Annotated in this window: 60 protein-coding genes and 1 tRNA gene (1 of these 61 cut by a window edge); 27 read left to right on the plus strand and 34 right to left on the minus strand. The window is 72.5% G+C overall.

The window, feature by feature from the left end; all coding sequences use genetic code 11:
- Window positions 1–124: 124 nt before the first annotated feature.
- Window positions 125–436, plus strand: coding sequence for a hypothetical protein (locus QWY28_RS18045; RefSeq protein ID WP_300953973.1), 312 nt, complete (start codon window positions 125–127; stop codon window positions 434–436).
- A 525-nt stretch (window positions 437–961) separates the two neighbouring features.
- Here QWY28_RS18045 and QWY28_RS18050 read toward each other — a convergent pair.
- The 14 genes from QWY28_RS18050 to QWY28_RS24455 all read right to left on the minus strand — a co-directional run bounded on the left by QWY28_RS18050 (window position 962) and on the right by QWY28_RS24455 (window position 13347).
- Complete coding sequence (locus QWY28_RS18050; protein WP_300953974.1) at window positions 962–1444, minus strand: hypothetical protein; 483 nt, start codon at window positions 1442–1444, stop codon at window positions 962–964.
- A gap of 422 nt (window positions 1445–1866) precedes the next feature.
- Window positions 1867–2427 (minus strand): hypothetical protein, encoded by a 561-nt coding sequence (locus tag QWY28_RS18055; RefSeq protein ID WP_300953975.1) that lies wholly within the window; start codon window positions 2425–2427, stop codon window positions 1867–1869.
- A complete protein-coding gene (locus QWY28_RS18060; protein ID WP_300953976.1) occupies window positions 2424–2699 on the minus strand; it encodes a hypothetical protein in 276 nt (91 codons plus the stop codon). Before QWY28_RS18060 ends, QWY28_RS18055 begins: the two co-directional genes overlap by 4 nt.
- Before the next feature lie 22 nt (window positions 2700–2721).
- A complete protein-coding gene (locus QWY28_RS18065) occupies window positions 2722–5961 on the minus strand; it encodes a LysM peptidoglycan-binding domain-containing protein (protein WP_300953977.1) in 3240 nt (1079 codons plus the stop codon).
- The gene (locus QWY28_RS18070; RefSeq protein ID WP_300953978.1) at window positions 5958–6392 is read right to left on the minus strand and encodes a TadE/TadG family type IV pilus assembly protein; all 435 of its coding nucleotides are present in this window, start codon (window positions 6390–6392) and stop codon (window positions 5958–5960) included. Before QWY28_RS18070 ends, QWY28_RS18065 begins: the two co-directional genes overlap by 4 nt.
- On the minus strand, window positions 6392–6790 hold the full coding sequence (locus QWY28_RS18075; RefSeq protein ID WP_300953979.1) for a TadE/TadG family type IV pilus assembly protein: 399 nt from the start codon (window positions 6788–6790) through the stop codon (window positions 6392–6394). The genes QWY28_RS18070 and QWY28_RS18075 overlap by 1 nt, the downstream gene beginning before the upstream one ends.
- Window positions 6791–6846: 56 nt before the next feature.
- Window positions 6847–7197 carry a TadE family protein gene (locus QWY28_RS18080; protein ID WP_300953980.1) on the minus strand — a complete coding sequence of 117 codons (351 nt, stop codon included), beginning with the start codon at window positions 7195–7197 and terminating at the stop codon, window positions 6847–6849.
- A 53-nt stretch (window positions 7198–7250) separates the two neighbouring features.
- On the minus strand, window positions 7251–7457 hold the full coding sequence (locus QWY28_RS18085) for a hypothetical protein (protein WP_183097425.1): 207 nt from the start codon (window positions 7455–7457) through the stop codon (window positions 7251–7253).
- A 56-nt stretch (window positions 7458–7513) separates the two neighbouring features.
- Window positions 7514–8431, minus strand: coding sequence for a type II secretion system F family protein (locus QWY28_RS18090; protein WP_300953981.1), 918 nt, complete (start codon window positions 8429–8431; stop codon window positions 7514–7516).
- Window positions 8428–9345: a type II secretion system F family protein gene (locus QWY28_RS18095; protein WP_300953982.1), complete on the minus strand. Its 918-nt coding sequence runs from the start codon at window positions 9343–9345 to the stop codon at window positions 8428–8430. Before QWY28_RS18095 ends, QWY28_RS18090 begins: the two co-directional genes overlap by 4 nt.
- A complete protein-coding gene (locus QWY28_RS18100) occupies window positions 9342–11054 on the minus strand; it encodes a TadA family conjugal transfer-associated ATPase (protein ID WP_300953983.1) in 1713 nt (570 codons plus the stop codon). Before QWY28_RS18100 ends, QWY28_RS18095 begins: the two co-directional genes overlap by 4 nt.
- Complete coding sequence (locus tag QWY28_RS18105) at window positions 11051–11893, minus strand: CpaE/TadZ family protein (RefSeq protein WP_300953984.1); 843 nt, start codon at window positions 11891–11893, stop codon at window positions 11051–11053. Before QWY28_RS18105 ends, QWY28_RS18100 begins: the two co-directional genes overlap by 4 nt.
- Window positions 11894–11896: 3 nt before the next feature.
- On the minus strand, window positions 11897–12583 hold the full coding sequence (locus QWY28_RS18110) for an SAF domain-containing protein (protein WP_300953985.1): 687 nt from the start codon (window positions 12581–12583) through the stop codon (window positions 11897–11899).
- Between the two features lie 299 nt (window positions 12584–12882).
- Window positions 12883–13347, minus strand: coding sequence for a helix-turn-helix domain-containing protein (locus QWY28_RS24455; RefSeq protein ID WP_369292709.1), 465 nt, complete (start codon window positions 13345–13347; stop codon window positions 12883–12885).
- A gap of 343 nt (window positions 13348–13690) precedes the next feature.
- On the opposite strand from QWY28_RS24455, the gene QWY28_RS18115 reads away from it, so the two are divergent.
- The 11 genes from QWY28_RS18115 (at window position 13691) to QWY28_RS18165 (ending at window position 19674) form a co-directional block, all read left to right on the plus strand.
- Complete coding sequence (locus QWY28_RS18115) at window positions 13691–14035, plus strand: hypothetical protein (protein ID WP_300953987.1); 345 nt, start codon at window positions 13691–13693, stop codon at window positions 14033–14035.
- Window positions 14036–14102: 67 nt separating this feature from the next.
- The gene (locus QWY28_RS18120) at window positions 14103–15392 is read left to right on the plus strand and encodes an ATP-binding protein (RefSeq protein WP_300953988.1); all 1290 of its coding nucleotides are present in this window, start codon (window positions 14103–14105) and stop codon (window positions 15390–15392) included.
- Between the two features lie 395 nt (window positions 15393–15787).
- Window positions 15788–16195, plus strand: a complete 408-nt coding sequence (locus tag QWY28_RS18125; protein WP_300953989.1) for a hypothetical protein — start codon at window positions 15788–15790, stop codon at window positions 16193–16195.
- A 127-nt stretch (window positions 16196–16322) separates the two neighbouring features.
- On the plus strand, window positions 16323–16490 hold the full coding sequence (locus QWY28_RS18130) for a hypothetical protein (protein ID WP_300953990.1): 168 nt from the start codon (window positions 16323–16325) through the stop codon (window positions 16488–16490).
- Window positions 16487–17200: a hypothetical protein gene (locus QWY28_RS18135; RefSeq protein WP_300953991.1), complete on the plus strand. Its 714-nt coding sequence runs from the start codon at window positions 16487–16489 to the stop codon at window positions 17198–17200. The genes QWY28_RS18130 and QWY28_RS18135 overlap by 4 nt, the downstream gene beginning before the upstream one ends.
- 14 nt (window positions 17201–17214) lie before the next feature.
- Window positions 17215–17865, plus strand: coding sequence for a helix-turn-helix domain-containing protein (locus tag QWY28_RS18140; RefSeq protein ID WP_300953992.1), 651 nt, complete (start codon window positions 17215–17217; stop codon window positions 17863–17865).
- On the plus strand, window positions 17772–18155 hold the full coding sequence (locus QWY28_RS18145; RefSeq protein ID WP_300953993.1) for a helix-turn-helix domain-containing protein: 384 nt from the start codon (window positions 17772–17774) through the stop codon (window positions 18153–18155). The genes QWY28_RS18140 and QWY28_RS18145 overlap by 94 nt, the downstream gene beginning before the upstream one ends.
- Window positions 18152–18676, plus strand: coding sequence for a thermonuclease family protein (locus QWY28_RS18150; RefSeq protein ID WP_300953994.1), 525 nt, complete (start codon window positions 18152–18154; stop codon window positions 18674–18676). The genes QWY28_RS18145 and QWY28_RS18150 overlap by 4 nt, the downstream gene beginning before the upstream one ends.
- A 12-nt stretch (window positions 18677–18688) precedes the next feature.
- Window positions 18689–18958 carry a hypothetical protein gene (locus QWY28_RS18155; RefSeq protein WP_300953995.1) on the plus strand — a complete coding sequence of 90 codons (270 nt, stop codon included), beginning with the start codon at window positions 18689–18691 and terminating at the stop codon, window positions 18956–18958.
- A 314-nt stretch (window positions 18959–19272) separates the two neighbouring features.
- Complete coding sequence (locus tag QWY28_RS18160) at window positions 19273–19503, plus strand: hypothetical protein (protein ID WP_300953996.1); 231 nt, start codon at window positions 19273–19275, stop codon at window positions 19501–19503.
- Window positions 19504–19512: 9 nt separating this feature from the next.
- On the plus strand, window positions 19513–19674 hold the full coding sequence (locus QWY28_RS18165; RefSeq protein WP_300953997.1) for a hypothetical protein: 162 nt from the start codon (window positions 19513–19515) through the stop codon (window positions 19672–19674).
- A 35-nt stretch (window positions 19675–19709) separates the two neighbouring features.
- Here QWY28_RS18165 and QWY28_RS18170 read toward each other — a convergent pair whose 3' ends face one another.
- Window positions 19710–20564 carry a hypothetical protein gene (locus QWY28_RS18170; RefSeq protein ID WP_300953998.1) on the minus strand — a complete coding sequence of 285 codons (855 nt, stop codon included), beginning with the start codon at window positions 20562–20564 and terminating at the stop codon, window positions 19710–19712.
- Window positions 20565–20793: 229 nt separating this feature from the next.
- On the opposite strand from QWY28_RS18170, the gene QWY28_RS18175 reads away from it, so the two are divergent.
- The 4 genes from QWY28_RS18175 (at window position 20794) to QWY28_RS18190 (ending at window position 24445) form a co-directional block, all read left to right on the plus strand.
- Window positions 20794–21159 carry a hypothetical protein gene (locus QWY28_RS18175; protein WP_300953999.1) on the plus strand — a complete coding sequence of 122 codons (366 nt, stop codon included), beginning with the start codon at window positions 20794–20796 and terminating at the stop codon, window positions 21157–21159.
- On the plus strand, window positions 21149–22720 hold the full coding sequence (locus tag QWY28_RS18180; RefSeq protein ID WP_300954001.1) for a hypothetical protein: 1572 nt from the start codon (window positions 21149–21151) through the stop codon (window positions 22718–22720). The genes QWY28_RS18175 and QWY28_RS18180 overlap by 11 nt, the downstream gene beginning before the upstream one ends.
- Before the next feature lie 64 nt (window positions 22721–22784).
- A complete protein-coding gene (locus QWY28_RS18185; RefSeq protein WP_300954002.1) occupies window positions 22785–23240 on the plus strand; it encodes a helix-turn-helix transcriptional regulator in 456 nt (151 codons plus the stop codon).
- Window positions 23241–23266: 26 nt separating this feature from the next.
- Window positions 23267–24445 carry a tyrosine-type recombinase/integrase gene (locus QWY28_RS18190; protein WP_300954003.1) on the plus strand — a complete coding sequence of 393 codons (1179 nt, stop codon included), beginning with the start codon at window positions 23267–23269 and terminating at the stop codon, window positions 24443–24445.
- Window positions 24446–24631: 186 nt separating this feature from the next.
- On the opposite strand, the gene QWY28_RS18195 is transcribed toward QWY28_RS18190, so the two are convergent.
- The 6 genes from QWY28_RS18195 to QWY28_RS18220 all read right to left on the minus strand — a co-directional run bounded on the left by QWY28_RS18195 (window position 24632) and on the right by QWY28_RS18220 (window position 30316).
- A tRNA-Met gene (locus QWY28_RS18195) sits at window positions 24632–24705 on the minus strand.
- A 50-nt stretch (window positions 24706–24755) separates the two neighbouring features.
- Window positions 24756–27803, minus strand: a complete 3048-nt coding sequence (locus QWY28_RS18200) for a UPF0182 family membrane protein (RefSeq protein ID WP_300954004.1) — start codon at window positions 27801–27803, stop codon at window positions 24756–24758.
- Window positions 27800–28483: a PPA1309 family protein gene (locus QWY28_RS18205; protein ID WP_300954005.1), complete on the minus strand. Its 684-nt coding sequence runs from the start codon at window positions 28481–28483 to the stop codon at window positions 27800–27802. The genes QWY28_RS18200 and QWY28_RS18205 overlap by 4 nt, the downstream gene beginning before the upstream one ends.
- 1 nt (window position 28484) lies before the next feature.
- Window positions 28485–29531, minus strand: coding sequence for a YlbL family protein (locus tag QWY28_RS18210; RefSeq protein ID WP_300954006.1), 1047 nt, complete (start codon window positions 29529–29531; stop codon window positions 28485–28487).
- Window positions 29532–29585: 54 nt separating this feature from the next.
- Window positions 29586–29813: a hypothetical protein gene (locus QWY28_RS18215; RefSeq protein WP_300954007.1), complete on the minus strand. Its 228-nt coding sequence runs from the start codon at window positions 29811–29813 to the stop codon at window positions 29586–29588.
- A 74-nt stretch (window positions 29814–29887) separates the two neighbouring features.
- Window positions 29888–30316, minus strand: coding sequence for a molybdenum cofactor biosynthesis protein MoaE (locus tag QWY28_RS18220; RefSeq protein ID WP_300954008.1), 429 nt, complete (start codon window positions 30314–30316; stop codon window positions 29888–29890).
- A gap of 42 nt (window positions 30317–30358) precedes the next feature.
- Between QWY28_RS18220 and QWY28_RS18225 the strand changes: the two genes are divergently transcribed.
- Window positions 30359–31759, plus strand: a complete 1401-nt coding sequence (locus tag QWY28_RS18225; RefSeq protein ID WP_300954009.1) for a zinc-dependent metalloprotease — start codon at window positions 30359–30361, stop codon at window positions 31757–31759.
- Window positions 31756–32373, plus strand: coding sequence for an NUDIX hydrolase (locus tag QWY28_RS18230; protein WP_300954010.1), 618 nt, complete (start codon window positions 31756–31758; stop codon window positions 32371–32373). Before QWY28_RS18225 ends, QWY28_RS18230 begins: the two co-directional genes overlap by 4 nt.
- On the opposite strand, the gene QWY28_RS18235 is transcribed toward QWY28_RS18230, so the two are convergent.
- The 3 genes from QWY28_RS18235 to QWY28_RS18245 all read right to left on the minus strand — a co-directional run bounded on the left by QWY28_RS18235 (window position 32304) and on the right by QWY28_RS18245 (window position 35056).
- Window positions 32304–32840 (minus strand): M48 metallopeptidase family protein, encoded by a 537-nt coding sequence (locus QWY28_RS18235; RefSeq protein WP_300954011.1) that lies wholly within the window; start codon window positions 32838–32840, stop codon window positions 32304–32306. The two genes, QWY28_RS18230 and QWY28_RS18235, sit on opposite strands and share 70 nt — an antisense overlap.
- Window positions 32841–32849: 9 nt before the next feature.
- Window positions 32850–33926 carry a PHP domain-containing protein gene (locus QWY28_RS18240; protein WP_300954012.1) on the minus strand — a complete coding sequence of 359 codons (1077 nt, stop codon included), beginning with the start codon at window positions 33924–33926 and terminating at the stop codon, window positions 32850–32852.
- A gap of 335 nt (window positions 33927–34261) precedes the next feature.
- Window positions 34262–35056, minus strand: a complete 795-nt coding sequence (locus tag QWY28_RS18245) for an enoyl-CoA hydratase/isomerase family protein (protein ID WP_300954013.1) — start codon at window positions 35054–35056, stop codon at window positions 34262–34264.
- Window positions 35057–35224: 168 nt separating this feature from the next.
- Here QWY28_RS18245 and QWY28_RS18250 point away from each other — a divergent pair, with 168 nt between their 5' ends.
- On the plus strand, window positions 35225–35383 hold the full coding sequence (locus QWY28_RS18250) for a DUF5679 domain-containing protein (protein WP_091115022.1): 159 nt from the start codon (window positions 35225–35227) through the stop codon (window positions 35381–35383).
- Between the two features lie 125 nt (window positions 35384–35508).
- Window positions 35509–36333 carry a hypothetical protein gene (locus QWY28_RS18255; RefSeq protein WP_300954014.1) on the plus strand — a complete coding sequence of 275 codons (825 nt, stop codon included), beginning with the start codon at window positions 35509–35511 and terminating at the stop codon, window positions 36331–36333.
- Between the two features lie 13 nt (window positions 36334–36346).
- Here the strand turns inward: QWY28_RS18255 and QWY28_RS18260 are convergent, their stop codons facing one another.
- The 6 genes from QWY28_RS18260 to QWY28_RS18285 form a co-directional block, all read right to left on the minus strand.
- Window positions 36347–36526, minus strand: coding sequence for a hypothetical protein (locus tag QWY28_RS18260; protein ID WP_300954015.1), 180 nt, complete (start codon window positions 36524–36526; stop codon window positions 36347–36349).
- 110 nt (window positions 36527–36636) lie between these two features.
- Window positions 36637–36831, minus strand: coding sequence for a putative WhiB-interacting protein (locus tag QWY28_RS18265; protein WP_300954016.1), 195 nt, complete (start codon window positions 36829–36831; stop codon window positions 36637–36639).
- Window positions 36832–36863: 32 nt separating this feature from the next.
- Window positions 36864–37220: a putative WhiB-interacting protein gene (locus QWY28_RS24740; protein ID WP_500690673.1), complete on the minus strand. Its 357-nt coding sequence runs from the start codon at window positions 37218–37220 to the stop codon at window positions 36864–36866.
- On the minus strand, window positions 37127–37444 hold the full coding sequence (locus QWY28_RS18275; protein ID WP_300954018.1) for a WhiB family transcriptional regulator: 318 nt from the start codon (window positions 37442–37444) through the stop codon (window positions 37127–37129). Before QWY28_RS18275 ends, QWY28_RS24740 begins: the two co-directional genes overlap by 94 nt.
- 105 nt (window positions 37445–37549) lie before the next feature.
- The gene (locus QWY28_RS18280) at window positions 37550–37810 is read right to left on the minus strand and encodes a hypothetical protein (RefSeq protein ID WP_300954019.1); all 261 of its coding nucleotides are present in this window, start codon (window positions 37808–37810) and stop codon (window positions 37550–37552) included.
- Between the two features lie 207 nt (window positions 37811–38017).
- Window positions 38018–40039 carry an ATP-dependent DNA helicase UvrD2 gene (locus tag QWY28_RS18285; protein ID WP_300954020.1) on the minus strand — a complete coding sequence of 674 codons (2022 nt, stop codon included), beginning with the start codon at window positions 40037–40039 and terminating at the stop codon, window positions 38018–38020.
- A 77-nt stretch (window positions 40040–40116) separates the two neighbouring features.
- On the opposite strand from QWY28_RS18285, the gene QWY28_RS18290 reads away from it, so the two are divergent.
- Window positions 40117–40365, plus strand: coding sequence for a mycoredoxin (locus QWY28_RS18290; RefSeq protein WP_300954021.1), 249 nt, complete (start codon window positions 40117–40119; stop codon window positions 40363–40365).
- 39 nt (window positions 40366–40404) lie between these two features.
- On the opposite strand, the gene nudC is transcribed toward QWY28_RS18290, so the two are convergent.
- Window positions 40405–41313, minus strand: a complete 909-nt coding sequence (nudC, locus tag QWY28_RS18295; protein ID WP_300954022.1) for an NAD(+) diphosphatase — start codon at window positions 41311–41313, stop codon at window positions 40405–40407.
- A 133-nt stretch (window positions 41314–41446) separates the two neighbouring features.
- Between nudC and aztD the strand changes: the two genes are divergently transcribed.
- On the plus strand, window positions 41447–42700 hold the full coding sequence (gene aztD / locus QWY28_RS18300; protein WP_300954023.1) for a zinc metallochaperone AztD: 1254 nt from the start codon (window positions 41447–41449) through the stop codon (window positions 42698–42700).
- 45 nt (window positions 42701–42745) lie between these two features.
- Complete coding sequence (locus QWY28_RS18305; protein ID WP_300954024.1) at window positions 42746–43813, plus strand: NAD(P)-binding domain-containing protein; 1068 nt, start codon at window positions 42746–42748, stop codon at window positions 43811–43813.
- On the opposite strand, the gene QWY28_RS18310 is transcribed toward QWY28_RS18305, so the two are convergent.
- The 3 genes from QWY28_RS18310 to QWY28_RS18320 all read right to left on the minus strand — a co-directional run bounded on the left by QWY28_RS18310 (window position 43765) and on the right by QWY28_RS18320 (window position 51423).
- Window positions 43765–47067: an ATP-dependent helicase gene (locus QWY28_RS18310; protein ID WP_300954025.1), complete on the minus strand. Its 3303-nt coding sequence runs from the start codon at window positions 47065–47067 to the stop codon at window positions 43765–43767. The genes QWY28_RS18305 and QWY28_RS18310 overlap by 49 nt on opposite strands.
- A complete protein-coding gene (locus tag QWY28_RS18315; protein ID WP_300954026.1) occupies window positions 47064–50309 on the minus strand; it encodes an ATP-dependent helicase in 3246 nt (1081 codons plus the stop codon). Before QWY28_RS18315 ends, QWY28_RS18310 begins: the two co-directional genes overlap by 4 nt.
- A gap of 76 nt (window positions 50310–50385) precedes the next feature.
- Window positions 50386–51423, minus strand: coding sequence for a glycoside hydrolase family 26 protein (locus QWY28_RS18320; protein ID WP_300954027.1), 1038 nt, complete (start codon window positions 51421–51423; stop codon window positions 50386–50388).
- A gap of 389 nt (window positions 51424–51812) precedes the next feature.
- Here QWY28_RS18320 and QWY28_RS18325 point away from each other — a divergent pair, with 389 nt between their 5' ends.
- The 4 genes from QWY28_RS18325 to QWY28_RS18340 all read left to right on the plus strand — a co-directional run.
- The gene (locus tag QWY28_RS18325) at window positions 51813–52877 is read left to right on the plus strand and encodes a glycosyltransferase family 2 protein (protein WP_300954029.1); all 1065 of its coding nucleotides are present in this window, start codon (window positions 51813–51815) and stop codon (window positions 52875–52877) included.
- Between the two features lie 3 nt (window positions 52878–52880).
- Complete coding sequence (locus QWY28_RS18330; RefSeq protein WP_300954030.1) at window positions 52881–53036, plus strand: hypothetical protein; 156 nt, start codon at window positions 52881–52883, stop codon at window positions 53034–53036.
- Window positions 53033–53695, plus strand: a complete 663-nt coding sequence (locus tag QWY28_RS18335; protein WP_300954031.1) for a sortase — start codon at window positions 53033–53035, stop codon at window positions 53693–53695. The genes QWY28_RS18330 and QWY28_RS18335 overlap by 4 nt, the downstream gene beginning before the upstream one ends.
- Window positions 53696–53924: 229 nt before the next feature.
- A protein-coding gene (locus QWY28_RS18340) for a hypothetical protein (RefSeq protein ID WP_300954032.1) crosses the window boundary here: on the plus strand, window positions 53925–55024 show its 5' portion. 769 nt of this gene lie beyond the right edge of the window; the window shows 1100 of its 1869 coding nt (coding positions 1–1100); it begins with the start codon at window positions 53925–53927; its stop codon lies off the right edge, out of view.

Here is a 55024-nt window from a genome sequence, read left to right on the forward strand (position 1 = left end):
ACAACCACGAACGCCGGCACAGCTCGGCGGGCATGATGAGCCCGGTCAACTACGAGGACACAGCGGCCCCCGACCGGGAAGCCGCATAGAGAAGCCCTCCACGATTCGGGGGGAACCACAGAACGTGGCGATGCTGTCGGCCTCGGTCATGGCCTCGCAGCTGGCACTGTTCGTCTCCCTCGTGGTGGCACCGTCGAAGTTCGGCGAGCCCGGACCGCTCCGCTTCAGCCTCACCACCCACCGACTCGAGCACGTTCAGACCACCACCAGCCCCGCCTGCGTCTACGAGAAGCTCGTGGCCCACGGGGACCAGCGGATCCCCTTGGCGCAGACCGTCGCCGACGCCCCCACCAACGGGTCGATGGCGGTCAGGGCGGTGGTCGGCCCGGTAGCGCGCTACGTCGTCGCGTTGATCAGGTGGACGAGTCGCCGCTAGAGGCCGACGACGGGGACGGCGGGCGCTCCGTGTCCTGCCGCGCTGGGACCTCCTCGACAACCTCCACGGGGGCCGGCGGGACGATTTGTGCGCTGATGCTGATAAGGCGCAGATCGGCGCACCTACTTTGACGGCCACCCTGGATGGCACTCACTTCGTGAACGATCGGACCGGAACGTCGGTCAATCTTCGCTGCATCTCGACACTTCTTCTCATGCGCGGTCGAGCGTCCCCGGCCGGCAGTCGACGCGGCGCCGGTCCGGCCCCGGCGCAGCTTCTCCCCGACCCGGCCGCCGTGAGTTTCTGGATCTCCTGCGTTGCTCGATCGGCCGTGCTCTACTAGGCGCCGAAGCCCCAGGTGACCCGAGACGCCTGGGGCTTTCCCCTTCGCAAAGGTGGCCCGCGCAGGCCGGATACTCGCCGCCGGCCGGGCTCGATCCGAGGCCCTTAGAACGAGAACAGGTCCCCCTCCTGCTCCGAGGACGGGGACCTGTCTCCTGTGGTCGCTGAGTGACTACCGACCGCTCACTGGGTCAGCACCTGGGCCTCACCGATTCGGATAGGAAGCGCGTCGGTGGTCAGGTCGAACTCGATGGTTCCGGACTGCCCGCCGCCGGTCCACTCTACGACCCAGTGGCTCGTGGCGGTGACCTGGTAGGCCCCATCGGGCTGGTCCGTCGACATCTTCTCGTAGCGGTGCCCACACGTCGGCGAGTCCTGCTTGCCGTAGTGGTCGGCGTACGGGGTGCCCTCGCCTGTGCAGGTCACGGTGGTCCCGTCGCCCATGTCCCAGACGATGCTGGCGACGCTGGCGGTGGCACTGACCGACACCGACCCCTCGCTGGCCGATGCAGTGATCGGGCCGAACGTGTCGTCCGTCGGGCTGTCGACCCACATCCACACCGGCAGCCCGACAAGGCCAACCCGGTTCGGACCCGATTCGGGGACGATGCCGATCTGGATGGGATCCAGGTCCATCGAGGCGATCGCGCGCTGAGCGAGGACCACAGGGTCGATGGTGACTTCGCCGTTCTGGATCCAGACGGGATCCCACGAGGATCCTGGAGGCGGCCAATAGCAGATGTGCCACGCACCGTCCTGGTTCGTCTGGCCGGGGGGCGGCTGGGCCCCTGCCCCGCCGGGATCCCAGACAGCTCCCACGTAGCACCCGTAAGTGCTGCTCCAGGCCGACCCCTCCGGGCCAGTACACGGGATCTCACGGCCCGAGTACGAGCACGTCGACGAGCCGCCCGTAGAGCCGGTGCCGTCGGTTCCACCGGTGCCGCCGTCGTCCTCGCATACCCACTTCACCTGACCGGTTTCAGGGTCCACCTGTTGAGTGCATTGGCCGTCACCATCGGCCAAAGCTGACGGCACAGGCGCCACCAGCAGGCCCAGGAGGGCCACGACGGCGGCCGCCACGACCCGGGCTAGCACGACTCCTCCAGCAGCCCGTTCTGGTCGCTGACGAGCCAGCGTCCCTTCTCCTTGACGAGCTTGTACTCAATCGGGAGCGGGTTCGGCACCGGCTTGCCGTCCGGGCCGACCGGTTCCGGTACCGGCTTGCCGTCCTTGGTCTGCTCGACGCCCGAGCGGTCCTCGCAGTCGATGATGAGGATGTACGCGCCTCGGTCGCGCGGCTCACCCAGGGTGTGGACGTACTCGCCGGTGAGCTTGCTGCCGGAGCGCTCGATCGCTGAGACGTTCTGCTGGATGTTCAGGAACACCTGGCCGGTGGCCACCTTGTTGAGCCGCTTGAAGTCGATCGTTGCGGCCCGGAGCGCGTCGTCGCGCACGTCGAGGTAGGCCACCAGCTGCGCGGCTGCCTTCTCCTCCGGTGTCTTCGGAGTCGGCGTGCTGGTGGGTGTCGGTGATGGGGACTGGCTCGGGGTGTCCTGAACCTTGGGCTCGGTGTCGTCGCCGCCGCAGCCCGTGAGGGTCAGGGCGAGGGCGAGGGCCACTCCCCCGAGTGCGGAGTGGTGCTTCCTCATGTGGTGTCTCCTCCTGTGGTGGGCGACGCCCTGACGGATCGCTGGCTGACGTCGTTGGCGATGTGCTCGAGGTGTTCTTCGGCTGCGTCGACGAGCTCGGCGAGCGAGCCGTTGTCGGCGGGGTCGATACCGAACTTCTTGTCGGCGTTGTAGAGCGTGCGGATGGTGTCGCGCACGAACACGGCCCGCGCGACGCGGCGGGCGTCGAGGTCGGGGCGGTCGCCGCCGGCCGCGACGTATCGGCCGGTGAGTTCCTGGTCGAACGTTGTCATGTGCTGGTGCTCCCTTCCCGAGTCAGCTCGCGAGCCAGCCGTGTGTACGGATGATGGTCTTCGTGCGCTCCGACAATTCCATGGGTGCGTCGCCGTCGTCGGACCGGTTGCAGATCTCTTCGCGCAGGATCCGGTCGGCCTCGAGCTGGTCGCCCTCGGCCTTCATGACGTGGGCCAGGCACAGGCGGGTGCTCTCGCCGTCGGGGTCGGCGCGGTTGGCGACGTAGGCGGCGGAGCGGGCCTTGACCAGGTCGCCGGCGGCGAGGGCCTCGGTGACGACGATGAGGGCGACGTCGGCGACCCACCCGCCCGCCATGAGGTCGACGCGGTCGGGCTCGTTGGCGAGCCATGCCCACCCTTCCTCGCGCAACTGGCTGAACGGCTGGACCTCCCCGACGAGCTCCAGCGCAGTGCAGAGGTCGGCGACACCCTCGGCCCCGCCTCGACTCTGCCCGCGCTTGCGGAGGCGGATGAACAGGTCCAGGTCGACGAGCAGTCCGTCGTCGACCTGGTAGACGTTGACTCCGGTGAGCTTGGCGGCCGGTGCCTTGTCCGCGTAGGGCAGGTGGTCTTCGCCGGTGCGGGGGTTAGGACCGAGCCAGTCGCGGACGATATTGGTGTAGTCGCGCACCTTGCCGTCGGAGATGGAGAAGGCCTCGCGGATCTGCTCGCGGGTGGCGCCGTGCTTGCGGTGCAGGGCGAGGAACGCCAGGAGCTCGGTGAAGTAGGGCTTGCGCTTGGCGAGTGCCTTGCCGTGGGTGCGTGCGGTGACCGGGCCGAGCAGGGTGAGGCGCGGGCGGTCGCAGTTGGGCGAGAACCAGTCGGCGATGTCCTGGTCGAGGGTGGGGTCCTTCTCCTCGACCTCGGCGCGGACGTGGGCGGGCACCTTCGGCGCCAGGGCCTCGAGGTCCTCCTGCACGATCGCGCTCTCGCGGATGTACTCCTCGTCCTCGCCCTCGAGCAGGGAGGACAGCGGCTCGTCGACGGCTCCGTCGGGGGTGTTGCGGGGCAGGGTGTACTCGCGACGCAGAGCTCCGGAGGAGTCGGTGTAGGCCTCCCAGCCGTCGGTGGCGGTCTCGTCCACGGGCGTGTCGACGTACTCCGGGGTCTCGCTCTGGGCGTAGACCAGAGCGCAGCCGCGGGCCTCGTCGCTGGTGAGCCCGACGGCGATGAGGTTGAGGCCGACGTGCTCGAGGACGACGCGACCGGTGTTGGTCATGTGCAGCACCGCGCCGGGCGTGTTCGGGCGTTCGCCGGCAACGACGATGGAGGTCGCGGACTGTCCGACGTGGTCGTTGACCAGCTGCAGCAGCTGCTCGAGGTCGTCGGGGTCTCCGGCTGCGGCGTCGAGGAGCAGCATCCTGGCGGGCCAGGTGTCGTCGTCGACGCTGCCGGTGCGGGCCGTGGACACATCGGTGTCGTGTCGCTTCGCTCGGTCGACCGTTGTCACCGCCGCGGCGAGGATCTCCGCGGTCGCGGGCGTCCCGGCCGCGCCGGTCGGGTAGTAGGTGATCCGCTCGTCCATGGCGACGGTCTCCTCGGCCACGCCGATGCAGTCGACCTGGACGCGGCGGGACCACGGGTTGACGGCCAGCTGAGCAGCGAGGTGGCGGGCGAAGTCGCGGCCATAGGTGGGGTCGCCGCTGATCGTCAGCGTGGAGAGCTCCTCGCAGTTCAGCAGCCAGGTCTCGCCGGTGTCGCTCATGCCGATGGTGGCCAGCAGCGGGTAGGGCGGCTCGACGTTGTCGGTGTCGGGGCCGAGGTCCTCCACCGCGGTGTCCGTGCTGACGTCCCAGTGGGTCTGGTCGGGGCTGCCCACCCAGGGGGCCGGGACGGCGGCCGGGGCGCTCAGGTGCAGCGTCAGCTTGCCCTTCGCGAGCTCGACGGCCGCCAGCGGCGGCATCGTGGTGCCCTGGGCTCCGACCGTGGCCGCGAGGCGCCGCAGGGCCTCGTCGGCGAACTCCACGGTGGCGGCCGCGGCGACACCGGTCGCGTTCAGCGTCATCTCCACCGGCGCCAGCTCGGGCGGCGGGGCGGCGATCGCTCGACCCGGCGGCCGGTTCCGGTAGGCGGAGCGCCGGCGCGACCGCAGCGCCATCAGCAGTGCCCCGGACAGCAGCACGCCCCCGCCGGTGAGACCGGCGAGGACCCAGGGCGCCTCGAGGATGGAGTCGTCGGCTTCGTCGACCTGCTCGACGTCGGCGGCGGGCGCCGTCGGCTCCTCGGCCTGCGGGACCTCGGGCCCGGCAGTCTCCGAGGCCGGGGTCTCGGGGACCGGCGGAGTCTCCTCGGCCGGCGGGTCGATCGGCTGCTGCTCGGTCTTGGGCTCGGCGGGGGTCTCGGGCTTGTCCTCGCGAGGCTGCGGCTGCTGCTGCCGGTCGTCGTGACCGGCAGGTGGCTGGGCTCCGGGGATGTTGAGTTTCCAGCCGACGTCGATCACGTCGGGGTCGGCGAGGTGGGCGCCGCCGGGCTGGGTGATGCCAGTGGAGGCCTTGTAGATCTCCGGCCACCGGTCGGCGTCGCCGAGCTCGTCGTGGGCGATGTCGCTGAGTGTGTCGTTGGGCTGCACGGTGTAGGCGTGCGCCGGCGCTCCGCCGGCCGGGGCTGGCAGCTTGAGCACCCAGCCGGGCTCGAGGAAGCTGGGCCGGGAGCCGAGGAGGCCGCGGTTGAGCTCGGCGATCTCCTTGTAGCGCGCGCCGTCACCGAAGTGTTCCTCAGCGATCGACCACAGGCTCTCCCCCGGCTTGACCGAGTGATCGACCGTCGCGCGTTCCTGCTTCGCCTCGACCTTCACGCCGTGCTGGGCGGGCGTCTGGTCGACGGTCCCGGCCTGGACATGGCCCACCGCCGCCGGCTCAGATGCGGCGGCGGGGCCGGCGTTGGCGGCCTGTGCGGCGATCGGCGCTGCGATGAACAGCAGGGCAGCGAGTCCGATCAGTCCGTGGGCCGCGGCCTGCGGGCGACCCAGTCCCGGCAGCTTGGGCGCCTCGACCCTGCGGAGCCGGGCGACGGTCTCCACCACCAGGCTGAGGGTCATGAAGGCCCACGCGGCCCAGCCGATCACCTTGAACAGACCCAGGATCAGGGTGCCGTCGTCGGGTGCGAGGAGTGCGTCCTTGACGCTCTCCCAGCTCGGCGCCTGGTCGGGGATCGGGTTGGCTCCGATCGCGAGGAAGAGGGCCGGCAGGCCGATGATGATGCCGAGGACGGCGACCGTGGCGAGGAGCCCGGTCAGCCGCTGGCGCAGGGTGGGCGTAGTCATCGTTCGATGCCTCCTTGGGCGCGGATGAGCCGTGCAGACGCCTCCCCGGTGACCCTCATCGAGTCCAGCCCGATGATCCCGAGGAACTTGCTGTCGTAGGTGTCGGTGGTGCGCACGATCAGGGTGTCGCCGTTGACGACGGTGACGCTGCCCTCCACGCCGGCGGCGTTGAGGTAGCCCTGCGCGGCGGACTTGGCGGCGTTGATGTCGACGCGGAGCTCCTCGCCGCGGAGGGCGGTCGAGCCCTGGACCTCCTGGGCGCCCGTGCGGGCGGCCTGGGCCGCAGCACTGCGGGCCTGCTGCTGGGCGTGCACCTTGCCGCCGACGTCGACGGTCATCCCGACCAGGATGATCATCACCAGTGACGCGGTGGCGAACCAGACGCTGATGGCGCCGCGCTCGTCGCGCTGGCGTCGGACCGGGTGCCTCATCATCGGCGCTCCCGGTAGGCGTCGACGGGGCTGCTCGCGGTTGCGGTGATCGTGCGGGTGCCGGGTACGCCGGGGATGCTCAGGTCCGACAGGTTGACCGTGCAGGTCACCGTGACGTTCACCTGGGCGGTGTTCCCGATCGGTGCGTTGAACGCCGCCGCGTTGACCGTGATGTTCGTGCTGGTGCAGTTCACGTCCTGGTCCTGCAGACTGCTTGCGGCCGAGGACCTGCCTGCGGCGATCGCCTCGCTCTGGGTTCGCTCGATCGAGGCTGCCCTTGCTGCCTCGTACGCGGCTGCTTCCACGGACTGCTTGGCGATCTCGACGCGGCCGCCGAGGATGATCATCGCCACGAACAGCCCGAAGGCCGGGACGCCGATCGCGGCCTCGATGGCCACCGACCCGCGCTCGTCCCGGCTGCGGTTGAAGGCGCGTGCCCAGATGCTCTGGCCCATCATTCGGTGAGCCTCTCGACCGGGACGCTGGCGCTCTGGCGGACGGTCACGTGCCAGCCGGGGATCACGCTCATGGACTTGCCGGTGACGGTGATCGTGGCCGTTGTCGTGGTCCGTGACCCGGAGACGCTGCTCGACGTCATCACGTCGGATCCGCCGGCGTCCTGGAGGAAGCCGTTCGCGGTCGCCACTCCGGACTCGCGGGTTCCGTTCTCGCTGCCCGCCTCGCGTGCGCCCTCCTGCGCGGCCGCGAGCGCTACTTCGCGGGCGTGGTAGTACAGCGCGCCCTGGACACCGAGGAACATCACCGCGAAGAGCGCCGGCATCAGGAAGACCATCTGGATGGCCACTGAGCCGCGCTCGTCCCGGCGTCGGCGGCGAGAGCTGGAGAACATGGACGGGCCTACTTGATCTTTCCGGCCTCGCTGGTCACGAACGCCCTGATCGCGGCGACGACGATGCCGACGATGAGGATGACCGCGCCGGCCCAGATGACCTGCTCGATCGTGACCGAGCCGCGCTCGTCGCGTCGGTGCTTGACGATGCGGTCCTCCATGCTGGCGATCACGGCGAGGGCCGTCACCTGGAGGGTGATGAAGAGCTTCAACATCGAGTTGTTCCTTTCTGGGTGGTGGAGTTCGGGGTGTCCCGGGATTGACGTCGGTGTTAGGTCGCGAATCGGAGCATCGACGGGGTGACGAGGATCGCCATGAAGACGATGCCGAGCAGGCTGGCAGGGATGTACATGCGCTCGGAGACGGCGTTGGCCTTCCCGAGTTCGGCGCTGAGCATCGCCGAGCGGAGGGCGGCGGCGCGGGCACGGAGGTTGTTGTAGATCTGGGCGCCGTCCTGGCCGGACTGCTGCATGATGTCGGCGAGGTCGTCGAGCTCGGGGACGCCAAGGTCATCGGCGAGCCCGTGCAGGGAGTCCCAAGGGGCGCGGGTCATGTAGCGGGCGCGGCGCAGCTCGCTCTCGATCCGCTTGAACACCCAGGTGTCGCCGACCTCTGCCGCAGAACGCAGCGCCTGCTGACCGCTGGAGCCGTCACGGACTCCGGTGGCGACCATGTCGATGTAGGCGCCCAGGGCCCGGCTGAACTCGATGCGGGCCTTCTTGGCGTCGTCAGTGGCGTTGTAGTTGGGCATGAACCAGAACAGTGCGGCGAGCCCGAGCGACCCGAAGGTGGGGATCGCGAACGGGAGCGGGAGCCCGATCAGCGCGAAGAACGCCGCGAACAGCGGCGGCATCGCCAGGCCGAGCAGCGCCCAGACGACCTTCTCGCCGTAGAACCTGGTCTCGCTGATCTGAAGGATGGCCAGGTCCTTGCGGGGCGTGTGTGCCCACGCTCCCCCGGGCAAGTTCTTGATCGCCCACACGCCGATCCGGTCGACGAGCGATCCGGAGTCGATGCTCTCCTCGACGTCAAGCGTGCCGGCGCTGCGGCGCGGCACGACGTGGCCGGGCGAGAGCCGGTCCAAGGCGTCGGTGAGGTCCGGGTCGGACGGGGCCAGGCGCCACACGAGCAGGGCAACAGCGAGCCCGAGGAGGGTGCCGCTGGCGAGCGCGAGCTGGAGGCCGGTCATGCGAGTGCTCCTTCCTTCTCCCCGTGCGCCGCTCGGTGCGCGTTGCGGGCCTGGAGGTCGAGGAAGCGCGGGAGCGGCTTGGCGACCGCCATCCGGCGCATCCACAGCAGCGTGGCCACGTAGGCAGTCAGCAAGACGGCGAGGATGACCTGGCCGAGCGGGCTGCCGTACGGCTCGATGTAGTCGCCGGTGAGGGCGAGCATGCCCAGTACGCCGAGGGTGATCACGGTGACCGTGCGGGCGGTGGTGCGCGGCTTGGCCTGGTCTGCGGCGATCTGGCGGCGGGCGCGCACGTCGGCGGCGACAGTCTCCGCGAGCGCGTCCAGCGCCTTGGCCAGGCCAGCCTGCCCGCGCCCGCTGGCGGCGAGAATCAGCTGGCTGGCCACCACGTCGCCGGTGGAGTCGTTGAGGTCCTCGGCGAAGGCGCGCAGCACGTCCTCGGTGGTGGCGGTGTTGTTCCAGAGCCGGGAGACCATCAGGCCGACCTCGCGCTCGATAGGCGCCGGCACCGACTGCAGCGACTTGATGAGAGCCGAGCGCAGCGACTGTCCGGCCGTCAGCTTGCCCGACAGTGACCGGGTCCACTCCTCGAGCGCCTCGAGCTTCTCGACGCTCGCGGCCGCCGGCGGAGGCGTAAGCAGCAGCGGGATGCCGACAATCGCGGCCGGGACGAGCACGATCGCGATCACCCAGCCGGTCAGCAGCGCGACCAGGAGGCCGGCGACAGCGCCGCCGATAACCAGCATCCGGGTCCGCGGGTTGAGCCGGGCGAACCAGCCACCCGCCCGGCCGAACGGGGTGAGAGTCCGGGCGGGCCGCGGCGGCTTCGGAGGTGCGGGGATCAGCGCGTAGACCATGCCGATCAAGCCGATGACGATGAGCGCCCCGAAGACGGCGGGCAGGAAGGCAGTCATGATGTCGCCACCCCCGGGTTTGCCTGAGACTCGGCCTTGTACGCCTCGAGGTCGAACCCGTGGCGGGCGAGCTCCTGGGCGAGGAAGTTGTCGAGCTTCCCGGTGGCGACGGCGTGGCCGAGCTGGTTCGGGGCGAAGATCGGGGTGGTCGCATACCCGCGGGCCGCGTCGATGCTGGGCTGAACGACCAGGACCTCCTCGACCCATCGGTGCTTGCGGAAGGTGCCGTCGCCGTTGGGAACGACCTCGGAGCGCAGGTACACCACGATGTCGATGGCAGCGGCGAGCTTGCTGATCGCGAGCTCGCGGGTGACCTGCGGGCCTTTCTCCATGGCACAGGAGACGAGCTTCTCGATGGTGTGCTCGGCGCTGCGGGCGTGGGTGGTGCTGATCGAGCCCGGGCCGGACTCCATGGCCTTGAGCATGTTCCAGACCTCCGGGCCGCGGACTTCGCCGACGATCTGGCGGGCGAGGTTGAACCGGAAGGAGTGGTGGATGGCCTCCTCGAGGCTGAACTCACCGGCCTGGCGGCCGTCGATGCCGACCTCGCCGGATCCGGGCCGGTGCTCCCAGGCGTGGACGATCTTGTGCCGGTCGACCAGCTCGTGCAGGTGCAGCTCGAACTCGGTCTCGAAGGTGCCGATCATCTCCCAGGGCGGGATGCACGAGCAAAGGGCACGGACCCAGGTGGTCTTGCCCGAGCCCTGGACGCCGGAGACGACGATGCTCTTGCCGGCGCGGACGCAGGCGGCGAGGAAGTCGGCCAGGACCGCGCCGCACGCCTTGCGGTCGTAGACCATCTCGTCCATCGACACCTCGCGCATCCCGTGCCGGCGGATCACCACCGAGGTGTAGGCCATCACCCAGGAGCCGGCCGCGAGCCGGGCGCCGCCGGGCAGGCGCAGGTCCAGGTGCGGACGCGCTTCGGTGAAGGGCCGGTTCTGCCGGGAGCCGAGGTCGGCGAGGAACTCGCGCAGCTCGTCCTCGGAGTCGGCGATCGGGGCCGCCTCGACCAGGGTGCCGTCGACGAGCTCCAGCCACACGGCGCATTCGGGGCCGCGGGCGATGACGATGATGTTCTCCACGTCCTCGCGCTCTACCAGCGGCTGCAGCCGGCCCAGACCGAACAGCGCGGCCTTGAGCGCGGCCTTGAGGGCGTTCTCCTGCTGGCGGCTCCAGGGCGGCCGGCCGGTCGAGACGAGGGTCTCGGCCTCGGACTTGATGAACTCCTCGATGACGTCGAGGCCCATCTGTTCGCGGTCCTCGTCGGTGACCCGGCCACCTTCCTTGTCCAGCCGGGCGGTCAGCCGGGAGGAGATCTCGGCCCGGTACTGGGCGATGAGCTCCCAGTCCAGCTCGACCTCCCCCACGTCGGCGCCGTCGTAGTAGTCGGTGGCGGCGATCGCGTGCGGCTGGTCGTCGGGGCTGGCGAGGAGCGGGCGCAGCGTGAACTCCGATCGGGTGCGGCCCGGCAGCTGGTCCTCGCTGGTCCAGGCGCCGGCGAAGATCGGCAGCGACGTCGGGTCGTGGTCTTCGTTGTTCGGCACCGGCGGCGGGGGTGGCTGCGTGGCCGGCGGGTTGCCGTTGGTGCTGCGGCCGCGGGCGAACGGGGAGCGCGGGCTGCGGTCTGCGTGTCGCGCCGCGAGCCATTCGTCGGCGCGGAGCGGCTCGCGGCCCTGGGCTCCGGGCTGGTGTCCGTTGGTGCTCATGCGCGGCCTCCGATCGGGTGGGCGAGGGCGGCCCGGTTGGAGGTGAGGACGGAGTGGATCAGGGACGCTCCGGTGCGGTAGCTGCGTACCAGGTCGGAGGACTCGAACTTGCGGGGCTTGCGGGCGCCGTGGGAGTAGACCTCCGCGGCCTCGGGATCCCAGCCCACCGATGCTGCGACGGAGATCTGGAGCGCCTTGGCGATGTGGCGCGGCGTGTAGGGACGCACCCGCGGGACGCCCGTGGGCGTCGCCGGCCACCGGCGGTCCTCGTCGACGAGAAGGAGGCCCAGTCGCGAGAGGCCACCGACGGCGGCGAACTGGTCGCGCAGCATCTTGGCCCACGAGCGTGCACCAGCCAGCGCGGGCAGCGAGCTGCGGGTGACCAGCAGGGTCAGGTCGGAGGCATCGACGAGCGGCTGCGGCCACCCCGCGAGACCGAGCCGGCCGGCGTCGACGATGACGTCTTGGCCGTTGCGGTCCAGCGCGCGCAGCTGCTCGGCGAGCGGCTCCCACAGCGGCAGCAGGCTCGGGGCCTGCTCGTGGGCGCGAATGCCAGGCAGGAACCAGGGCGCGCGCTCGGCCGGGGGCTCGGGGTCCAGCAGCAGCGCCTCGCGAGGGAGGGCGGCGGCCAGTGTCCCCTCGCGCAGCGCGAGGGCGAGGTTGATCAGCCCGCCGGTGGGTTCCTGGGTGCCGTGGAAGTAGCCGGCGAAGACCGCGGAGGAACCGGTCGGGTCGGCGTCGACCAGGAGCACAGGACGGTGCCAGTTGAGGGTGAGTCCCAGCGCGGTGGTGGAGACGCCGGGCGCACCGCTGGCCGAGGCGAGGACGATCAGCGCCATCGCTCAGCGCTCCCGAGTGTCCAGGACCAGTGCGACCCGCCCGGTTGCGGCGCGGGCGGCCAGGTCGGCGGCGTCGCCTTCGGGGACAGAGACGTCGACCACGGTCTCGCCGGTCTCCTGTACGCGGCTAACAGCAACGACGACTGCCTCGACCGTGACCGGATCCTCGTTGGTGACCTCGCCCTGGTCGCCGGGCGTGGTGACGATCCGGACGGCGTCACCGGCATAGAGCGGCTCGGACGGCATCTGCGCGGGGGTGAGGCTGATGCCCACCAAGGATTCCCCCTCCCCCGGCACCAGGCTGTCGGTGGTGGCCTCCTCGGTGAGCAGGGTGCCGGCCCACAGGTCGACGGCGGCGCGGCTGCCCTCGAGCTCGGCCTTCTGGCTCCCGGCGACCGGGCTCAGTGCCGGGTCGACGCTGACCCGCACCACTGAGAGGTCACCGGCCTCGATGGTCTCGCCGCGCTTGATGTCCTGGCTGACCACGAGGACCTCTTGCGTGTCGTTGATGGAGGTGAAGGCGAACGCGGTGCCTAGCGCGCCCGCGGCGACAAGGGCCACACAGAGTGCGAACACCCATGGTCTGCGGCGCTGCTTGGGTCGTGGTCGTGGACTGTTGTTGAGCGTGGGCATGGGACGGCTGGTGGGGGTTGCCTCGCCTGACAGGCCTTGAGCGGTGTTCTGTGACATGGATCCCGAGTCCTCTCGTGTCTCGATCACCTACGTGTCAAGACGGGCCCGGAGCGATCAGCGCGAGCCCAACTCGATAGTTACACACTAGTGCATTCCTATCGAGGTCTCGATATCCACAAGTGACCGCTTCCGAGATGCCATCGCCCAGTCCTGACCGGAGGGTCGCGCGGCTCAATCCCCCCGATGGGACCGAGCATCAACGCCTCCAAACGATCCGGAGTCCATGGGACCACAAAATCGTCCGGGTCTCCCGGAACAAATTCTCACCTGTGGATAAGGGTCAAACCCGCCTGCGCCTACGAACTCGGTCGGGCCGAGGCTGTTCCGCTGCGCCGGCGTTGCCGTTGCGCCTCATGGAATGCTGCGACAACCAGTTCGACGGACTCCCCGAGTGCGCGGGTTAGCGCTTCGAGCGACTGTGGTGCAGGGAGTCGGGTCCAGCGCCCTTGCTCCCAGGCGTAATAGGTCGGCACAGCCACGTTCACGGACGTGGCGAGTTCGGGAACGGTGAGCCCTGCCTGCAGGCGCAGCGCTCGGAGATCGGGGACATCACCTTCGAGGTGAATTAGCCGCAGCGCCGGGATGTCGAGGGCATTGGCGAGTCTGACCAGGAAGTCGGGGCGCGGAGATGACGTGCCCAACTCCCAGCGAGAGATGCGCTCACCCCCGGCCGCTCCCACCAGACGCGCCAACTCATGCTGAGTCAACCCCGCTTCCTCGCGAGCAGTCCTCAACGCGTTGGGATCGATTCCGGAGGCCATCGCCGACGAACACTAGCGGTGCCGATCCTCTGCGGGACAGGTCAGTCTGGGCTGCCCCGAACCGACGACCTGGGACCGCGGAGCCCGTCCGTCTCACTCAGCGATGGCGCCGCTCGCGACGCGGACACTCCTCGCCGCATGGCCAATGACCTTGGGCCCGACATCGCGCCCAGCCTCGGTGTCACCACTCGGCGGCCTTGCCCACGCCGGCCACCCGGGGCAAGCCCCATACAGGGCCGTGCGTTCTCCCGCGCTATGGCCGTCGGCTCCCCTCGTGTCGCAGATCGGGCTGATCGCTTACCAACCTCCTTCGCACCTAGGTGACCAGAAAGCGAGGTGGACCATGAGCACTTCCCGAGCCGAGAACCCGGTCCCCGGTGTCGTCACCTTCACCGCCCGCGGAGACGCCGCCCTCGATCGTCTGACCGACGCCCTGGTGGCCGAGTGCGACGGCTCCCCAGGGGGCATCGCCGACATCCTCGAGCGGGTCCTGGATGCCGACGTCGAGGACCTAGTCGAATGCCTCAGCGAGACGACCGAGCCGCACGCCGATCGACCTGGCCGCGGCGTCGACGAGGTCGATTCCGCAGGCGAGAGCCTCGACGATGCCGCCCGCCGTCGACTCGGAGCGCGCAAGCCAGGCGCTGCCAGCACGCCTGGAACACGCAGCTTCAACGTGGGGCGGTGATCCCGATCGACGGCATACACTTCGTTACACAAGCCCGCTGTGTAACAGAATGTATTGGAGACCTCTGATGCTGCCCAACCCCTACGCCCCGGGCGAACTGCCGCGGGTCCTGGCCGGGAGGGAACAACAGCAAGACAGGATCAGAGGCTACCTGAGCCGGATCGGCACCTACGGCGAGATGGGCGGCCCGCTCTTGGTGTTCCTGGGCCCGCGCGGGGTTGGGAAGACGTCCCTGCTGCGCGAGGCGCAGCGTGACGCCGAGGAGCACGGGTTCATCACCGCATGGGTGGCATGCCGGCGCAACGCGCCGTTCCTTCCCGACCTGGTCAGTCGCGTCGGAAAGGCCGTCGAATCCGCGGACATCCTCCCCCGAGCCGAGAAGGGCACCTGGAAGCTTCGCCTGGAGAACATCGGCCTGGAGTTCGGGCTGCCGAGCGTGGTGAAGGTGAGCGCGACGGCGGCCGCCGACCGCTCCGAGGCTGAGGCACCTCCACGAGGGGCCCAGATCTCGGCGATGGAGGACCTCCTGCACGAGACCAGCTCCCAGATCCGTGCACGCGGTGGCGCTGGACTCGTGGTCTTCGTCGACGAGCTGCACGCGGCCACCCGCGATGACCTCGCGGTCCTGCTCAACGCGATGCAAAACTTGGCTGGACGGCGCGAGGACAACCCCCTCGCCATCATCGGCGCCGGCCTGCCCTCGACACCGGGAGTCCTGGTCAACGCTGCCACCTTCGGGGAGCGCAGCACCTTCCTCACGCTTCCCCGACTCGAGCCGGCCGCAGCGGCCGCCGCCGTGGCCGAGCCGGCCGCAGAGCTAGGCGTGACCTGGACGCCCGCCTCGCTGCAGACGGTAGCGGCCGAGGCCCAAGGATTCCCGTACCTGCTGCAGGTCCTCGCGCACGCGACGTGGGAGGTGGCCAAGCCCTCAGGAACCGGTGACGTGCTCGACGTCGACCAGGTGCGGTCCGGCCTGCCGCTGGCCGATGATCAGCTGAGCTCCATGTACGCCGCCCGGTGGGCGGCCGCGACCGAACTGGAGAAGCAGATCATGTCCGTGATGGCGCAGGCCGGCACTCCAACGGTGACGCGGGCAGAGATCGCCGCGGCGCTCGGCCGGCCCACGCAGGCTCTGGGTGTTCCGCGTGAGCGCCTGATCGACAAGGGCATCATCGAGCCCGCCAGTCGCGGCGAGGTCCGGTTCACGATGCCTGGCTTCGACCGCTACATCCGCGAGACCCTGGCCACCGGAGCACCCTCGCCCGCCGACCCGGCACCCGGCAGTCTCGGTGCCGGCCGCCGCCCGCGTGAACTCCCGCCCGCCTCCGAGGGCGGCCCCGACGCGCCGCGGCGTTAGAGCTCACGGCGAGCCTGCCGACGTAGGACCGCCTTGAGCTCGTCGACGTCGCCGAGTGGCATCGGGGGCGCGACGTGGGCGGAGGTCGTCGAGCAGCTGGTCGACGTCGCCGTCCTCCAGCTGCGGTGCGCTGTAGGCGTTTCACTTCCCCACCGCGTCGGCGAGTCGGCGGTAGGCCTCGACGTCGGCCGCAGCGTTGACCAAGCGGCCACCGCCAGTGCCACTCGCCTTGCGATCAAGGCGGCCTGGTCGTCCATGGCCGCTCAGTCTCCCGCTGGAGACCCCGGAGGGAACCCCTGCGGTTATCCACAGCCCGCCGCCGGCGGCCGAGCGTACGCCGGCGAGATCCGCGAGACTCAGGCCAGCGAGACCGCTCGGCAGGAAGGACAACCTTGGTGGACGACAACGACCAGCTCGAGGCGAGCGGGCACGCGACGGCGGCACGCCGACACGTCTACGGCTTCAACCTCGCCACGATGTGGGCGCGCGACCAGATCCCGGCCGAGACCTCCGACGAGCTCGCGGAGTTCGCCGACCTCGCGGCCGCGCTGCCCCAGGCGTTCTCGCAGCTGTCGAGCACGCTCGAGCAGGCATTGGCCGACCAGGTGCTCAGCATGGACGCGATGACCGACGAATCCGACCCCGCCATGGCGATCGGCGTCGCGCGTCTCCACCTGGAGGAGGCCCGCGGACTCGCGGTCGACCTCCACAAGCACCTGAACGCCGCCCGCAACGCCACGGCGCACATCATTAGCGAGGGCGTCGACGACGGGCAGGAGTCGATGCCCTGGGACCAACCCTGACCTGGTGGTCCTCGGTGACCCGCGGCGCCTGAGGCCCGCGAGATTTCTTCGCGCTCGGTGATCGCCCGAGCGGGTCGACCTTCCTTTGGTGACTGAGACATAACCCCGGTCAACAAAGGAGCTGCCCGTGAGCACGCCCACCGATTCTCCCTCCGCCGCGGCCGACCGTGACCCGGTTCAGGAGGCCGGCGACCACCTCGAGCAGGCCCTGGCGGCTCTCGACCGCCTTCGCGAGGTCCTGCCCCCGTCGAGCATTACGCCCCCGTCCGACACGGGAGGCGGCGAGCCGGCATGACCACCGACACCGCTCTGCAAGCCGCAGACGCAGTCTTCATGGCCGAGCAGGCCGTGGGACGCGCCCGCCGGGTCGTCGACGAGCTCCACACCACGATCAACTCCGCGCTCCGGGTTCTCGATGACGCCGAGCTCGACTCTGCGAAGGCCCGCCTCAGCGACCGCGGTGACTACTACCTCGAGGCCGCCGGCGAGCACTTGAGCCGCCTGCAGCGGCGCTGCAGCGACAACGCCGAGCTGGTCGACGAACTCACCGGACACCTGGAGCGTGCATCGCAGGCGATCGCCGATGCCCACGATCTCCTCCAAGACGCCGACACCTCCGATCCTGAGCTCGCCAGCGACGTCGCGCAGTTGAAGCCACGCCTCGCCGTCGTGGGCGAGATGATTGACCTTGCCAAGCCTATGGCCCGGTTGACCGCTCAGCACGTCGACAGCGCGCAGCTGGCGGCCCAGCACGTGACTCCGCCGTCGCTGCTGGAACCGGTCACCCTCGAGCGGAGCATCGCGACGGCCGGCAAGGAGCTCGGCCGCGCCGATGAGGACGTGCGCCTGCTCGAGAACGTCGTCGACCACGCCGCGGCCAACGCCCGGCAGTCGGCCGGCATCGCCAGCGAGATCACCGACAACGCCCGCCGGCGTATGGCCGAGCAGGGCCGTGGCCAGGTTCCTCGCCAGGCGGCCCCGGCCGGCGGGTCGCTGGCGCGGTAGGCGGGAGGACGGGCATGGACTTCGATCAGGGCGGCCGCCAGCTGGCTGGCCTCGTCCTCGATGCCGCCGGCCGCGGGCAGCACGACCAGGTCGCCGACCTGATCGCGCCGCTGGACGCCGACCAGCTGCGGTCGCTGGTGACGGTCCTGGCCGTCCAGGTCGACCAGACCATGCCGTCGGCGCCGGCAACCGGCCCGGCTGCGGTGTGCGAGCTGGCCATCAACGCGGCTGCACCGATGTTCGGCACCACGCCGGAGGCGATCCTGAGCGCCGAGCGCAGCCGTCCGGTCAGCGACGCCCGCGCCGTGGCCATGACCGCCGCCCGCGAGGTCGGCCTGTCCCTGCCGGCGATCGCCGAGCACTTCAACAAGGGACCACGGTCCGGTGATCCATGCCGTGCGCTCGCACCGCCGAGCGACCCCGGCTGGCCGACGCCGCGGCCCGGGTCAGTGAGCCACGTCAACGACCGCTACACCGCCCGGCTCCCCCGCCCCGAGGCCACGGTGGTCAGCCTCCACCAGGATCCGCCGGCGTCGACCTTCGAGCCTATGGCCCGGTCGAGCATGCAGTCGTGGCGGCCGCGGAGGCCTTCGGCACCACGCCGGAGGTCCTCCTGGGTACGGACCGCAGCCGGGCGGCAGCGGACGCCCGTGCGGTGGCGATGACGGCGGCCCGCATCCACGGGCACAGCCTGCCGACGATCGCGCGTCACTTCGACCGCGACCACACGACCGTGCTCCACGCGACCTGGCGCATCGAGAAGACCCCACCGCTGCGCGACCTGGCCGCGAAGATCGCCGGCGAGCTCCCCGAGGAGCCGGCCGACGCCGGCACGAGCGGGGCAGACGGCGTCGAGCAGATCCCCGAGCCCGGCTACCGCTCCCCCGGCGCCCGGGCGCAGGAGCGCGCGGTTCCCGTCGCCGGCGAGCGTCCGCAGTTGAGGGTCGCCCGGTGAAGGCCCTCATCGGCCTCGCCGGCGTGGCGATCGCCGTGCTCACCGCCGGCGGCATCAAGGCAGCCCTCCCCGGCGCTCCCACGGGCCCCGACCCATCGGAGGGCAAGGCCACCCAGGTCCGGGTGACGGCCGTGGTCGACGGTGACACGCTCCGCGTCGAGGACCTCGGCGGCCGCGAGCTCGGCCGAGTCCGCCTGCTCGGCATCGACGCCCCCGAAGTCGCCCACCCGCCGGCGCCGGAGGAGTGCTACGCCGACCAGGCAACAGACCTGCTCGAGGAGCTCGCGCCGGTCGGCAGCACCGTCCAGCTGGTCACCGACAGCGACCAGCCCGACCGCGACCGGTACGACCGGCTGCTGCGATACGTCGACCACGCCGGCGTCGACGTGGCCCACGAGCTCCTGGCCCGCGGCGCCGTACGCCGCTACGAGGCTGCTCAGGACCTTGCCCGCGAGGAGTCGTACTCCGCGGCCGCCGCCGATGCCCAGGACGCCGATAGCGGCCTGAGGGGCACCTGCTGAGGGACGGCCGGGATGGACGACGAGCAGCTGATGACGGCCGCGAAGACGCTGGCCCGGTGGTGCTACAGCCGCGGCGTCGACGAGCGAGTTCTCGGCTGCAGGGCGCAGCTGCTCAAAGCGGCGGTCGACCAGGCGTTCGGCCGGCCGGCGCCGGCACACCTCGAGCACGCGCTGTGGGAACAGGTCGCCACGCTGCTGCGCCAGCGGCACGACTGGGACCGCGACCACCAGGTGACTCCCCCCGCCGCCCGCGGCGTGTCTGCCCTGCGCCGTGGCGGTTGACGAGTGCCCCGCCCACGCCGGACGGCGCTGTCGTGCCTGCGGTGGCCACCTGCACCGCATCGTCGTAGACGAGGGCTTCGATACCCATCAGTGCTGCGACCGCCCGGGCGGGACCGGTTCCCACGGCGTCCTCGAGCACGCGGCACAGATGCTGGGCGCCACGCTGCTGGCCCAGCCGGCCTGAGCACCGGCAGGGCCCCGCGACTTTCCAATCCAGTCGGGCCGCGGTGATCGCCCGGGCCCTTGGTCCGCACATAGGTGACCAGGAGGACCGGCGCAGCCGGTGCCGGTCCACGGAATCCATGGGAGTTCACATGAGTGACGCCGCTCGCGAGGAAGCCGCGCTCGAGGAGGAGGCGCGACAGCGCGCCGAGGAGATCAGGGCCAGCGAGGAAGCAGCTGCCCAGGCCGCGGCCGCAGACACCGGCCCCTCCCCCGACGCCGAGATCGCACTGGTCCACCAGTCCGGTCGCCAGCACGACCACACCGACACCGCCGCCTACCAGCGGCCTCAGCTCGGCCGCCGCCGCGGCCCGCGCCGATAGGAGGCCCCGATGGCTACCGCACTCGCGCCGGCAACCGGATCCTCGACCGTCCGCTGGGTCGACTGCTCACACAAGCTGGGGTCGCTGCCCTGCATGAACTACAAGCCGCACGAGGGCGACGGCCGCGGCTGCGTGCACCACTCCACGTCCGGCTTCCAGGACGACGAGTAGCCCGCCGCCGGCCGCCGCACCGCCAGAGAACAGCCTCAGCCGTGCACCAGGTGAAGCCGCGGCCGCTGAGGCTGCTCGACGGCCGTCTCCAGGCGCTGCATCCGCTCGAGGGTCATCGGGTGCCCGTAGCGACGCAGCAGACCTGCCAGCACGGGACCGAGGCCGAGCGAGAGCACGAACTGGTCCGCCTCGGCCTCCGTGTGGAGCTCGATCCGCCGGCCGGCCGCCGGCACCAGATAGGTCAGCGCGATGACTGTGCCCCCGAGCAAACCGGCCCAGGCCCGGTCCTCGACGACCGACTGCACCACGCAGATCACCCCCACGACGCCGCGCAGCGTCCAGGCCAACCGCGTGAACGGAAGCCAGGCGAAGGCCCGGCCGACGCCACGGAACGTCGCCACCAGCATCCGCCACGGCGTCATCGCCGCGAGCACGGCCAGCTCCAGCCGCGGCCGGATCGCCTGGCGCCGGCCGACCGCATGAGCCAGCGCGGCGGCCGCCTCCGCGCCGGTCACACCGCCGCGGTACGTCGCCTCGACCAGCCCAGGGCTGACCACAACGGTGCACCGGCCGATCGCCACCGCCACCGGGGTGCTCGGTCGCTGGATCCGGCGCACGAACAGCGCGCCGACGTCGACACCGCGGCCGCCCAGCTCGGCCAGCACCGGCGCCATCACCCGGAGCTCCGCCTCCGTCGCCGGCCGCGACCTGGTCAACGCTGCGACCGCAGGCTCCTGCAGTTGGCCCAGCGCCAGCGCGACCAGCACGCCGCCCGCAGCCATGAACGCCACGAGGCCCAGCGCCGGCGGGAGCAGGGCGCACACCACCACGGTGAGGACGAAGCTCACCAGCAGTGCCGGCGCCAGCGTCACGGCTCTCAACACGGTCATCGGGAACCTCATCTCGACCCTCCTCCATCTAGCAGCACTAGTGCGGATCTCTTGACTTTGCTCGCGGTGATCGTCCGGCAACCACCGAACGACATAGGCGAACGAGACCAGTTTGTGCCCAGGTGCCGACAGCACCCCGAGTTATCCACAGCCCGCCGCTCGGCGCAGCGGGCCGCGGCCGGGACGTGGGTTCATGGGCCAGACCGACCTCCGACTGAAAGGAACACCCGTGGACACCCTCAACGCTGACGGCACCTGGGACCGCCTCGGCTCGATCGCCCAGCTGCTGCACCAGGCCGCTGCCCAGGTGTGGAGCGACGCCGACGAGGCCGCCCCCTACTCCCCGCTCCACGACCTCGGGCTGGGTGTCTACCTCGCGCACTCCCAGGCCAGCGCCCTGCTGCCCGACGACTACGAGCTGCCCGACATCGACCCGCTCCCTGACCTCGAGGAGCGGACGCCGCTGCAGCTGCTCAACGAGGCCGAGGAGCTGACCCGCCCGCTACCGCTGCACCAGGCCGACCTGGTCCACGGCTGGCAGCTGGTCCTCGACCTGTGCGACCTCATCCGGGAAGCCCGCGGCCTTGGCTACTGACCTGCGCCTGGCGTACGCCGACATCGACGAGGAGCTCTTCGACCTCGACCAGATCCCGGTGACCTCGCGCGACGTACGCAGCGTCGGCGAGATGCTCTTCGACGTCGACTACCTGGCTCGCCAGCTGCTCATGGACGTCGCCGGCGATGATGCCGGCACGCTCCTGCGGAGCTGGCCGACGATGGTCGCGGCCGCGGAGGACCTGTGGGCCTCGCTACCGGGTCGCCGGCCTGGCGTCGACGAGCGCGATCGGCCCATCACCAGCCTGGCGGCGCAGGCCTCGACCATCGAGTCCAGCCTGTCCGGCCGGAAGGCCTGGCCAGGTCCGGGACCGACCAACCCCCGCGTCGACCAGATGACCCAGACCCTGCTCAACGCTGCGGCTCTGGTGCGCCGCTACGGCGCCGAGGTCCCTCACGAGCGGACCGAGGCCCACCGCGACCTCGAGGCAGCCCGGACCAGGATCATGCACGGTCTCTACCTGACCGCCCACGCCGTCAACGTCGCCCTGCACGACAACGGCCGCGACCGCGTCAACGACGCCCGTGGGTCGGGCCGCCGGGTCCAGCTGGCCCAGCACCACTCCCCCTACGCGATCGCACCCACCGGGGTCTGGGTCGATCGGATGTCGGCGTGCGAGAACACCGCACGCAGCTACCTGACCGACCGGTTCGCCCAAGCCCTCGCCGGCGAGGCGATCCGGCCGGTCGACGACCCCGGCCGCCTTGCGCAGGCCCTGGCCAGCTGGGACATCGAGTCCCACCGCGCGCTGGCACGCGACCTCGAACCGTCCAACATCCTGCTCATCACCCGTACCCAGGGACTCATCGCCGGCGCCAGCATGGTGCTGGTCGACGCGGCCGCCGCCGCCGGCATCCTCGAGCCCTCGGACCGCCTGGTCCCCGCGATCGCCGAAGCAGGGCGCTCCTGGAGCAACCTGGCCAGCCGCTGGGGCGACCTCGCCCCCCCGGGCGCCCGCCTCGAGGAGCCCTTGGCACGCGCGGCCGCGGAGGTCCGCGCCGCGTACCGCCAGATCACCCACGACACCACCACCCTCGCGACACCAGAGGTCATCGCCACCCGGCGAGGACTCCCCCAGGTCACCGTGGCGACACTGCGTGCGATCGGGGCAGGCTCCGAGCTCGCGCACGTCATCGCCGAGAAGGCCGACACCCCCAACCTCACCGGCCCAGCTCGAGCCCTATCCCGCCGAGCGCACAACGACGTCGCGGCCGGCCTGGCCACCCCGCCGACCGAGGGCGACGTCGTCTGGGTCTCCCCCGCCGACATCCTCGCCCGACGCGCCGTCACGGTGCCGCAGCCCGTACGGGAAGCCTTGCGTTCGGCGAGTACGGCAACCGCGTCCGCGGCATCCACCGCGGCATCCTCTGCCATGCTCGCGCACTCCAACGGCAGTAGCCATCGCCACGCTTGGCTCTCGGCAGCGGAAAACGCGCAACATGGCGGCCACTGCACCCCAGCATCTTCGCCGGACCACGGCATGCCATGCAGAAAGTCTGCGGGCATTGATCGCTCAGCACCTGTCGGACCACTTAGGTGACCATCAGACAACAGGTGGGCTGCGACCACCGAGATCCACCACCGCAGGTCGGAGGAGACACGAGATGGAAACGGTGAAGGAGACCCTCAGCGTCGGCGGCCACCGACCGCTAGCTGCTCAGGAGAGCGAACGCATCCTTGAGGATGTCGTCACAGACATGAGCGAACACGCCACGCCGCCTTCCGACGAGCCCCTCCCGACAGAACGCCGCCGGCTCGCACTCACCCCTGCCACGATGAACATTGCGCAAGCGGCTGCCTACATCGGGATCGCGAAGTCGACGCTCTATACCTGGCGCACGCGACGCCCGGGGTTCGGACCACGCGCGGTGAAGGCGGGCGGTGCACTGCGGTACCGCCGTTCGGATCTTGATGCTTGGATCGAGGCCCACGCCGAGACACTGGATCTCGAAGCGGAAATGGACATCGACGACAACGGCCGGGGCTCGAGGGGTGACCACCTAGCAACATCCAGCACGCTAGGTTCCATGTCGCGACGGTCCCGTCCACGGCGTCGGTAGCGCTCAGACCTCAAGAAGGAAGGCCCATGGCTCGCCCCCCGCTGCCCATCGGAACATTCGGGACCATCACGACGAAGGAGGTGCGTCCCGGCGTGTATCGCGCGCGAACGCGCTTCCGCGACTTCGACGGCGTCACGCGCGAAATCAAGGGGACCGGTCGAAGCGCCGCCGCCGCAGTACGAGAACTCAAAGTCAAGATCGCCGACCGAAGCGCCCCATCCGGTGACCTCATCGGCCCCGACATGCGAATCAGCCAAGTGGCCGACATCTGGCTCTCGCTGTATCGCGCCGAACAGCGCTCCGAGGCAACTACCGCGAACGAGTACCAACGCATCATCGAAAACGTCATCAATCCAGCCATCGGCAACATTCGCCTGCGCGAGGCAACAGCTGGGCGCCTGGAACGGCTCATCAGGTCGCAGGATTCCCACAGCCGCCGAAAGAAGACCAAGACGGTCCTCAAGATGATGTTCGACGCCGCGGTTATCGACGATGCGCTCCCGGCCAACCCGGTCTCCTCCACATCTCGGCTTCGAGGGCAGAAGAAGGACGTCCAAGCGCTCTCGGTGGAGGATCTCAATGCCGTCCGCTCTGCTGTAGACGCCTGGATGACCAAAAAGCGACCCGGTCCAAAGCCGAACCAGGACATGCCCGACATCGTTGACCTGCTGCTCGCCACGGGCTGCCGGATCGGAGAAGTGCTCGCGATCCGATGGACAGACATCGACTTGAGTGCGACCCCGCCGACGGTGTCAATCAGCGGCACGATCAAGACGGAGACGGGAAAGGGCACGTACCGGAAGCCCAAGCCGAAGTCGGACGCTTCAAAACGCACCATCGCGCTGCCGCCGTTTGCTGTCGATGTTCTGATGAGGCGGCGTATCGAGCAACGACCAAATCACTACAACGCGGTCTTCGCCACCCGTAACGGCACCTGGCACCAGGTCGGCAACATCGAGCGGCGGTGGCGCACGATCCGAGCAGACACAGGCTTCGACTGGGTGACGCCACACACGTTCCGCAAGACCGTCGCGACCTTGATCGACCGCCTGGTCGACTCGGACACCGCAGCCCGCGTCCTGGGCCACTCCTCAGATGCGATCACCAAAGAGTTCTACATCGAGAAGGACAGGACCACACCTGACGTGACGCACATCCTTCAGTCCTTCGCCGGCAAGGCCACGACGACCGCATCAGACGACTGACGTCCTCGGGGTGTTTCGAGCCACCAGCCCTGCATCTGCTTAGCCCCAACGCCGGCCCCAACTCGGTATCAGAGTGGGTCACCCGCGCGAAGGTTTCTGGGACATAAACGCGACATAAGGCAATGTGACTCAAGAAGCCAAGTGGCCCCCGATCTGCGTTTCCGCAGGTCAGGGGCCACTTTCTTGTAGCGGGGGCAGGATTTGAACCTGCGACCTCTGGGTTATGAGCCCAGCGAGCTACCGAGCTGCTCCACCCCGCGTCGGTGAACCCAACGTTACGACACGGGGTGGAGCGCCACCAAATCGGGGTCTACCCGGAGGCGTCCGAGGAGGGCTCGGTCGACTCCTCGGTCGACTCCTCCGTCGGATCCTCGGTCGGCTCGTCGTCGCCACCGCCCGTGGCGGAGCCGGCCTTGCCGGAGAGCACGAGTGCCTCGGCGACGGCACCCTCGGCGGCCTCGACCTGCTCCTGGTACGTCGCCAGGTCGCCCTGCGCGAGGGCCGCCTCGGCCGCGGCGAAGGCGTCCTCGGCGTCGGCGAGCAGCTGGGCGATCCGCTCGGCGCGGGTGCCGGTCGGCGCGCCGCCCGGGTCCTCGCCGGCGTCGCCACCGTCGCCCCCGTCACCACCGTCGCCCCCGTCGCCGGGGTCGACCGAGCCCGCGTCGGCGCCGAGCAGGTCGCCGAGGGACTCGGTGAGGGTGTTGCCCACGCCGACCTCGTTGCCGTACTTGGTCAGGACGTACTGGAGGATCGGGTAGCTGGCGTCGGAGAGCTCGCGGGTCGTGTAGACCGGCTGGACGTAGAGCAGCCCGTTCTCCACCGGCAGCGTGAGCAGGTTGCCGTAGACCGGCTTCGCGCCACCCGACTGCAGCGGGAGCAGCGCCTGCCGCACGCCCTCGTCGGAGGTGAAGGCGTTGGCGACCAGGCCGGGGCCCTCGGTCTGCTCGTTCGGCAGCTGCAGCACGCGGATCCGGCCGTACTCCTCGCTCGTCGCGTCGGCGTCCACCGAGACGAAGGCCGCCAGGTTGTCCTTGTCGAACGGCACGAACGTCGAGGTCAGCGAGAAGGTCTCCTCGGCGTCGCCCGGGTTGCGCACGAACAGCCGGTAGGGCGGCTGGAGCGTGCCGCGGGTGTAGGGGTCCTCGGGCACCTCCCAGCGGTTGTTGCCCTGGTAGAAGTCGCGCGGGTCGGTGACGTGGTAGCGCGCGAACTGGTAGCGCTGGACCTTGAACAGGTCCTCGGGGTAGCGCAGGTGCTCGCGCAGCGCCTCGGGGATCTCCGAGTTCGGCGTGACCGTCCCGGGGAAGGCGTTGCTCCACGCCTCGAGGATCGGGTCCTCCTCGTCCCAGGCGTAGAGGGTGACCTCGCCGGAGTAGGCGTCGACGGTCGCCTTGACCGCGTTGCGCATGTAGTTGATCTCGTCGGTCGGGATCGCCCGCAGCGCGCCCGGTGCGTCCAGCGAGTCGTCGGTCATGGTGTCGAGCGACTCGCGCTGGGCCTGCGGGTAGCGGTCGGTCGTCGTGTAGCCGTCGAGGATCCACAGGATCCGGCCGTCGACGATCGCCGGGTAGGCGTCGGCGTCGACGGTCAACCACGGGGCGACCTTGCGGACCCGGTCGCGCGGCTCGCGGTTGTAGAGGATCTTGCTGTTCTCGTTGATGCGACCGGCCAGCAGGAAGTTCGGCTCGCCGTACTTCACGGCGTACATCAGCTGGTTGAAGAACCCACCGATCGCGACGTCGCCGTCGCCGTCGTACGTCGTGGTCGTCGCGGCGGAGTCGTCGTCGCCGGTCGGCAGGTTGAGCTCGACGTCCTCGTCACCCTCCTCGGCCTTGCCGACGATGGAGTACTCCGGGCTCTGCTCGCCGTAGTAGACGCGCGTCTCGAAGCCGCCGGTCGCGGCGGTCAGCTCGTCCTCGGTGTCGCCCTCGGCCCACTCGATCCCGGCGTCCTCGGTCGCGGTGCCGCCGACCTGCTCCTGCTCGGAGTTGTCCTGCGGCCGGGCGTTCGCGTACGCCGCGATGATGCCGTTGCCGTGGGTGTAGACGGTGTGCAGGTTCGACCAGTTGCGGTCGCCCTCGTTGATGCCGGACTGGTCGAGCTCGCGCACGGCCAGCACGAGCGCCCGTTGCTCGTCCTCGATGGAGTAGCGGTCGACGTCGAGCACGTCGGCGACGGAGTAGTAGGCGCGGACCTGCTGCTCCTGCTCGAAGGCCGCGCGGACCAGCTGCGGGTCCACGAGCGGGACCGACGAGGTCTGCCGGTCCAGCGACGCCAGCCCGGTCGAGAGGTCGGCGCTCGCGGAGTACTCCTCCAGCTCCACGTCGGCGACGTCGTACGCCGCCCGCGTGGCGTCGATGTTGGCCTGGATGTACTCCGCCTCCTTGTCCGGGCGCGAGGGGTTGACCTGGAACTGCTGGACGATGCCGGGCCAGATCAGGCCCAGCAGCACCGCCGACAGCGCGAGCAGCGCCAGCCCCATCGAGGGCAGCAGCCAGGTGCGCCGCCACACGTTGAGGAAGAACAGCACCGCGCAGATGACGGCGATGCCCATGAGGATGTTCTTGGCCGGCAGCACCGCGTGGTCGTCGGTGTAGCTCATGCCGGTGAACAGCTCGCCGTCCTGGGTCACCAGGTCGAACCGGTCGAGGTAGTAGTCCACGCCCTTGGCCAGCACGAAGATGCCCAGCAGGACCGAGACCTGCACCTGCGCGGCGCCCGAGAGCCGGTCGTGGGAGACCTGCAGCCGGATGCCGCCGTACAGGTAGTGCACGACGGCGGCCGCGAGCAGCGCCACGACGACCACGGCCATCGTGAAGTCGACGAGGAAGTGCAACCAGGGCAGGTCGAAGACGTAGAAGCCGATGTCGCGGCCGAAGTACGGGTCCTCGTCGCCGAAGGCGTTGCCGTTGCGCCACAGCAGGTAGTTGCGCCACTCCCCCGCGCCGGACGTGCCGGCGAAGACGCCCATGACGAGCGCGACGCCGACCAGCAGCCAGGTGCGGATCGGGGTGACCGCCTCGCGGTACCGGTCCAGGCCGGTCTGCTCCGGCGACGGCAGCCGGAAGCTCGGGCGGTGGCGGAAGGCCAGCCACATGTTGAGCCCGACGACGATCGCCATCAGGGCGCCGAAGACGAGGAACAGCCCGGCGCGGGTCCAGAACAGCGTGGTGAAGACCGAGCCGTAGCCGGCGCCGCGGAACCACAGCCGGTCGGTGTAGAGCGACGCGAACGTCGTCAGCCCGAAGAAGGCGAGCACGACGACGACCGCGGTGATGACCAGCGCGCGCGACCGGCGCGGCACCTCCCGCTCCGGCGGCGGGGTGTCCCGCGGGTCGTCGGCGAACAGCTCGCTCACGCCGTGCCTCCCGGCTGCTCGGTCCGGTCGGCGGTCGTCTCGGTCATTCCCTCGTCCTCCTCCAGCGTGGCCCGCAGCAGTGCGAGCAGGCCGGGCACCAGGTCGGCGCCCCCGACGACCGACTGGTCGTCGTCGTGCGCGCGCAGCCTCAGCGCGCAGTACGTCGATCCGTCGCGGGTCGCCCCCGCGACGATGCGGACCTCCTGCCGGTCCGGGTGCTCGCGCGCGAACGCCTCGGCCTCGGCGGGGTCCTCCGGCACGGCGGTGTCCGCGCCGGGCGGCAGCACCAGCCGCTCGACCACCGCGGCGCAGCCGGCCACGCCGGCGGGCCACAGGATCGTCTCCAGCACCTGCTCCAGCGGTACGTCGGGGGGCAGCTGGTCCTGCTCGACGGCGGTCAGCGACCCCTGCTCCGAGGACGCGTCGAGACCCATCTGCGCCGCGAGGACGGGTTCCTGGCGCACCAGCGCTGCGGTGTCGACCAGCGCGTAGAGCCGGGCGGGCTGGTCCCAGCCCTCGCCGGCGAGGTGGCCCTCGATCTCGAGGACGGCCGACGCCAGCGCCGGGTCGACGTCGAGGTCGTCGAGCAGGCCGTCCTTCTCCTCCTCGCCCGCGGGCCGGTCCGGGTCCTGGGGCAGGTCGTCCTGGTGCGGGTCGGGGTTCGGGGTCAGGTCGCTCACGTCAGTCCTCGCAGCTCGGCAACGTCGTCGTGTCGGGGTCCCGCACCCACGCGTCGATCGCCTCGACGGCGTCGTGCATGGTGTCGGCGCGGACCAGCCGCATGTCCTCGTTCGGGGCGCCCAGGGCGTCCGCGCAGTTGTCCGGCGGGACCAGGAAGAGCGCCGCGCCGGCGTCGCGGGCACCGACGATCTTCTGCTGGATCCCGCCGATCGGGCCGACGTTGCCCTCGGGGTCGATGGTCCCGGTGCCGGCGACGATCGCGTCGCCGGTCAGCGACCCCTCGGTGAGGGTGTCGTAGATGCCCAGGCTGAACATCAGGCCCGCGCTCGGCCCGCCGATGGCCTCGTCCACGTTGACCGAGACCTCGAAGGGGAAGGTGTAGCCCGTGCCGAGCCGCACCCCCACCTGCGGTTCGCCGTCGACCAGCTCGGGCACCACCTCGACGGTGCGCTCCTCTCCCTTGCGCAGCACGCGGAAGGTCACCGGCTCGCCGGCCGGGGCGCCCTGCACGGCGTCGACGAGGTCCTGCGGCTCCTCGATCGCGGTGCCGTCGGCCTCGAGGAACACGTCCCGCGCCTGCAACCGCCCCTCGGCCGGTGTGCCCTCGCTGACGAGCAGCACCTCGACGGCCGGCTCCACGTCGTACCCCAGCTCGGTCAGCGCGACCGCCGTGGCGGCGTCCTGCGAGGTGACCATGTCGACCGCACCCTCCTCGCGGTTCTGCTGGTCGGTCGTGCCCTCCTCGTAGACCGCGTCGTAGGGGTAGACCGCGGCCTCGTCGCTCAGCCAGTCCTGGACCACCTCGAACAGCGACACGTCGGCGTCGGGGCGCGAGACGAAGACCGTGGTCATCCGCAGCTGCCCGCCGTCACGGTAGGTCTGCTCGCCGTCGATCTCGACGATCTCGCGGCCGCCGTCCTCACCGAGGACGTCGACGGTCAGGCCGGGCTCGTAGGTGACGTACGGCAGGGGCACGCGGGCGGCGGCGACGAGCAGCGCGACCACGAGCGGCACCGCCAGGAGGGCGGCGAGCGTGCGCTGCGTCATGGCGCCACCTTCTCATCCGGCGGAAACCGGCACCGGTCCAGCCCGCGGCGGCGGTCAGGAGGCGCGGCGCGAGGGACGCACCGCGACGCCGGTGCTGCGGTCGGGCTGGTGCGGACGAGCGGCGTACGCCGGCCGGTCGCCGCGCTCGATGGCGGCACCCATCCGGCGGACGGCGACCTCGCGGTCGACCTCGCCGCGACCCTCCCGGCCCAGCCAGGACACCCACGCCATCGCCACGACCGTCACCACGGCGGGCGGCACCAGCCACAGCAGGATCTCCACGGGTGGCAGCGTAGGCAGCCGCCTGGCCGATCGCGCGGTGCCACGCCCATCGACCCGCTCCGCCCCTCGGCCCGCTACGGCGAGCCGACCCACTCCTCGGTGCCGTCGCCGAAGCGCTGGTGCTTCCAGATCGGCACCTCCGCCTTGAGGGTGTCGATCAGCGCGCGCGAGGCCTCGAAGGCGGCGCCGCGGTGGGAGGAGACGGTGGCGACGACGACCGCGGCGTCGCCGATGCCGAGGGTGCCGACCCGGTGCACCGCGGCGACGCCGTGCACGTCGTGCTCGGCGGCCACCTGCTCGCACACCGCGGTGAGCCGCTCGAGCGCGGTCGGGTGCGCGGAGTAGTCCAGACCGGTGACGCCCTTGCCGCCGTCGTGGTCGCGGACCCTGCCGACGAACAGCACCAGTCCGCCGGAGGCGTCGTCGTCGAGGGACCGCAGCACCTCGTCGACGTCGAGCGGCGTCTCGCGCAGGCCGACGAGCCGGACAGCCGGATGGGTCATGGGGCCGACCCTAGCCCTGGGCGCGCCGCGTACCTTGGGACCATGACGAACAACCCGTCGGACGGTCCCGACGACGGCCAGGAGCCGGGCGAGGAGCCCGGCCGGAACCCCGGCCAGAACCCGTTCCAGGGCACGCCCTTCGAGGCGTTCTTCTCCGGTGGCGCCGGGGGCTTCCCCGGCGGGTTCCCCGGTGGGTTCCCCGGTGGCCTGCCGGGCGGGATGCCGGACCTCTCCCAGCTCTTCGGCCAGATCCAGGCGATGATGCAGCCCTACGACGGGCCGCTGAACTGGGACCTCGCGCTCGACACCGCCCGCAAGGCCGTGCCCCAGCCCGACCCGACGCCCACCCAGCGGCAGAAGGACGCCGTCGCCGACGCGCTGCGCCTGGCCGACCACTGGCTCGACGAGACCACCACCTTCCCCTCGGGCGTCACCTCGACGGCCGCCTGGAGCCGCGCGGAGTGGGTGGTCGGCACCGCCGACGTGTGGAAGGTGCTGGTCGCGCCCGTCGCCGAGCAGTCCACCTCGGGCCTCGCCGACGCGCTGCCGCCGGAGGCCAAGGCGCAGGCCGGCCCCATCCTCGGCATCCTCGGCAAGGCGATGGGCGCGATGCTCGCCAGCCAGGTCGGCTCCGCCCTCGGCGCGCTCGCCGGCGAGGTGCTCAGCGTCTCCGACGTCGGCGTCCCGCTGGCCCAGCCCGGCCGCGCCGCCCTGCTGCCGGCCAACGTCGCGGCGTTCGCCGAGGGCCTCGACGTCACCGAGGACGACGTGCTGCTCTACCTCGCCTTGCGCGAGGCCGCCCACCAGCGCCTCTTCGCCCACGTCCCGTGGTTGCGCGAGCACGTCATCGCCGCGGTCACCGACTTCGCCCGCGGCGTCGAGATCAACGCCGAGGCGATCCAGGCCCGCATCGAGGAGCAGATGCGCGGCGTCGACCCGACCAACCCGGAGTCGATGCAGCAGCTGCTCGAGGGCGGCCTGTTCGAGATGCCGAGGTCGCCGCGGCAGGAGGCCGCGCTCCAGCGGCTCGAGACGGCGCTCGCGCTGGTCGAGGGCTGGGTCGACGAGGTCGTGGGCCAGGCCACCGCCGAGCGGATGCCGGCCGCCGCCAAGATGCAGGAGGCGGTACGCCGCCGCCGCGCCGCCGGCGGGCCCGCCGAGCAGACCTTCGCCTCGCTCGTGGGCCTCGAGCTGCGGCCGCGCCGCCTGCGCGACGCCTCCACCCTGTGGGGCTCGTTGCGCACCCGCCAGGGCGTCGAGGGCCGCGACGGCGTGTGGATGCACCCCGACCTGCTGCCGACCGCGGCCGACCTCGACGACCCGCTCGGCTTCCGCGAGGACGCCTCGGCGCCGGCCTCGCTGAGCGAGGAGGACTTCGACGCCGAGCTGCGCAAGCTGCTCGAGCCCGGGTCCCCCGACTCCCCCGGCGCCACCGAGGAGTGAGCCTCCACGCCGACGCGCTCGCGCTGCTCGAGGGCTGGTCGGCGCCGGGCGCGGAGCAGGAGGCGCTGCGCGAGCGGTACGCCGCCCACCTCCGCGCCCACCCCGACGGGCTCCAGCGCGGCTGCCGTCCCGACCACGTCACCGCCAGCACGCTGGTCGTCGACGCCACCGGCACGCAGGTGCTGCTGACCCTGCACGCCAAGGCGCGGGAGTGGTTCCAGCTCGGCGGGCACTGCGAGCCGGGCGACGCCACGCTGGCCGGCGCCGCGCTGCGGGAGGCCACCGAGGAGTCGGGGATCGCCGGGCTCGCGGTCGACCCGCAGCCGGTGCACCTCTCCGAGCACGCCGTGCCGTTCTGCGGGGGGCCGTTGCCCGACGGACGTCCCGTGCACCACCTGGACGTCCGCTTCGTCGCGGTCGCGCCGGCGGAGGCGGCGTACGCCGTGAGCGAGGAGTCGGTCGACGTGCGCTGGTGGCCGGTCGACGTGCTGCCGAACCCCGAGCTCGCCGAGCTGGTCGAGCTGTCGCGGGCCCGGCTCGCGGCTCAGTCGACCTCGTCCTGCATCGAGGACGGCGGGTCGACCCGCGCGGCGGCGGACCAGCCCAGCAGGTAGCCCTTGGCCCGCTCGGCCTGCGGGTAGCGGTCGACCCACGCCCAGAACCGCGCGTCGTGGCCGGCCTCGATCAGGTGCGCCAGCTCGTGGACCATCACGTAGTCGACGACCCACGACGGCATCCCCTGCAACCGCACGGACAGGCGGATCGAGCGGTCACCGGGCGTGCAGGAGCCCCACCGTGAGTTCTGGTTGTCGACCCAGCGCACCGACTCGGGCTCCGCGATCCCGCCGAGGTACCGGTCACTGAGCACCTTCGCCCGCGCCAGCAGGTCGTCGTCGGAGGGGCGGCGGCGCTGCTCGGACCGCTCGAGCCGGGCGACCATCTTCTCCACCCAGTCCGCCTCCTCCGCGCGGGAGAGGCTGGCGGGGACGAGCACGACGATCCGCTCGCCGTCGCGGTACGCCGAGACGGTGCGGCGGCGCCGCTTCGAGCGGCGCACCTCCACGTCCGGGCGCACTCCCATGCGGGGAACCTACTTCGTCGCCCACTCCAGGAGCCGGTCCTTCGGCCACGTGTTGACGATGCGCTCGGGTCCGATGCCGGCCGCGGCGGCCCGCGCGGCGCCGTACCAGAGGAAGTCGAGCTGTCCCGGGGCGTGCGCGTCGCTGTCGATGGAGAAGACGCAGCCGATGTCGCGCGCCAGCTCGAGCAGCGCCGTCGGCGGGTCCCGCCGCTCGGGGCGGGAGTTGATCTCGACCGCGACGTCGTGCTCGGCGCAGGACTCGAAGACCGCCCGCGCGTCGAACTCCGACTGCGGGCGGGTGCCCCGGCCGCCGGTCACCAACCGGCCGGTGCAGTGCCCGAGCACGTTGACGTGGCGGTTGCGGGTGGCCGCGACCATCCGGCGGGTCATCGCGTCGCGCTCCATCCGCAGCTTGGAGTGCACGCTCGCGACGCGGACGTCGAGCCGGTCGAGCATCTCCTCGGTCTGGTCGAGCGCGCCGTCGTCGAGGATGTCGACCTCGATGCCCCTGAGCAGCGTGAACGACCCGCCGAGGTGGTCGTTGACCGCCTCGACCACGTCCAGCTGGCGGGCCAGGCGCTCGGCGCTGAGGCCGCGGGCGACCTTGAGCCGCGGCGAGTGGTCGGTGAGCACGAGGTAGTCGTGGCCCAGCTCCATGGCGGTGATCGCCATCTCCTCGATCGGCGAGCCGCCGTCGGACCAGTCGGAGTGGGAGTGGCAGTCGCCGCGCAGCGCGGCGTGCAGGTCGTGGGCGCCCTGCTCGTCGGGGGTGAGCGGTCCGGCGTGGGCCGCCTCGAGCTCGGCCAGCCGGCGGGGTGTCTCCCCGCGCACCGCCTCGGCGATCACCCGCCCCGACGACTTCCCCACCCCCGGGAGGTCGGTGAGCGTGCCGTCCTCGACCATCCGGGCGACCTCGTCGTCGGGCAGCGGCAGGATCGTCGCGGCCGCCCCGCGGTAGGCCTTCACCTTGTAGGTGTCCTCCCGCGCCCGCTCGAGCAGGAATGCGATCCGCCGCAGCGCCGCGACCGGCCCGGCGGCGTACGCCTCCGGCAGCTGGTCCCGCACCTGGTCCGGTACGTCGCCCACAGCCCACCTCCGTCCGAGTTTCTTCTCTCCACAGGCGGTGGAGACCGATCCGCGCTGGTCAGCCGCCCGCCGGCGCGCCGCCCGGGCGTGTCCTCCCCAGGCTCGTCCCGGTACCCGCCGCGTGTCGTCCACGGGTCCGACCCGCGTTCCACAGCTGTGTCCACAGGTCTGTCCACAGGCTGAGGATCACGGGCGTTGACCCGGTCGGCGACCCGAACCTAGCGTGGCCGGCAGCCGAGGCCCCCGGGTCCGGCGCACGAGGTCCGCAAGGGGAAGGCGGACGTCGGGTGCCGGCCGGGGGCCTCGCTGCACGTCACGGCGGGTGGGCGGCGGCGTCACTCCCCGGTGAAGACCGGCGTGCGCTTCTCGCGGCTGGCGCGGATGCCCTCCTGCAGGTCGGCGGTCGCCAGCGTGATCGGCTGGGCCATCGCCTCCCACTGCACGCACGCCTCGAAGTCGCGGTGCCCGCCGTCGAGCAGCGCGAGCTTGGTCAGCCGGCTCGCGATCGGGGCGGTGGCGGCGATGCCGCGGGCGGTCTCCATGACCTCCTCCTGGAAGGTCTCGCGCTCGATGACCCGCGAGACCATGCCCATCGTGAGCGCCTCGTCGGCCTCGACGACCCGACCGGTCAGCAGCAGGTCGCGGGCGTGCGCCTCGCCGACGACGTTGGGCAGCAGGTAGGTGCCGGCCATGCCGGAGTGCATGCCGAGCTTGACGAACGGAGCACCGAGCTTGGCGCCCCGCGCGGCGTACCGGATGTCGCAGGCGAGCGCCAGGCACAGCCCCGCGCCGATCGCCGCGCCGTTGACCGCGGCGATCGTCGGCACCTCGAGCTTCCGGATGGACAGCCACGCGCGGTAGAACGCCATCATCCGGGTGCGCAGGTAGTCCACCGACGCGTCCGGCTCGCTGGCGATCCACCCGGTGTTGCCGCCGGAGCAGAAGGCGGTGCCGTCGCCGGTGACGACCACCGCGCGCACCGACCGGTCCGCGGCGAGCTCGTCGACCGCCCGCACCCAGGAGGCGGTCATCTCGTCCGACATCGCGTTGCGCATGTCGGGGTTGTCCAGGGTCAGGACGGCCACGCCGTCGTCGGTGCGGTCCAGTCGCAGGTGGGTGAGGTCAGCCATGGCGGCAGGCTACCGACGGGGGCGGCCGGGGCCGCGGAGCGCCTGCGGCGCTGGACCGGCCCGGTGCCGTAGGGTCGAGGCGGTCCGACGGCGCGAGCCGCGGGACCCCGGCGGGCTCCCCTGCATCCCGTCGCGACGACCCGAGTGAGACTAGGCAAGGAGGCCGTCATGGCGGAGACCTGGAGCGGCGAGTTCTACTGCGTCAAGTGCAAGGAGAAGCGCGAGGCGGAGGGCGAGGTCAAGGTGAACGACAAGGGCACCCGCATGGCCAAGGCCGTCTGCCCCGTCTGCAGCACCAACCTCAACCGGATCCTCGGCAAGGCGTGAGCTGAGCCGACCCCCCGCTGTCCTCCGGCGGCGTCCCCCTCGTGGGGGCGCCGCCGGACGCGTCTGTGGCCCGTGCCTGTGGACGAGCGCCCGCGCGGAGCCGCCCGCCGTGTGAGGCTGCCGGCATGAGCCGCACGCTGCGCCCGGGACTGGTGGCGGTCCGCCGCGACGACGGTCACCTGCAGGTCGGTCTCGACCTGCCCCGGCGGGTGGTGCTGCCCGACTCCCCCGAGGTACGCCGCGTGCTCGCCGCGCTCGAGCAGGGCCGCCCACCCGAGCCCGACGCCGTCGGCCGCCGCGTCCTCGCCGCGCTCGAGGCCGCCGGGCTGCTCGTCGACCCCCACCCGCGACCCACCGCGACCACCCGGGCCGCCCGGGCGCGGCACGGGGACGACGCCGACCGACGGCTGGCGGCCCGGGCCGGGGCCACCGTCTCCCTCGACGCCCCGCCCGGCTGGGCCGACCAGGCCACCGCGCTGCTGGCCGCCGCGGGACTGACGACCACCCGGTCCGGTCCCGGGACCGTCCACCTGGCGATCGCCGGCGGCGTGCTGGCGCGCGACCGGGTCGACCCGTGCCTGCGCTCGGGCGTGCCGCACCTGGTCCTGGCCGGCCAGGACGGCGGGCTCGTCGTCGGACCGTTCGTGGTGCCGGGCGTCACCGGCTGCCTGCGCTGCGACGACGCCCGACGCGGGGAGTCCGACCCGCGCCGGCCCGTCGTCCTCGAGCAGCTCGCGCGGGTGCCCGCGCCGGCCCCCGATCCGGTGTGCCAGGCGCTCGCGCTCGCCTGGGCGGTGCGCGACGTGGTCGCCTGGGTCGAGGGCGACCGGCCCTCGACCTGGGGTGCGGCGTACGAGCTGGGTGGGGCGACGCCGGTCCGGGTGCCCGTCGACCGCCACCCGCACTGCGGCTGCGCCTGGGCCGACCTCGCCGGGCAGCGGGCGGGGTGACCGGGCGCGGGCCTCACCAGTGCTCGCTGTCGAGCTTCCCCTCCATCGCCCGCAGGTGCTCGCGCGAGCAGGTGTCGCAGTAGACGCGGGCGCGGCCGCGCTCGACGGCGGTCGTCCAGCTCAGGCTCCGAGCGGGGTCGGGCTCGGTGCGACCGCACCAGCCGCACGTCCGAGGCGTCTCCGGGGTCTCCACCCGTCCGAGGGTAGGCCGAGGACCCCCGGACGCCGAGGAGCCCGGCACCACTCTCGTGGTGCCGGGCCCCTCCTTGCATCACCCGCGATCAGGGTGAGGTCGGGTCCGCGTCAGAGTGCACGGGCCAGGGCGAGGCGCGCCTGCTGCGCAGCCCGCTCGGCCTTGCGGCTCAGGCGGAGGGCACGGGCCAGCTCGTGGCCGCGGCGGGACTGTTGCGCCTCTCCCAGGCGCGCGGACATTTGTGCGCGGGCCAGGTTTTCGTGCATGAGATTCATGTCGGTGCTCCGGGTGGTCTGGGTGGTCATGGGTGGTCGGTCCTTGCTGTGGTCAGGCGCGCTCAGAGCGCTCGGGCGAGGGCGGTCCGGGCCTGCTGCGCGGCCGTCTCGGCCTTGCGGTGCATCCGGATGGAGCGGGCCAGCTGGTGGGACCGGCGAGCCTGCTCCGCCTCTCCGAGGCGCGCACTCATCTGCGCGCGGGCGATGTCTACGTGGAGGTGGTTCATCGCGACGTCCTTGTCGTGAGTGAGGTGGTCGATGGGTGGGTGGTGCTGGGTCGTGCTGGTGGTGCGGGGTCGTGCCGGGTGCTGCGTCGGGCCACCGGTCAGGCGGCGTCGGTCTTGCGCGGACGGCCACGGGGCCGCTTGCGGGGGATCACCACTCCCTGGAGGAAGAGCTGTCCGCCCCAGACACCCCAGGGCTCCCGGCGGTCGAGTGCCCCGTCCAGGCACAGGTCCCGGACCGGGCACTCCTGGCAGAGGGCCTTGGCGTGCTCCACGTCGGTGGGGGACTCGGCGAACCAGAGCTCCGGGTTGTTCACCCGGCAGGGCAGGAGCTCGTCGTCCACCTGGGCCGCCTGGTCGTGCAGGAGGCCGAGGGTGGGCTCCGCTGCAGGACTGCGGTCGAGAACGCTGATGGTCATGTTTCACCTCCTCGTTTTTCCTTGATCGCGGGTGCGGGAAATCAGAAAGGCCGCGGATCCCGGGTGTCGGGTTCCGCGGCCTGGAGGCTGCCGGTGCTGAGGGTCTCAGCAGATCGGTGGTCTCCAGGCAGTGGTACCCGGGAAGTAGGCCAGGGTGCGGGCGGCGTCGCGCTTGCCGGCGAGGGCCGTGCCGATGACGGACGTGACGACGGAGTCCTCCCGCCGATCGCGCACGATGACCTCGGTGGCACCGGGAACGACACCGGTGGCGCGGATCGAGGCTCGGATCGAGGCGTGGCCGCACGTGGGCATGGCGAAGCCGGACGGGGTCTGAGCCGTCGTCCACAGGTTCACGATGCTGTTCATCTGGGCCACCTCCTTCGATGTGCGGGCGCCGGCCGTGTCAGGACCGTGGTGCGCGTTGACTGGTGACGGAAAAGTAGCGCCCCGCGTCGGTAAGGGGCAAACCATTTACTGGTCATTTCGCCGATTTCTTTTTCAAGCGTTCGGCGCGCAACCTCCGAGCCGGTTCGCGCGTGCCCCACGGGCTCCGCGCTGACCTGCACGAACGGCTCAGCCGACGAGCTCGAGCACGTCCTCGCCGTACTTCTCGACCTTGGACCGGCCTATACCACTGATCCGCAGCATCGCCTCGGGCGTGCGCGGCTTGTGCTCGGCGATGAGCTGGAGGGTGGCGTCGGTGAAGACGACGAACGCGGGCACCGACTCGGAGTCGGCGCGCTCCTTGCGCCATGTGCGGAGCCGCTCGAAGAGCTCCTCGTCGTACGACGCCGGGCAGTCGTGGCAGCGCCCGCGCTTCTTCTCCACCGCCGAGGTCAGCGGCTTGCCGCACTCGCGGCAGCCGGCGACCTTGCGGCGGCGCGGCTGGTCCTGGGCGCGCGAGTCCTCCGGCAGCAGCGGGTCGAGGAACCGCGAGGGCCGGCGCGACGCGCGGCCTCCGGGGTTGCGGGCCGCCGCCCAGGACAGCGCGAGGTCGAGCCGGGCCCGGGTCATGCCGACGTAGAGCAGCCGCCGCTCCTCCTCCACCGCCAGCGGGGTGTCGGCGTAGGTGATCGGCAGCGTCCCGTCCTGGAGTCCGCAGAGGAAGACCGAGTCCCACTCCAGGCCCTTGGCCGCGTGGAAGGTCGCCAGCGTGACGCCCTCGGCGACCGGCGCGTGCTGCTCGGCCGCGCGGCGGTCGAGGTCGGCGACGAAGGCCTCGAGGTCTCCGCCGCCGGCCTCGAACTCGCTCGCCTGGTCGACGAGCGCCTGCCAGGACTCCCAACGGTCGCGGGTCTGGCCGCGCGCGGCCGGCGCCTCGGCGGTCCAGCCCATGCCGGCCAGGGTCGCGGTGACGGTGTCGACGACGCCGACGCCCTCCCCGGAGCGGGCGGCGCCGCGGATCCGGGTCACCGCCTCGCGCACCTCGGGCCGGTCGAAGAAGCGGCCGGCGCCGCGGACGACGTACGGGATGCGGCGCGCGGACAGCGCCTCCTCGAACGACTCCGACTGGGCGTTGATCCGGAAGAGGATCGCGATCTCGCCGAGCGGTCGGCCGGCGTCGCGGAGCTTGAGGATGCGCGCGGCGACCTCCTCGGCCTCGGCCACCTCGTCGGGCCGTGGCTGGTAGGTCACCGGCGGGCCGGCCGGGCGCTGCGCGCGCAGGTCGACGCCCTGGCTGGGGGTCCCGGCCAGGAGGGTGTTGGCCGCGTCGACGACCTGCGGCGTCGAGCGGTAGTTGCGCACGAGCTCCACCGAGGTCGTCCCGGGGTAGCGCTGGGGGAAGTCGCGCAGGTAGTCGGCGTTGGCGCCGGCGAAGGAGTAGATCGTCTGCGCCGGGTCACCGACCACGCAGATCTCGTCACGCCCGCCCAGCCACAGGTCGAGCAGCGCGGACTGCAGCGGTGAGACGTCCTGGAACTCGTCGACGACGAACCACTTGTACTGGCGGCGCACCTGCGCCGCGACCCGCTCGTCCTCGGCGAGCATCCCGGCCGTCAGGAGCAGGACGTCCTCCATGTCCATCCGGCCGGCCTCGCGCTTGGCATCCTCGTAGCTGCCGAAGACGCGGCCCACCGTGCCGGGGTCCAGGTTGGTCACGCTGCGCCCGCGCTCCGGTGCGACCCGGGCGTAGTCGTCGGGGTGGACGTTGCTGACCTTGGCCCACTCGACCTCGGAGGCGAGGTCGCGCAGGAGCGCCTGGTCGGCGGAGATCCGCTGGCGCCGGGCGGCGGAGGCGAGCAGGCCGATCTTGGACTCGATCAGCTGGGGCAGCTCGGTGCCGTGGACGTGCGGCCAGAAGTACCGCAGCTGCCGCAGCGCCGCGGAGTGGAACGTCCGCGCCTGGACGCCGCCGGCGCCGAGCGTGCGGAGCCGGCCGCGCATCTCGCCGGCCGCGCGGGTGGTGAAGGTGACCGCCAGGACCTCGGTCGGCGCGTAGACGCCCGTCGCCACGCCGTGCGCGATCCGGTGCGTGATCGCCCTCGTCTTGCCCGTGCCCGCACCGGCCAGCACGCGGACCGGTCCGCGCAGCGCCTCGGCCACCCGGCGCTGCTCCGGGTCGAGCGCGGTGAGCAGGTCGTCGGGGCGGGTCATGCGGGGAACAACTCCTGGGAACCGGTGGTTGGATCGGTGACGGTTCCAGACCCTAGACGCCGGAGGCGACAGTCCAGATGAGCGGCCAGTTCACGATGTACACGACCCCGTGGTGCGGCTACTGCCACCGGCTCAAGAGCCAGCTGGACCGCGAGGGCATCACGTACGACGTCGTCGACATCGAGCAGGCGCCCGAGGCCGCGCAGATCGTCGAGTCGGCCAACAACGGCAACCAGACGGTGCCCACCCTCGTCTACTCCGACGGCACCGCCCAGACCAACCCGTCGCTGGCCCAGGTCAAGGAGAAGCTCGCCGCGCTGGCCTGAGTCGCGCCGGGCCTCCTGGGTCGCGGGGGTCCTGGCGGGTCACCACTGACCGGGCAGCGGCCCGCCGTACCAGTGCTCCACCAAGGAGCGACTGATCGAGACCCCGCCGGGCAGCACGAGGCTGCCGGACTCGGCCTGCTCGCGCATCTCCGCGCGGGTGAACCAGCGGGCGTCCTCGATCTCGTCCTCGTCGACGGTGATCTCGGTCGAGGTGGCGCGCGCGACGAACCCGATCATGAGGCTGGCCGGCAGCGGCCACGGCTGGCTGCCGAAGTACGTCACCTCCCCCACCGCGACGCCGGTCTCCTCGGCGACCTCGCGGCGCACGGCGTCCTCGAGGGTCTCGCCCGGCTCGCAGAACCCGGCGAGCGTCGAGTAGCGACCCTCGGGCCAGATCGCCTGCCGGCCGAGCAGGCAGCGCTCGTCGTCCGCGCCCGGCTCGCCCGAGGCGACGACCATGATCACGGCCGGGTCCGAGCGCGGGAACTGCGGCTTGCCGCACTGCGTGCACACCAGCTCGTGGCCCGATGCCCGCGCCTCCAGCGAGCCGCCGCAGCGGGGGCAGAACCGTGTGGCGAAGTGCCACTCGGCCAGCCCGAGCGCGTGGAAGACGAGCGGCGCGGCGGCGAGGTTGTCGTCCGACAGCGACGGCAGCAACCCACGCAGCGGCACCCAGTCGCCGTCCTCGCGGGCCCGCTCGGGGCCGGTGACGACCGCGAACCAGGTGCGACCCTCCCGCTCCCCCAGCAGCACGCGCAGGCCCTCGGGCGCCTGGGACGGCGGCACCCACTCCACCAGCCCGCCGGCCGGGCGCACCCGGGTGCCGGAGACCACCAGCACCCTGGTCTCCTCGTCGGCCCACCGCTCCGCGAGCCAGTCCTCGTCCTTGCGCCGCAGGGCGGTGCGGTCGTGCGGGTCCTGGGCCATGCGGAGGTGGGGCGCGGTCACTCGTCGAGGCTAGACGCGCGCCGGGAACGGCCCGCAGGCGCGGCGACCTGAGCAGCGTCCCGCGAAGCGCCCGCGCGGCGCCCACGCAGCGCTCAGTTGACAACGATTCTCATTTCTAGTGAGAATCATTCTCATGCTGCGACAGCGAACACTCCTCGTCCTGCCCCTCCTCGCCCCCGCCCTGATCGCCTGTGGGGCCGACCCCGGCCCCGGCGGCGACCCGGCCGCCCGCTCCTCGGCGGAGGCCACACCCACCCCCACCGCCGAGGCGGCCGACGCGGTCGAGGAGGCCGGGCCGCAGCCCCGCGTCGCGGTGTCGTACGCCGGCGGCGTGCTCGTCCTCGACCCGGCGACCGGCGACGTGCTGCTCGACGAGCCGCTCGACGGGTACGTCCGGCTGAACCCCGCCGGCGACGGCCGGCACGCCTTCGTCTCCGCCGCGGGCGCCTTCACCGCGCTCGACCTGGGCTCCTGGACCGAGGCGCACGGCGACCACGGCCACTCCTGGAGCACCGACCCCGCGCTCACCTCCTTCACCGTGCCGGCCGAGGAGCCGGGCCACGCCGTCGCCCACGACGGCCTCACCACCCTCTTCGACGACGGCACCGGCCAGATCACCGTCGTCGACCCGTTCCGCATCGCCGAGGGCGAGGACCCCGTCGTCGACACCACCGCGCTGCCCGAGGCGCACCACGGCGTCGCGGCCCAGGAGGCCGACGGGACCCTGCTGCACACCGTCGGCGACGCCGAGTCCCGTTCCGGCGTCCGCGTGGTCACGTCCACCGGTGCCGAGCTGGCAGCGAGCGACGAGTGCCCCGGCGTCCACGGCGAGGCGTTCGCCGGCGACGTGGCCGTCGTCGGTTGCGAGGACGGCGTGCTGGTCGTCGACGGGCGCCGGATCACCAAGGTCGCGAGCCCGGACGACTACGGCCGGATCGGCAACCAGGCCGGCCACGAGACCTCGCCCTTCGTCCTCGGCGACTACAAGACCGACGCCGACGCCGAGCTCGAGCGGCCCACGCGGGTCGCGGTCGTCGACACCCGGGACGCCTCGCTCCGCCTGGTCGACCTGCCGGCGAGCTACTCCTTCCGCTCGCTCGGCCGGACCGAGGACGGGGACGGGCTGGTGCTCGGCACCGACGGCGCCCTCCACGTGGTGGACGTGCGGCGCGCGAAGGTCTCGCGCTCCATCCCCGTGGTCGGCGCGTGGCGCGAGCCGCAGGAGTGGCAGGAGGCGCGGCCGACGCTGCGGGTCGTCGGCGAGACGGCGTACGTCACCGAGCCGGCCCGCGACCGGCTGCACGTCGTGGACCTCGCCACCGGCGAGGTCGTGGTCAGCCACCGGCTGCCGCACACCCCCGACGAGGTCGTCGCCACGGCGGGCTGAGCGGCCGGGCCGGACTAACGGGCTGACCTCCGGCGTTCTGCCGGTGTGAGGACGTACGACGCGGTGGTGGTGGGAGCCGGGCAGGCCGGCCTGTCCGCCTCCCACCACCTGCGCCGGCTCGGCCTCGACCACGTCGTGCTCGACGCCGACGCCGCGCCCGGTGGCGCCTGGCAGCACCGGTGGGACTCCCTGACGATGCACGACGTCCACGGCGTCGCCGCGCTGCCCGACTCGGTGCCGCCGGTCGACGGGCCGGGGCGCGCCAACGTCGTCGTGCCGGCGTACTTCGCCGCCTACGAGCGGTCCCACGACCTCCCGGTGGTCCGGCCGGTCGTGGTCGACCGGGTCGAGGACGGCCCGGGCGGCCTGCTCGTGGTCGGTGCCGGCGACCGGTCGTGGACCACCCGCACGCTGGTCAACGCGACGGGCACCTGGCGGCGACCGTTCGTGCCGCACTACCCGGGCGTCGAGACCTTCGCCGGCGAGCAGTGGCACACCGTGGCCTTCCCCGGCGCGGAGCGGTTCCGGGGCACACGGGTCGTCGTGGTCGGGGGCGGTGCCTCCGCGGTCCAGCACCTCGGCGAGCTCGCCCCGGTCGCCGACACCCTGTGGGTGACGCGCCGCCCGCCGGTCTGGCGCACCGACGAGTTCACCCCCGACCGGGGCCGCGAGGCGGTCGCGCTGGTGGAGGAGCGGGTACGCCGCGGCCTCCCGCCGGCCAGCGTGGTCAGCGTGACCGGGCTGGCGTTGCGGCCGCAGGAGCACGAGGCGGCCCGCCTCGGCGCCTACGAGCGGCACCCGATGTTCACCGCGGTGGAGCCGCACGGGGTGCGCATGGCCGACGGCTCCTTCGAGCCGGCCGACGCGATCTTGTGGGCGACCGGCTTCCGACCCGCCGTCGGGCACCTCGCCGACCTCCACCTGCGCTCCGAGCACGGCGGCATCCGGCTCGACGGCACCACCGCCGTGGCCGACCCGCGGGTGCAGCTGGTCGGCTACGGCCCCTCGGCGAGCACCATCGGCGCCAACCGCGCGGGCCGGGTGGCCGCCACCGCGGTGCGCCGCTACCTGTCCGCGACCTCCGCCACCCGCAGCAGCGCCGCGAGCTCCTGACGGTCCGGCAGGTCGGCCGGCTCGACCACCCGCCCGCTGCGCACGAAGTAGAACGCCGCCCGCACCCGCTCGACCGGCAGGTCGTGCAGCTCGGCCCACGCCTGGCGGTAGATCGCCAGCTGCAGCGGGTCGGCCTCGCCCGAGCGGCCGGTCTTCCAGTCCACGACGAGGTAGCCCTCGCCGGCCCCGGAGTCCTCCCGGTAGACCGCGTCGATCCGGCCGCGCACCACCTGGCCGTCGACGACCAGCGCGAAGGACGGCTCGACCGCCACCGGCACCCGGTCGGCGAACGGACCCTCCTCGAACCGGGCGATCAGCTCCTGCAGGTCCGCGTCGTCGTCGATGTCGACGTCGGCGCGCCCGGGCAGCTCGTCGGGGTCGAGCAGCAGCTGCTGGCCGAACCGGGCCTCGACCCAGGCGTGGAAGCGCGTGCCGAAGCGGGCCGCCGACGAGGGCTGGCGCGGCATCGGCCGGGCGAGGTCCCGGGCGAGCGCGTCGGGGTCGTCGCGGAGCCGGGCGAGCGAGGTCGCCGAGAGGCTGCTCGGCAGCTCCACCTCGACGTGCGGGGAGCGGTCGCGCCGTGCCTCCTCCAGCAGCCGGGCGATCTCGTCGTCCCACTGCTGGACCCGCTCGAGCTCGAGCACGTCCTCGATGCCGTCCTCGATGCCGCCGGCCAGCTCGGCGTCGGTCAGCGGGTCGGCCTCCCGCACCCGGCGAGCGGCCTCGACCCGGCGCTCCACCTCGGCGGTGCGGTGCGAGATCGGCCAGGGCAGGTCCGGCGAGCGGTCGGCGTACGGGCTCTCCTCGCCCTTGACCGCGCACTCGGCCCAGCGGTCCGGCTCGGCACCCCAACCCGCCATGGCGTCCCGGGTGGCGCAGAGGTACGCCGACGGCCCCAGGCCGCTCTTGAGGTGCGGCGCCCACCGCCACGCCGAGACCCACAGCGAGTGCCGGGCGCGGGTCCACGCGACGTACCCCAGGCGGAGCTCCTCCAGCGCCTCGTGCGCCTTGACCGCCTCGCCGAGCGCCTTGAGGTCCTCGGGCGCGTGACCGGCCAGCTGCGGCAGGTCGCGGGCGTCGCCGCGCAGGGCGGTCGGCATCACGAAGGGCACCGTCAGCCAGCTCGACCGGGTGCGGTTGGTGGGGAACTTCCGCTCGGTGACCCCGACGAGGAACACCGCGTCCCACTCCAGGCCCTTGGCGCGGTGGACCGTCAGCAGCTTGACGGAGTCGGCCTCCGAGGGGGTCGCGACGTCGAGGCCCTGCCCGAACTCGTCCTCGGCCTCCAGCCAGGCCAGGAGCGCCGGCAGGGTGACCTGGCCGTCGACGGCCTGGAACTCTGCGACCGCCTGGACGAACAGGTCGAGGTTGTCGCGGCGGGCCGAGGCCGCCGGGCTCACCGAGGACGCCAGCTCGACGTCGATCCCGGTGGTCTCCACGATCCGCCGCACGAGGTCGAGGATCGGCTCCCCCACCGCCTGCCGCAGGCGGCGCAGCTCACCGGCCAGCAGGACGAAGCGCTCGCGCGCCTCGGGTGAGTACTCCAGGTCGCCCGGGTCCTCCAGCGCGTCGCACAGCGACGGGATCTCGGTCGGGTCCGCGCCCTCGACGGCGGCCGCGAGCTGCTCGCGGACGTCGGTGAACGCGGTGGCCCCCGAGGTGTCGCCGGCCAGCTCGCGGGCGCGGCGGCCGAGCAGGGCCAGGTCGCGGGGGCCGATCGCCCACCGGGGTCCGGCGAGCAGGGTCAGCAGGGCGGCGTTGGCGGTGACGTCCTGGACCAGGGTCAGGGTCGCCACGACCTCCGAGACCTCGGGCAGGCGCAGCAGCCCCTTGAGGCCGACGATCTCGACCGGGACCTCGCGGGCGCTCAGCGCGTCGAAGACCGCCGCCGCGTGCGCGTTGTCGCGGGTGAGGACGCCGATCCCCTTCCAGCATGGCCCGTCGGTGGTCGCCGAGAGCGCGGCGTGGGTCTCGAGCACCCGGTCGCCGAGCCAGGCGAGCTCGTCGTCCCACGTCTCGTGCACGACTGCCCGGACCTCCCCGTCGGCCGCTCCGGGCTTGGCCTCGAGCGGCAGCAGGTCCGGCCGGCTGGCGTAGAGCTCCCCGGCGAGGTGGTTGGCGGTGGCGAGGATGCGAGCGTCGGAGCGCCGGTTGACCGTGAGCGGGTACGTCGTGCCAGGAGCGCCGTCCTCGGTGGGGAACTCGCGGGTGAACTCCAGGATGTTCGACACCGACGCCCCGCGCCAGCCGTAGATCGCCTGGTTGGGGTCGCCGACCGCCATCACGGGGTGGCCGCGGCCGGCCTCGGCCTCGGGGCCGGAGAAGAGCCGGCGCAGCATGAGCGCCTGGGCCACCGAGGTGTCCTGGTACTCGTCGAGCAGGACGACCTTGTACTTGGCGCGCTCGGTCTCGCCGACCTCGGAACACTCCGCGGCCAGCCGGGCGGCGAGGGCGATCTGGTCGGAGAAGTCCATCAGCCCGTGGTGCCGCTTCAGCGAGCGGTAGGCCTCGACCAGGCCGAGCAGCTCGGCGCGCTTGTCGATCGCCGCGACCGCCTTCTCGTTCAGCGCGCGGTAGGTCTTGCGGTGCTCGGTGGCCATGCCCTCGAGGAGGAGCGGGCGGAGCCGCTCGTCGTGCGCGCGGACCTCGGCCGGCCCGACCAGGTGCTCGCTCATCTCGCCGTCGAGGGCGAGGAGGTACTGCACGACGTGGCGCGGGGAGTCGGTCAGCTGCTCGACGGGCGCGGCGTACCGCTGCACCGCGCGGGCCGCGAGCTGGTAGCGGCTCGCGTCGGCGATCAGCCGGGTGTCGGGCTCGTGACCGATGCGCAGGCCGTGCTCGGAGAGCAGGGCCGAGGCGTAGGAGTGGTAGGTCGCCACCGTGGGCTCCTCCACCTCCTGCTCCTCGCCGTCCGGGCCGGGCGCACGGGTGCCTCGCTCGGGCAGCAGCCCGGCCTGGCGCAGGCTCTCGCGGATGCGGGTCTGCAGCTCGGCGGTGGCCTTGGTGGTGAAGGTCAGGCCGAGGATCTCCCCGGGCGCGACGCGCCCGGTGGCGACCAGCCACACCACGCGGGCGGCCATCACGGTGGTCTTGCCGGACCCGGCGCCCGCGATGACGACCGCCGGCTCGAGCGGCGCCGTGACGGCGGCGAACTGCTGGTCGCTGAAGGTCCAGTCGGTCCCCATCACCGCGCGCAGCTGCTCGGGAGTGGTGATGTCGCGGACGTCCGGGCGGTCGGACACGGTCGAGGTCATGAGAGCACCGTCCCTGAGGCCTTGGTGGGGCAGATCGCGGTGAACGCGCAGCGGTCGCAGTGGCCACCGGGCCGGGCGACGAAGTCCTCGGCGCGCAGGGCGGCCGCGGCGGCGGCCAGCTGCTCCTCGACCAGCCGCGGCCCCTCGCCGGCGGCCGGGGGCTGGTGCTGCACCTTCGGCAGCACCTCGCCGAGCCTCAGCTGGACCAGCTCGGCGCCGCCGGAGACGCCGGGGCCCTCGACCCCGGCCTCGCGCAGGTGCTCGTCGGCCGCGCCGTGGTCGACGGCCAGCTGGTAGAGCCCCAGCTGGGAGTGGCGCTGGACCTCCGGCCCGGTCGGGGCGTACTTGCCGGTCTTGAGGTCCACGACGACGACACGGCCGTCCTCGTCGAGCTCCAGTCGGTCGGCGTACCCGTGCAGTCGGACGACCTGGCCGTCCGGCAGCCGCACCTCGGCGCGGATCCTCGGCTCGACGGCGAGCACCGTCCGCGCGCCCGGGCGGCGGTGCCAGGTGAGGAAGCGCTCCAGCGCCGCGGCGACCGCCTCGCGCTCGCGGGCCCGCGACCACGGCGTGCGGAACTCCATCCGCCCCCACACCTCGTCGACGAGCGGCATCAGGTCGCGCTCGACGTCGACATCGTCGGGCGGCACCCCGAGGGACCCGGTGGCGAGCCGCTCGGCCACCGCGTGGACGACCTTGCCGAAGCCCTGGCTGTTGGAGCTGACGACCTCGCCGCCGGCCTCGCGCTGCAGGAACCACTGGGCGGGGCAGGTCAGCAGGCCGTCGAGCGCGCTGGCCGAGAGCGTGAGCGGCTCCTCGCTCGGGCGGACCGGCCGCTCCGAGCGGCTCGGGGCGCGCAGGCCCCACCACGTCGCGGGGTCGGCCTGCGGGGCGACCGGGCGGCCGTGCACGTCGAGCTCGGTGAGCATCCGCAGCCGGCGGGCCGCGGCGCGGCGCAGCGCCTCGGGCTCCCCCGGGTCGGCGACGGTGCGGCGCAGCTCGGAGACCAGGCCGGCCATCGACAGCGGCCGGCGCGGCCGCCCGACGCGGTGGACCGGCTCGCGTCCGAGCTCGGTGAGGAAGCGGGAGGGCTGCTCGCCCTCGTCGTCGGGCGACCGGACGGCGGTGACCACCAGGCGCTGCTTGGCGCGGGTGGCGGCGACGTAGAAGAGCCGACGCTCCTCGGCGAGCATCGCCGCCCGGGTCAGCGGCGGCAGCAGGCCGTCGCGGCCGATGCGGTCCGCCTGGAGCAGGGAGTCGCGACGACGCAGGTCGGGCCACGCACCCTCCTGGGCGTGGGCGACGACGACCAGCCGCCACTCCAGGCCCTTCGAGCGGTGCGCGGTGAGCAGGCGGACCGCGTCGCCGCGCACGCCGCGGTCGGCGAGGGTGTCGGCGGGGATCTCCTGCGCGCGCAGGGTCTCCAGGAAGCTCCGCACGCTGCGGTGCCCCTGCTGCTCCTCGGTCCGGGCGGCGACCTCGAACAGGGCGCACAGCGCGTCGAGGTCGCGGTGGGCCAGCCGGGCGGCCTGGCCGCCGGCGGCGGTGGCCTGCCGGAGCCGACGGCCCCAGTCGGTTCCGTCCCACAGCAGCCAGAGGACCTCCTCGGCGGTCGCCCCGCCGGCCAGCGCCGCACGCGCGCGGGCCAGCAGGTCGGCGAGCCGCAGGGCGCGCCGGGCGGGCTCCCCGTCGATGTCGGCGAGCGCGGCCGGCTCGAGCACGGCGCGCCGCACCAGCTCGCGGGCGGGGGTGCCCGGCGAGGCCGCCCGCAGCGCCCGGGTCAGCGCGCGGACGTCGGTGGCGTCGAGGCCGCCGAGCGGCGAGGTCAGCAGGGCCTCGGCCCGGTCGGCGCCGACGTGGTCCTCGTCGGCGGGGTCGTCGACGTCGGCGTCCACGACCACCGCAAGGGCGCCGAGGAGCGGCAGCACCGCGGGCTCGCGCACCAGCGGCGTCTCGTCCGCGGCGACCTCGACCGGCACGCCCGCCGCGCTCAGCGAGCGACGCAGGCCGGGGATCGAGGCGCGGCCGGAGCGCACCAGCACCGCCATGTCCGACCAGGGCACGCCGTCCTCGAGGTGCGCGCGGCGCAGCAGGTCGGCGGTGTGCTCGGTCTCCGCCCGGTGCGTGTCGAAGGTGAGCACCTCGACGGCGCCGGGGCCGTGGGTGTTGTCGGCGGGCACGGGGTTGCGGAAGGCGGCGTACTGCTCGAGCGGGATCGAGCCGGTGACGCCGATGGAGGCGGCGATCGAGCGCGAGGCGCGCAGCAGCCGGGAGCCGAAGCGGCGGGTCGTGCCGAGCGCGACGACGGGGGCAGGGTCACCGCCGACGGTCGGGAACTCCCGCGGGAAGTCGAGGATGCCCCGCACGTCGGCTCCGCGGAAGCCGTAGATGGACTGGTCGGGGTCGCCGACGACCGTGAGGTCGCGCCCGTCGCCGGCGATCGCGCGCAGCAGCGCGACCTGGCTGGGGTCGGTGTCCTGGTACTCGTCGACGAAGACGTGCCGCAGCTGGGCCCGCAGCTCGTCACGGTGGACGTGCGCCTCGATCACCGCGCGGGCGACGAGGTCGGGGTAGTCGATCGCGGACTGGTCGCCCAGCACGTCGAGGTACTGCTCGAGGAAGAGTCCGGCCGCCTCCAGCTCGGGCACCCCCTCGGCGCGGCCCAGCGCCGCGAGGTCGGCCGGGTCCAGCCCGCGCTCGCGCGCTCGCGAGAGCACCGCGTGCACCTCGCGGGCGAAGCCGCGCGTGCCGACCGCGGCGCGGAGGTGGTCGGGCCACCGCACCGACTCCGGCGCGTCGGTCAGCAGCTCCTGCAGGACGACGTCCTGCTCGGGCGCCGAGAGCAGGCGCAGGGGTGCGGCGTACAGCTCCGCGGGCGCGTAGCGCCGCACCAGGGCGTAGGCGAAGGAGTGGAACGTCGAGGAGAGCCCGGTCGCCATGGTCCGCCCGAGCCGGGCGGTCACCCTGTCGCGCAGCTGCTCGGCGGCCTTGCGCGAGAACGTCAGCGCCAGCACCTCGTCGGGGCGCGCCCCCTCCTCGATGCGCCGCACGATCGCCTCGACCAGCGTCGTGGTCTTGCCCGTGCCGGGGCCCGCGAGCACCAGCAGCGGGCCGCCGGCGTGGTCGACGACGCGCTGCTGGTGCTCGTCGAGGATGGGGACCGCAGCGGCGACCGGACGGCGCGCGAGGCGGTACGTCGCGCCCGGGCTCCTCCCGGCTGGCGCAGCGGCGGTGGTGGTCATGGACCCATCACAACACCGAGCACCGACAACCGCGGGAGGGACACCGCGATCCGCGTCACCTCGGTCGCCCGAGCAGTCAGGGGTGGGCGGCCGGCAGCAGCCGGCGGAGCACTGCGAGCACGTCGGCGGAGGAGTCGATGCGCCAGTCACGCTCCTTGTCGGCGTGGAACCAGACGAGGGCACGGATGCGCGGCATCGAGCGGTCCCGGAGCATCGCCCGTACCCAGGCCGCCTTGTCGCGGCCCCGGTCCGCGGGGGCTCCGTCGTCGTAGCGGGGCTCCTTGGAGGCGACCTCGCAGATCCACACCGGCAGGGCGGGGGCGAGCGCCGTCAGACGGCGGTACTGCTCGCGGAAGATCCCTGCGAAGCTCCGCCAGCGGCCCCAGCCGGCGTCGCGGCCCCAGTTGAAGCCGTCCAGGCCGAGCACGTCGACATAGCGCCGACCAGGCCAGATCCGCTCGACCGGGGTGGTCTCGGCATAGGTGTCGGCGGTCGGGTTGAACACCCAACGCAGGTTGGTCGCCCCACGGGCGCGGAGGTGGTCGACCACGTGGCGCCAGGCCGCCTTGAACTCCGCATAGGTGCCGCCGGCGCTGCGCCCACCACCGGCCGTCGGCTGGAAGTCCTGCCAGTCACCGTTCATCTCCGGCCAGGGGCGCACCCAGACCGGATCGCCGAACGCGACGGCTGCCGCGGCCACCTGGTCGAGGTAGGCGTCGTGGTCACCGGCCGCCCACGTGGAGAACCGGCTCGGTCCCATGTCCCACGAGACGAGCAGCTTGCGGCGCCCGTCCGCGGAGAGCAGGCGGTCCACGGTGGAGGGGAAGACGTCGCCGTAGCCGTAGTAGTACGACGCGATCTCGACCGGGGCGACGGTGCGCTCGAAGAGCGTGAGCAACGCCGGTGCCGCTTGCATGCCGTCGACGTACGCCCCGAGCTCCACCCGCTCGCCGAGGGGCACGACCCCGGACCCGCGTTCCGCGGCGCCGGCCGGCCGGTCCCCCGGCTGGGGAGGGTCGGCTCCGGCGCTGCCGGTCCAGCCGACCCCGAGGACGGTCGCCAGGACGGCCGCCACGAGGAGGGCGGCCGCACGCCGCGTCGTCGCACGTTCCACGCCGGCACGCTGGCACGCGCGCGGGGCGTCCCGGGCACGATCCGGGCCGGAACGACCCGGCCGGGCCATGGGGTCGGACCGAACGACTAGTCCGTTCGGGGCCGTCGACCCCAGGAAAAAGTCGAGAACTACCCCTAAGGAGGGGAGGAATTCCGGCTCGAGGGGATCACTCTGACTACGACGCCAGAAGTTCTCGGGGGGCAGCGATGCCCCGCTGATGTCACCTGATCCCGCCGCATCGGTGGTGGTCAGCCGTTCGTGGGGCCGGCTGAACTCGAGGAGACATGGTGAGCTTGCTGTCGCCTGCACAGGCGCGCACGCACGCGGAGGCGCGCGTCGCAGGAGAGGCTTTCGTAGAGGCAGGTCGCGGGCCGGCGCACGGCCGGCTGGTGGCGCTGCTGCCCGCGCACGACGAGGAGGCGGCGCTCCCCGCCGCCCTCGCGTCGCTGCGGCGACAGACCAGGCCGCCGGACCGGGTGGTCGTGGTCGCCGACAACTGCACCGACCGGACGGCCGAGGTCGCCGGCGCCCTGGACGCCGAGGTCGTCATGACCACCGGCAACCTCCACAAGAAAGCCGGCGCACTGAACCAGGCGCTCGTGCGGCTGCTCCCGGACCTCGACGACCTGGACCTGGTCCTGGTGATGGACGCCGACTCCCTGCTCGACCCGGAGTTCCTGGCGTGCGCCCGCGACCACCTCGACGGTGCCGACGGCCGCCGCCGTCGCGACGGGCGACCGCTCGGCGGTGTCGGCGGCACCTTTCGAGGCGGCCCGGGCGGCGGCCTGCTCGGCACCTTCCAGCGCAACGAGTACGCCCGGTACGCCCGTGACGTCCGTCGCCGCCGGGGCAGGGCGCTCGTGCTGACCGGCACCGCCTCGGTCTTCCCGGTCCACGTGCTGCGCGAGGTCGCCGAGGGGCGGAGGCTCGGCCGGCTGCCGGACCAGAGCCGCTGCGGGAACGTGTACGACGTGCACGTCCTCACCGAGGACAACGAGCTGTCGCTGGCCCTGATGCACCTCGGCTACGCGATCCTCGCTCCGCGCGGCTGCACCTTGGAGACCGAGGTGATGACGACCTGGCGCTCCCTGGCGGACCAGCGCTGCCGCTGGAAGCGCGGAGCGCTGGAGAACATCGTCGACTACGGGCTGACCCGCGTGACCGCGTCCTACTGGGGCCGACAGCTGCTCAGCGTGCTCGGCCTGGTCGCCACCTGCGCCTACCTCGCGGCCATCGCCTGGGGTCTCGCGACCGAGCTCCGGCTGGACGCGTTCTGGCTGGCCGTCTCGCTCGTGTTCTGCCTCGAGCGCGTGGTGACCGTCCGCCGACGCGGCTGGCGCCAGATGCTGCTCGCGGCGCCCCTCGTGGTCGAGATGGCCTACGACGTCTTCCTCCAGCTGGTCCAGGGCCGCGCCTTCGCCCAGGCCATCGTGCGCTCCGAGAGGAGGTGGTGAGCGATGTACAACACCCCTGGTGCGGCCGCGACCGGCGGCGGGACCGGCCTGGCCATGACGGGCCTGACCGGCGCGCCGATCTGGGTCTTCCTCGCAGGCTTCGCGCTGCTGGCCCTCTCCCTGGCGATCCTGCGGATCGTTCCTCGGAGCGAGCGGTGAGGGCGTGGTCGGCGGGCCTGCTCGGGCTCTGCGGCCTGGGGCTCCTCTGCTGGCCGTTCCTGCAGCCCTCCGTGCAGGCGCACCGGACGGCGGTCGCGCAGGAGCGGCTCGCGGACGAGCTACCGGTCGGGGCCGCCGTCGCCGACGCCCGGGGCATCCCCGTGGCAGCACAACGCGGTGTCGGAGACCCGCTCGGCGTCCTGCGCATTCCGCGCCTCGGACCTGCGTGGGCCTGGGTCGCGGTCGAGGGCACAGGCCTGCCCCAGCTCGCCCTGGGCCCGGGCCACTACCGGCGCACGCCGCCGCCCGGCGCGCGCGGGAACGTCGGGATCGCCGCCCATCGCGCCGGCCACGGTGAGCCCTTCGCGGACTTCGACCGGCTCCGGCCGGGCGACGAGGTGGTCTTCGAGCAGGGTGAGCACCGCTGGACCTACCACCTGGAGACGGCGCCGCGCATCGTCGGGGTCGACGCCTCGTGGGTGCTGGCGCCGACGGACGGCCGGCGGCTGACGCTCACCACCTGCTGGCCGCGCTACGGGTCGAGCAAGCGGATGTTCGTGCGCGGCCGGCTGGTCCGGGCCGAGCGCCGGATGTCCGACGGCTGGCAGCCGGCGGGCCGGTCGGCCGGCGACCGGCCGGCCGCCGCGAGTGGTCGCTGACGTGCCGCGCGCAGGCTCGTCACGAGGGTGGCGATGGGCCCGGGCCCTGGTCGCGGGGGTCCTCGTGACCGGCGTCCTCCTCGGATGCGACCAGGCACCCGGAGGCGACCGTGGGGAGCGCGACACGGGGGCGGGCGGCACGGATCGCAGCGGGACGGGACAGGGGCCGTCGCGAGGGAGCGGCGGGTCGGACTGGAGTCCGCTGCCCACGCGCACGGCCGGACTGACGGTGCTCGCCCGGGCGGACAGGCACGGACTGCGGCTCTCGACCACCTCCGGCGAGCGCGCGTTCCTGGCCGGGGTCGACGTGGGCGCGACGGGCGATCGCGACGCGGAGCACCTGGCGCGGTGGTTCGGGCAGATGCGCGGGCTCGGCGTGCGCGTGGTCCGCACGCTCGACCTCCAGCCCCCCGCGTTCTACACCGCCCTCGTCGCGCACAACCAGGCACAGCCCGACGACCCGCTCTACCTCGTCCAGGGCGTGCGCCCGCCCGAACCTCCGCTCGCCGCCCCCGGAGCGGTGCTCACGGACCCCGCCGTCGGCCGGTCCTTCGACCAGGCGCTCCGCCGGGCCGTCGACGCCGTCCACGGCGCAGCCCCCGGTGGTTGGGAGGCCGACGCCTCCCGTTGGCTCGCCGCCTGGACCATCGGCACCGAGTGGGACCCGGCCCTGCTCTCGCGCACCGACGCCGCGGGCTCCGGCCGGACGGCCGGTGCCACTCCAACCGGCACCTACGTGACCGCCACCGAGGACGCCTCCCCCAGCGAGCGCTGGCTCGCGGCACGCCTGGACGCCGTCGCGGCCGCCGAGGCCGCGCGCGGTCGCAGCGTGCCGGTCTCCTTCGTCAGCTGGCCCACCACCGACCCGCTCGCCCACGAGGCCGCGTCGCCGGGCCCGGAGGCGGACACGGTGGGCCTGGACCCCCGCCACCTGAGGGCCACCGACCGCTGGCCGGGCGGCACCTTCGCGACTGTCCACGCCCCGCCGTACTACCCCGACTTCCTCCGCGACGACCCGGCGCTCGCCGAGGTCACCTGGCGCGGGGAGCCCGATCCGTACGCCGGGTACCTCACGGCACTGCGCGAGCACCTCGGGGACGTGCCGCTGGTGGTGGGTGCGCTCGGTGTGCCTGCGTCGTTGGGGTCGGCCCACCGTGGCCCCCGCGACCGGCACCAGGGGCCCCACTCCGAGCGTGACGCCTTGCGCATCGACGCCGAGCTCATCCGGCTGGTCCACGACCAGGGGGCGAGCGGGGCCTTTCTCGCCGCCTGGGCCGACGAGTGGGAACGCGGCACGTGGAACACCGCCGCCACGGTGGACCCGGCCGG

This window comes from Nocardioides oceani (assembly GCF_030412965.1).
GTDB lineage: Bacteria > Actinomycetota > Actinomycetes > Propionibacteriales > Nocardioidaceae > Nocardioides > Nocardioides oceani.

Bases quoted from the DNA above. Each gene is read 5' to 3' on its own strand.
- QWY28_RS18055 (WP_300953975.1), bottom strand. From the start codon at position 2,427: ATGAGGAAGCACCACTCCGCACTCGGGGGAGTGGCCCTCGCCCTCGCC.
- QWY28_RS18060 (WP_300953976.1), bottom strand. From the start codon at position 2,699: ATGACAACGTTCGACCAGGAACTCACCGGCCGATACGTCGCGGCCGGC.
- QWY28_RS18065 (WP_300953977.1), bottom strand. From the start codon at position 5,961: ATGACTACGCCCACCCTGCGCCAGCGGCTGACCGGGCTCCTCGCCACG.
- QWY28_RS18070 (WP_300953978.1), bottom strand. From the start codon at position 6,392: ATGAGGCACCCGGTCCGACGCCAGCGCGACGAGCGCGGCGCCATCAGC.
- QWY28_RS18085 (WP_183097425.1), bottom strand. From the start codon at position 7,457: ATGTTGAAGCTCTTCATCACCCTCCAGGTGACGGCCCTCGCCGTGATC.
- QWY28_RS18090 (WP_300953981.1), bottom strand. From the start codon at position 8,431: ATGACCGGCCTCCAGCTCGCGCTCGCCAGCGGCACCCTCCTCGGGCTC.
- QWY28_RS18095 (WP_300953982.1), bottom strand. From the start codon at position 9,345: ATGACTGCCTTCCTGCCCGCCGTCTTCGGGGCGCTCATCGTCATCGGC.
- QWY28_RS18100 (WP_300953983.1), bottom strand. From the start codon at position 11,054: ATGAGCACCAACGGACACCAGCCCGGAGCCCAGGGCCGCGAGCCGCTC.
- QWY28_RS18105 (WP_300953984.1), bottom strand. From the start codon at position 11,893: ATGGCGCTGATCGTCCTCGCCTCGGCCAGCGGTGCGCCCGGCGTCTCC.
- QWY28_RS18110 (WP_300953985.1), bottom strand. From the start codon at position 12,583: ATGTCACAGAACACCGCTCAAGGCCTGTCAGGCGAGGCAACCCCCACC.
- QWY28_RS24455 (WP_369292709.1), bottom strand. From the start codon at position 13,347: ATGGCCTCCGGAATCGATCCCAACGCGTTGAGGACTGCTCGCGAGGAA.
- QWY28_RS18115 (WP_300953987.1), top strand. From the start codon at position 13,691: ATGAGCACTTCCCGAGCCGAGAACCCGGTCCCCGGTGTCGTCACCTTC.
- QWY28_RS18120 (WP_300953988.1), top strand. From the start codon at position 14,103: ATGCTGCCCAACCCCTACGCCCCGGGCGAACTGCCGCGGGTCCTGGCC.
- QWY28_RS18135 (WP_300953991.1), top strand. From the start codon at position 16,487: ATGACCACCGACACCGCTCTGCAAGCCGCAGACGCAGTCTTCATGGCC.
- QWY28_RS18140 (WP_300953992.1), top strand. From the start codon at position 17,215: ATGGACTTCGATCAGGGCGGCCGCCAGCTGGCTGGCCTCGTCCTCGAT.
- QWY28_RS18155 (WP_300953995.1), top strand. From the start codon at position 18,689: ATGGACGACGAGCAGCTGATGACGGCCGCGAAGACGCTGGCCCGGTGG.
- QWY28_RS18160 (WP_300953996.1), top strand. From the start codon at position 19,273: ATGAGTGACGCCGCTCGCGAGGAAGCCGCGCTCGAGGAGGAGGCGCGA.
- QWY28_RS18165 (WP_300953997.1), top strand. From the start codon at position 19,513: ATGGCTACCGCACTCGCGCCGGCAACCGGATCCTCGACCGTCCGCTGG.
- QWY28_RS18170 (WP_300953998.1), bottom strand. From the start codon at position 20,564: ATGACCGTGTTGAGAGCCGTGACGCTGGCGCCGGCACTGCTGGTGAGC.
- QWY28_RS18185 (WP_300954002.1), top strand. From the start codon at position 22,785: ATGGAAACGGTGAAGGAGACCCTCAGCGTCGGCGGCCACCGACCGCTA.
- QWY28_RS18190 (WP_300954003.1), top strand. From the start codon at position 23,267: ATGGCTCGCCCCCCGCTGCCCATCGGAACATTCGGGACCATCACGACG.
- QWY28_RS18210 (WP_300954006.1), bottom strand. From the start codon at position 29,531: ATGACGCAGCGCACGCTCGCCGCCCTCCTGGCGGTGCCGCTCGTGGTC.
- QWY28_RS18220 (WP_300954008.1), bottom strand. From the start codon at position 30,316: ATGACCCATCCGGCTGTCCGGCTCGTCGGCCTGCGCGAGACGCCGCTC.
- QWY28_RS18225 (WP_300954009.1), top strand. From the start codon at position 30,359: ATGACGAACAACCCGTCGGACGGTCCCGACGACGGCCAGGAGCCGGGC.
- QWY28_RS18235 (WP_300954011.1), bottom strand. From the start codon at position 32,840: ATGGGAGTGCGCCCGGACGTGGAGGTGCGCCGCTCGAAGCGGCGCCGC.
- QWY28_RS18245 (WP_300954013.1), bottom strand. From the start codon at position 35,056: ATGGCTGACCTCACCCACCTGCGACTGGACCGCACCGACGACGGCGTG.
- QWY28_RS18250 (WP_091115022.1), top strand. From the start codon at position 35,225: ATGGCGGAGACCTGGAGCGGCGAGTTCTACTGCGTCAAGTGCAAGGAG.
- QWY28_RS18255 (WP_300954014.1), top strand. From the start codon at position 35,509: ATGAGCCGCACGCTGCGCCCGGGACTGGTGGCGGTCCGCCGCGACGAC.
- QWY28_RS18265 (WP_300954016.1), bottom strand. From the start codon at position 36,831: ATGACCACCCAGACCACCCGGAGCACCGACATGAATCTCATGCACGAA.
- QWY28_RS18275 (WP_300954018.1), bottom strand. From the start codon at position 37,444: ATGACCATCAGCGTTCTCGACCGCAGTCCTGCAGCGGAGCCCACCCTC.
- QWY28_RS18280 (WP_300954019.1), bottom strand. From the start codon at position 37,810: ATGAACAGCATCGTGAACCTGTGGACGACGGCTCAGACCCCGTCCGGC.
- QWY28_RS18285 (WP_300954020.1), bottom strand. From the start codon at position 40,039: ATGACCCGCCCCGACGACCTGCTCACCGCGCTCGACCCGGAGCAGCGC.
- QWY28_RS18290 (WP_300954021.1), top strand. From the start codon at position 40,117: ATGAGCGGCCAGTTCACGATGTACACGACCCCGTGGTGCGGCTACTGC.
- aztD (WP_300954023.1), top strand. From the start codon at position 41,447: ATGCTGCGACAGCGAACACTCCTCGTCCTGCCCCTCCTCGCCCCCGCC.
- QWY28_RS18310 (WP_300954025.1), bottom strand. From the start codon at position 47,067: ATGACCTCGACCGTGTCCGACCGCCCGGACGTCCGCGACATCACCACT.
- QWY28_RS18315 (WP_300954026.1), bottom strand. From the start codon at position 50,309: ATGACCACCACCGCCGCTGCGCCAGCCGGGAGGAGCCCGGGCGCGACG.
- QWY28_RS18330 (WP_300954030.1), top strand. From the start codon at position 52,881: ATGTACAACACCCCTGGTGCGGCCGCGACCGGCGGCGGGACCGGCCTG.